The sequence below is a fragment of the Micromonospora sp. NBRC 110038 genome, from assembly GCF_020884815.1.
Classification (GTDB): Bacteria; Actinomycetota; Actinomycetes; order Mycobacteriales; family Micromonosporaceae; genus Micromonospora; species Micromonospora haikouensis.
In genome coordinates this window covers 404,104-453,377 of the sequence record NZ_BBOL01000002.1, presented here as the reverse complement: position 1 = coordinate 453,377, position 49,274 = coordinate 404,104, and the positions used below count along the sequence as shown (strand labels likewise).

Here is a 49,274-nt window from a genome sequence, read left to right as displayed (position 1 = left end):
TGCGTCGCGTGGCGGCGATCGAGGTGCGTCGCGTGGCGGCGATCGAGGTGCGTCGCGTGGCGGCGATCGAGGTGCGTCGCGTGGCGGCGATCGGGGGAGCCGGATGAGCCTCGGACAGGTCCTGCTCGTCGCGGCGCTGGCCGTCCCGGCCGTCGGCGCGGCCGTGGTCGCGCTGCTGCCCGGTGACCGGGCGGCCCGCGTCGTCGGCACGGTGGCGGCCGGGCTGACCCTGCTGGCCACCCTTCCCCTGGCCATCGGCGACCGCAGCTGGACGGCCTACGGGATAAACCCGGCGGTGCGCCCCTGGCACCGGCTCGACCTGCCCTGGGTGCCCGCCCTCGACCTGCGCTTCCACCTGGGCGTGGACGGCATCTCCTACCCGCTGGTCGTGCTGACCGCGCTGCTCACGTTGCTCTGCTGCGCGTACACCCTGTGGAAGGTGCCCGACGGCGGCGGCAGCGGCCGGGCCCTCGTCGCGTTGCTGCTGGTCGTCGAGGTCGGCATCCTCGGCACCTTCCTCGCCCTCGACCTGGTCCTGTTCTTCGTGTTCTTCGAGGTCGTCCTCCTGCCGATGTACGCGATCATCGCCGGCTGGGGCGGGGCCGACCGGCGGCGGGCGGCGGCCAAGTTCGCCCTCTACACGCTGCTCGGCTCGGTGCTGCTGCTCGTCGGCGTCTACGTGGTAGTGGCCGCCGCCGGCACCGCCGACCTCCTCGCGCTCACCGGCGGCACGGGGCTGTCGCGGGGCACCCAGCTCGCCGCGTTCACCCTGCTGGGGCTCGCGTTCGCGGTGAAGAGCCCGCTGTGGCCGCTGCACTCCTGGCTGCCCGACGCGCACACCCAGGCACCCACCGTCGGCAGCGTGATCCTCGCCGGGGTGCTGCTCAAGATGGGCACGTACGGGCTGATCCGCGTCGCCGTCGGGGTGGCCCCGGAGGGGGCCCGCTGGGCGGCCCCGGTGCTCGGGGTGCTCGCCGTCGCCGCCATCATCGTCGGCTCGCTGGTCTGCCTCGCCCAGGGCGAGCTGAAGCGGCTCATCGCCTACTCCAGCGTCGGGCACATGGGGTTCGTGCTGCTCGGGGTGGCCACGCTCACCGCCACCGGCCTCCAGGCCGCCCTGATCGGCAACGTCGCGCACGGGGTGATCACCGGCCTGCTGTTCTTCCTCGCCGGGGCGATCAAGGACCGCGCGCACACCGGGGCGCTGGCCGAGCTGTCCGGGCTGCGGGAGACCGCGCCCCGCCTCGCCGGCCTGCTCGGCTTCGCCGCCGTCGCCTCGCTGGGCCTGCCCGGCCTCGCCGGGTTCTGGGGCGAGGCGTTCGCCGTGGTCGCCGCCATCGGGCGGGGCGGCCCGCTGTGGACCACCCTCGGCGTGCTCGCCGCCGTCGGCGGGGCGCTGACCACCGCGTACCTGCTGCGGCTGCTGCGCCGCGTCACCCACGGCCCGGCCAGCCCGGCGGTCGGCCGGATCGGCCCCGGCCTCGCCGCCGCCGAGTGGACGGCCTGGGCCCCGCTGGTGCTGCTCGCCCTCGCCGTCGGCCTCGCCCCCACCCTGGTCCTCGGCGTCGCCGCCGACCCGGTGGCGGCCCTCGTGGGGGTGCTCAAATGAGCCTCGTGCAGAGCGTCGACAACGTGGCGCTGCTCCCGGCGTACCTGGCCGCCGGCACCGCCGTCCTGGTGCTGCTGGCCGACCTGCTGGTGGCCCGCGCCGCCGCGACGGTCGCCGTGGCCGCCGCCGGTGCGGTCGCCACCGCGCTGGGCAGCGCGGTCGTCGGGGCGGGCGGGCCGCGCGCCACCTTCTGCGTTTCTGCCGACTGCTCGTACGTCTACGGCGGCCGGGCCGCCCTCGTCGGGGCCCTGTTCGCGCTGCTCACCCTCGGGGTGCTGGCCCTGTCCGGGCCGGCGCTGCGCGCCGGGCAGTCGCCCGTCGGCGAATACTGCTTCCTGCTCGCCTGCTCGATGACCGGCGGCGTGGTGCTCGGCGCGGCCGGCGACCTGATCACCCTGATCGTGGCGCTGGAGACGCTGACCCTCCCGCTGTACGTGCTCGTCGGCCTGCGCCGGGGCAGCCTCGCCTCCGCCGAGGCGGCGGTCACGTTCTTCGTGGTGAGCGTGGTCGCCACCACCGTCACCCTGCTCGGCGCGGCCCTGCTCTACGCGGTCACCGGCGGCCTGCACCTCGACCGGGTCGGCGCGCTGCTCGCGGAGCGCCCCGACCTGCTGGACGTGCCGCTGACCACGGCGGCGGTGGCGCTGGTGCTGCTCGGGCTGGCGTTCAAGGTGGCCGCCGTGCCGTTCCACGCCTGGGCCCCGGCCACCTACGACGGCGCGCCGCTGCCCGTGGCCGCGTACCTGTCGACCGCGTCGAAGCTGGGCGGCGTGGTGGCCCTGCTCGCGGTCGTCCAGCGGGCGCTGCCGGCCGAGGTGACCGGCCCGGTGCTGGCCGGGCTCGCCGTGCTCACCATGACCGTGGGCAACCTCGTGGCGCTGCGCCAGCGCCGCACCGTGCGGCTGCTCGCCTGGTCGTCGGTGGCCCAGGCCGGCTACATCCTCGCCCCGCTGGGCGCGCTCGCGCTGGCCGCCGGGCGCACCGCCGACGCCCGCGCCGCCGCGTACGCCGCCGCCGTGGCGTACGCCGTGTTCTTCGTGGTCCTGGAGCTGGCCGCCTTCGCGGCGCTGGTGGCCCTGCGCCCGGCCGGCGCCGACGGCGGCAGCCTCGCCGACCTGCGCGGCGCGGCCCGGCGGCGGCCCTGGGTGGCGGCGGCGTTCGCGCTGGCCCTGGTCGGGCTGGCCGGGCTCCCGCCGGGGCTGGCCGGCCTGTTCGCCAAGGTGACCGTGGTGCGGGCGCTGCTGGACGGCGGCGCGGGCTGGCTGGCGCTGGTGGTGGCGGTCAACGCGGTGATCGGCCTGGCCTACTACCTCCGCCTCGCCGCCACCCTCTACGCTCCGCCCGCCGACTCTGCCCATTCCGCCGAGGCTGGGGGCACCGCCGGCACCCGGCCCGCCTGGGCGGTGCTCGGCACCCTCGCCGTGGCCACCCTGGTCGCCGTGGCCGTCGGCTTCGCCCCGCAGCTCGTGCTGGACCTCGCCGCCCGCTGAGCGGCCCCTGAGCGGTCGCCGAGCCGCCCCCGACCTCAGTGTTTCCGCAGGTCGATCCCAGGCAACTCACAGTCATGAGACGGATGGTTGGCGGGTACCGAGGTGTTGTACCGGTCAGCGGATCCCGCGCGGTCCGCGCACCGAAGGAGCGATCGTGCATCACAACCGTCTGAAGACCGCAGCGCTGCTCGGCCTGCTGACCTCGCTGATCCTCGCGGTCGGCTACTGGTTCGGTGGCAGCGGCGGGCTCGTCGTCGCCGTCGTCGTCTCGTTGGTGATGAACGGCGTGACCTACTTCTACTCCGACAAGCTCGCCCTGCGCTCGATGCGGGCGCAACCGGTCAGCGAGGCACAGTTCCCCGAGCTGTACCGGATGGTCCGCGAGCTGGCCACCGAGGCACGGCAGCCGATGCCCAGGCTCTACGTCAGCCCCACCTCCCAGCCCAACGCGTTCGCCACGGGCCGCAACCCGGCCAACGCGGCGGTCTGCGTCACGCAGGGGATCACCGAGATCCTCGACTACCGGGAGCTGCGGGGCGTGATCGGGCACGAGCTGTCGCACGTCTACAACCGGGACATCCTCATCTCCAGCGTCGCCGCCGGCCTCGCCGGCATCATCACCATGCTGGCCAACATCGCCTGGTTCATCCCGCTCGGCGGCGGCGACGACGAGGACGCCCCCAACCCGGTCGTGCTGCTGCTCACCCTGATCCTCGGCCCGCTCGCGGCCACCGTGATCCAGCTCGCGATCAGCCGCAGCCGCGAGTTCCAGGCCGACGAGTCGGGGGCCCGGCTCACCCGGGACCCGCTGGCCCTGGCCAGCGCCCTGCGGAAGATCCACCTGGGCACCCAGGCCCGGCCGCTGCCGGCCCAGGGGCAGCTCACCAGCACCGCCCACCTGATGATCGACAACCCGTTCAAGCGGGGCGGCGGCATCGCCGCGCTCTTCTCCACCCACCCCCGGATGGAGGAGCGGGTCGCCCGGCTGGAGCGGATGGCCGCCAGCGCCGGCCCCGTGCAGTTCCAGCGCTGACCCGTCCCGACCCGATCCCGCCCGCGCCCGGTCCGACCGGGCGCGGGCGTTTCGTCTGGTACGCGGCGAGACGCGCACCATAACGAGTTCACTCCCACCAGCTGCGGCGTTAGGGTCGGAACGTTTCCGGCTCGTTACATCTGTCGTTACATCCTTTCGTTGCACCCTGGAGGTTCCAGTGGCCGCACTGCGCCAGTACCTGGGCGTATGGCGGATCCCCGGCGCGCCGATGCTGCTCGTCCTCGGCGTCATCGGCCGGCTCGGGATCGGCATGACGCCGCTGGCGCTGCTGCTCGTCGTGCAACAGGTCACCGGGCGCTACTCCCTCGCCGCCGTCGCCGGTGGCATCTACGCCCTCGCCGGGGCCGCGCTCAGCCCCGTCGCCGGCCGCGTCGCCGACCGGGTCGGCCCCACCCCCGTGCTGCTGGCCACCGCCGTCGCCCACCCACTCGCGCTCGGCGGGCTGCTCTGGGCCAGCCGCGCCGACGGCGCCAGCATCGCCCTGATCTACCTCGCCGCCGGGGTGGCCGGAGCCACGTATCCGCCGCTGACCGCCGCGCTGCGCGGCGCGTGGAACGACCTCACCAGCCCCGCCACCGGCCGGTACCACCTGCGCAACACCGCCCTCGGCGCGGAGACCGCGCTCCTCGAAGTCGTCTTCGTGCTCGGCCCGCTGCTGGTGGCCGCGTTCGTCCTGATCGCCGACGCGGCAGCCGCCCTGGTCGGCGCGGCCGTGGTCACCCTCGTCGGCACCGTCGCCGTGGCGCTCGGCCGGGTCATGCGCGGCTGGCGTCCCCACCCGAAGGAGCACCACGCGCGGGGGCTCGGCCCGCTGCGCGTCGGCGGCTTCCCCGCCCTGCTGCTCTGCATCGCCGGCCTCGGCATCGCGTTCGGGGCCGCCGGGGTCATCGTCCCGGCGTTCGCCGGAAACCAGCCCACCGACGACCCGGAGAGCCTGGCCGGCGTCCTGCTCGCGGTCTGGGGCCTCGGCAGCGCCGCCGCCGGCTTCTGGTTCGGCGTCCGCAAGCCCGCGGCCAACATGACCCGCCAGTTCGCCTGGCTGCTCGCCGCCGTCGCCGCCACCTTCGCCGTGTACGCGGTGATGCCCGGCCCGCTCGCCCTCGGCGTCGCGCTGGTCGTCGGCGGGGCCGCCATCGCCCCCGCGCTCACCCTGGAGAACACCCTCGTCGGGCGGATCGCCCCGGCCGGCATGCTGAACGAGGCGTACACCTGGGCGGTGACCATCATGGTCGCGTCCAGCGCCGCCGGAGGCGCGGTGGCCGGGCTGATCATCGACCACGCGGGCGGCGTGCCGTGGGCGTTCGTCTTCGCCGGGTCGGCCGTCGCCGTCGGGGCCGCCGTCGCCGCGCTGCCCGCCGGCCCCATCGCCCGCGCCGAGGCCACGGCGGTACGCGTCGAGCAGACCCTCGCCGCCTGAGCGGGCTGCCGCTCGGGGCTCCTCGTCGGCGGCCTGCTGCTCGGGCCCCTCGGCGCGGCGTGGGGCTGCTCAGCCGCTGCGCGGCGCGTACATGATGACGGCGACCCCGACCAGGCAGATGGCCGCGCCGACGACGTCGTAGCGGTCGGGCCGGAACTTGTCGACGACCATGCCCCACGCGAGCGACCCGGCGACGAACACGCCGCCGTAGGCGGCGAGGATGCGGCCGAAGTTCGCGTCGGGCTGGAACGTGGCGACGAAGCCGTAGAGCCCGAGCGCGACCACGCCGCCCGCGATCCAGAGCAGCCCCCGGTGCTCCCGCCAGCCCTGCCATACCAGCCAGGTCCCGCCGATCTCGGCGAGGGCGGCGAGCAGGAACAGCAGGATCGAGCGGGCGACCGTCATGCGTCAGACCGTAGCCGTAGGGCCCCTCGTCAGCGGTGGACGGGATGGCAGGAGCGGAGGCGCGGTGCGCGCCAAGCGCGGCGAGTCAGCGGTACCTTGTCACCAGCAACCGGGCGGCACGGGCGGAGGGATCTTGGTCGGGCAAGTGAATGAAATCGGCGCTGTTGATCTTTAGCGGTCCAGGTCAAGAAGTCTGTTCCCCGCGCACGCGGGGGTGATCCCAAGGGCACCATCGCCGACGCCACCCCGTTCGTCTGTTCCCCGCGCACGCGGGGGTGATCCCGGGCAGCGCGGCACCGAACAAACCGTCATCGCCTGTTCCCCGCGCACGCGGGGGTGATCCCTGGTCGGCCGGTGCCTGCCACGGGCCGATGATCTGTTCCCCGCGCACGCGGGGGTGATCCCTGGCCACCCGGCGCGCGGCACGCGGACGGCCCCTGTTCCCCGCGCACGCGGGGGTGATCCCACGGCGACGACCTCGACGACGACGCGGACCTCCTGTTCCCCGCGCACGCGGGGGTGATCCCATCGCCGAGCGGTTCGAGGCGTGGTCGACGGCCTGTTCCCCGCGCACGCGGGGGTGATCCCGTCAAATACGTGATCTGGTACCGGGAAATCTGCTGTTCCCCGCGCACGCGGGGGTGATCCCTTCGGGACGTAGACCGCGCCGACGTAGCCGGCCTGTTCCCCGCGCACGCGGGGGTGATCCCACCGACTACGAGGCACCCCGCAATCTGACCGACTGTTCCCCGCGCACGCGGGGGTGATCCCGGTGGTCCTGCGCCATGACGCCTCGACCGTCACTGTTCCCCGCGCACGCGGGGGTGATCCCCGAGAGGACGGGCCGACATGGCCAAGGAGAAGCTGTTCCCCGCGCACGCGGGGTGATCCCTTAGTTGTCACGGGCGGCTGTGTCCAGTCCTACTGTTCCCCGCGCACGCGGGGGTGATCCGCGGTCTAGCCACTCGGCCGGGATCTGGTCCGGCTGTTCCCCGCGCACGCGGGGGTGATCCCGGCTCCCGGCTCAGCAACCACCCAGTGTTCGACTGTTCCCCGCGCACGCGGGGGTGATCCCGACGAGGACGGGTCGGGCGACCGCAAGTGCGACTGTTCCCCGCGCACGCGGGGGTGATCCCGACACGGGTCGAGCCGGGCCACACGTCGTGAGCTGTTCCCCGCGCATGCGGGGGTGATCCCCGGCTCTCCGCCTGGTTGGCCGTTGAGCTGCATCTGTTCCCCGCGCACGCGGGGTGATCCGGGCTGCCCGTCCGAGATGCAGATGCGCCGCCACTGTTCCCTGCGCACGTGGGGTGATCCCAGCCGGTAGCGGGAGCCAGGCCGTCCACAGGCCGTCAAAGGCCGGACGAGGGCGACCAACGACGACCAAAGTCGCCCAGGTTCGCCCAGCTCACACAGCGTGCCTCGCTGCCCACCCAGGGGCCCGACTGAGCCCTTAGCGGTAGTTGGTGAACTGAAGGGCGATGCCGAAGTCCTCGCCCTTGAGCAGGGCGATGACGGCCTGGAGTTCGTCCTTCTTCTTGCCGGTGACCCGGAGCTGGTCGCCCTGGATCTGCGCCTGGACGCCCTTCGGGCCCTCGTCGCGGATCTTCTTGCTGATCGCCTTGGCCTTGTCCGAGTCGATGCCCTGGACCACCTTGGCGTCGATCTTGAAGATCTTGCCCGAGGGCCGCGGCTCGCCCGCGTCCAGGGACTTCAGCGAGATGTTCCGCTTGACCAGCTTCTCCTTCAGGACGTCCAGGGCGGCCCGGACCCGCTCCTCGGTCTCCGCCTGGAGGCTGATCGCCTCCTCGCCCGACCAGGAGACCTCCGCGCCGGTGCCCCGGAAGTCGAACCGCGTCGAGAGCTCCTTCTCCGCCTGGCGGAGGGCGTTGTCGACCTCCTGCCGGTCGACCTTGCTCACGATGTCGAACGACGGGTTCGCTGCCATGCTGATGCTCCTGCTGTCCGGCGGTCAGTGCACGTACGCGCCGCCAACCAGCGGCACGACCCCCTGACGGTACCCGGTTGCGCTCGCCCCGGGAGCAACCGCTATCCTTGGCTCCGCTGCCGCGCTCCGGTGCGGCGGTGACGCCCTGGCGGGTTGCCCGAGCGGCCAATGGGAGCGGACTGTAAATCCGTCGCGAAAGCTACAGAGGTTCGAATCCTCTACCCGCCACCAGGTGCACAGAAGGGCCCCTGACCAGCACGAACCCTGGTCAGGGGCCCTTCTCGTGAGTCCCGCTCAGTCTCGCTGGCGACCACTTAATCTCGTTCGTCGCGTCGCATGCGTATCGGCGCGTGGCGCGGCTAGAGGAACAGTCGCAGGAGCCCTGTGACGGCCCCGATGACCATGGCGATGCCGGTGAACACACCTGGCAGTGACTTCATCCAGTCATGCGGGTGGGTGCGCCGTCTCTCGTTCCTGCGACCGTGCGTATTGCCGGCGGTAGCCGGTCTTGCTAACTTCGGCACGTGGCCTCCTTGCTCTGAGTCCTCTGAAGGGCATGCTGAAGCAAAGAGCCGCGGCGGCATCCGGGTGCATCCGGGTGCCGCTTTTTCGTATCGTGCGAGCTGCCTCTCCGCTTCGCTGCCCTGATTTCAGCGGTTTCGCACGGCAGGCGCAAGTGCGGGCTTGCATAGATTGGTCTATGCAAGAGATGGTCGGCCATAGGCCAATCTATGGCCGCAATGGCTGTAACGGAAAGTGTTTTGTGTTAATTGAGAATCAGCGTCGAATCATCCGTTTTTCCTGCTCAGAGGCTTGATCGCTGCCGTAGCGCAGTGGGGTGCATGGCTGGACCGACGGAACTCTGAGTGACTTGTGCGCAGTTGTGATTTGGGACACCTGTCATAGGTTTTCTTGCAACGCTGCTTCGATGCGGCGGCGCGCCGCCTCTTCCTGGCCGTAGACGCACTTTGCGTAGACCCGCATAAGGACGTGCACGCTGTGTCCGGCCCACTCGGCGACCTGGGTAGCTGGTACTCCGGCGTTGAGCCAGAGCGACACGGCGGCGTGCCGTAGGTCGTAGGGACGCCGGGCCAACGGTGAGCGCTGCTGCGCAGGCGCGAGCACCTTTGCCCGTGCGTCTCGCCACGCCTTCCCGTAGGTGTTGTTCGGGATCGGTTGGCCGGCGGTGGGCACGTACCGTCCGCCGGGGCCGCGTCGGGTGACGAATAGCTTGCCGTTCACTCCGGGCGGGTACTCCTTGATGTGGTGATCGAGCAGCCGCACGAGCGGCGGCGGTACCGGCATGTTCCGCGTGGCGCTCTTCGCCCGGTGCTTCAACCCGCGATCCTCGGTGGTGTCGTTCCCGTCGCCCCAGTCCCGGCCGACGGCCACCGTCGAGCCGGTCAGGCGCAGCACGCCCCACCCCCCTTGCTGCGCGGGCCGCTCGTACTCGTCCTCCCGTAGGTGAAGCACTTCCTCGGGCCGCAGCGCGGCGTAGTACATGCATCCGAAGAACGCTTCCAACTCGGGAACGGCGCCCCACTCCCTCGACCCGGCCGCGAAAGGCCTATGGGGCTCTAGTTCGACGTGTCCAGCACTCGATGTCAGACGCTCGTAGCCAATAAGCTGACTGCCCTTTAAGCACCGTTCTCTAGGCGCTACTTTTCTGTCGTTGCCAAACATCTGTTGCCTAGGCGAGGTGTGCGCTGAGGTAGTCGGGGTTGGGGCGGGTGTGGGTGGCGATGGCGAGGAGGGTTCCTTCGAGCCTTGCGAGGTCGGGGAAGGCTGCCAGTGAGGGCGCGACGCGGACTATCCAGGCCGTGGGGTCGATGGCCAAGAGGAATCGGTCGAACAGGGAGTGCCGGTCTCGGCGGAGGAGGAGGCCGCCGTTCGGGTCGTGGTGGCCCGTGTCGCAATAGCGGTAGAGGTGCGCCGCGTCGATCGCCGCAGAAAAGTAACCGGTGGTAAAGGGGACCGTGGCGCAACTGCCATGGGCTGCGCCACCGCCCGCACGTCATTTGTGCATCGCAATCGACTGGCACGCCTTCCCGCCTAGCCTCCCGTCCGACCGAGCTTCACGGCGACAGTTCAGCTGCCCACTGCACTAGAAGGCTTAGTAGGTGTTCAAGCCAAGTAGTTACACCATCCCCAGTGCGCGCAGTCAAAAACTGGCCTACCGTTTGGTATGGGGTCAGTGGGTCGTAGATGAGCAGTGCTGCTTGGCATTGACTTCCTGCGTGTGACGTACCGTGAGCTATGCCATGTCGAACATGCAGAATCCGCTCGATGTCCTGGCGGTATCCTGAGAAGACCGTTTCTATGGAGCTGTTTTGTAGCCAGTAGGATGCGACGGCCGACACCATGGCCGGATTATGTAGCAGAATGTAGTTGCCTGGATTGGGTTTCAGGCTCACCGCGCCGGTATACGGATTGAAGCGGACGCGGAGAAGTTGCTGCTCTGCTACTGAGCGGCTTTGATGTACGTGGTTCCTGACGCAGGATCCATTGCGGTGTGTTGTTTGCCTGCCGCTCATGAGGTCGACCATAAGCTCATAGACAAACCATTCCCACCGGCGCATCGTCGAGGCGAAGGCACCTTCCGCCGCCACTTGGCATCCGATGCATTGGCTGTCGATCCGCCCGCCATGGTGAGACGCAGCCTGTTCAAAAGCGTCGATAGCGTGCGGCGTGAACTCTTTCTCGGCTGAGACGGCCCTCACCGATCAGATAGCCCTGCGTGCTCCCAGAGGCTGTGGAAGCGCGTCAATCGGGGTCGAATGTTGTCGGTTTGCTGACTCGAAGCGACGATGAAATTCTCGATGACAGCATCCCCACCTTGAGTATCTTCTCGATGGTCCGCTGGGGCATCAGAAGCCGCATCGGAGCTCGATTCGTCATCGTCGTTCTTACCGAGAACATCTGACAGGACTTCAATACTGTTTCTCAAGGCGTTAGACCGCTCGTCGCTAAGCGGTTCACGGGGAGTGGGGGGCAATGCGGCCATGTTCTCGGGGATCCGCTGGTTCTCAAGCCCATAAAGGCGGTGATAGACCACCGCGTAGAGCGTGTAGAAGAGGGGAACACGCCGAAATTTAGACTGCTTAATCGTTTCCCCTGCCACGGACCTGATCGTCTCCATGGTGCGCCTAAATCTTCTCTCGTGTTCAAGGCGCTCGTCCCAGTTGCTGTCGTACCGCGCGTAGAACGAGTTGATGCTGGACTTCTTGTCCTGCATGCCCGCCAGCTGCATGATCAGAACCTCTGATACGAACTGGTCGGCAAGCATTCGCGCCAAGGCTTGAGTGGAGAACAGGCTCGCGGCCTTCCAGAACTCGTTATACTCCTTCGCCAAGGAGTAGGCGGCTTGCTTAAACTCGCCGAAATACTTACCGTTTCTCAACTCTTGGTCGCTTAGCGGGACACTATGAATATTGATGCGGGAGAATATTTCCTGTACTAAGTTATCTGAAATGCTTCCCCTGTAAACCTCGCATCTGAACGTGTACGTCAAGAAACGTTCTTGAAGCTCGTTGGGGAGTTGTGAATACTTTAAGCCAGCCCATGGGGCGGTGGCAGATCCTGAAGCCGCTGCACCCTTCGGTAAAGCGAACGTGCCGTTGTAGAACTGGATTACGGCAGTCAACCGCTGTTGGCCGTCGATGACTTCGCGCATGACCTTGCCGCGATCGAGTTTGAAGCGCATGTGGATCGGCGGAATGGGATAGCCACGAAGGATCGTATCGATAAGAAAAGACTTCGCCGGACTCCTCCAGACTTCCCCTCGCTGGAAGTCAGGGCTAAGGACGATCCGTTGCTGCTCGAACCACTCGATGAATTCGGCAACCGAGTAGCTAGCACGCTCGATGTCGATAACTTCAGGGGCCCAATCCACATCCGACACAACAGCACCTTTTCGCGTATGAATCCAATTACCGAGGACCGCTATGGACTCCGGCGTTCATGCCGGAAGTCGGCTACGAGTTGCTCATTCCTCTTCAGTGGACACAGTCTCTGCCCATGTCGGCGCGAGTCTGTTGCGTCGTCGGACCTCTTGGTCTACCTCAGAGACGAACTCTTCCATTGATAGTGTATCCCTTTCCAGCGGTCGCCCGTTACGTGGAGGGGGCCTCTCTGCATCGAAGAATCTAACCGCTCCTCGATTCTCTCCGTCTGTCTCGTAAAGGCCGATAAAGACCCTCTCGAACAGCTCGTAGCGGGGATCCTCTGCACCAAAGTCAACCCAGGCTCGCTCTGCCGTCCCGTATACCGGGCGCTTGCCGCGCCCGCTTCGTTTAGACAGCGTAGCGACGTGATGCGCGAAGGATGACTTGTTGACATCGCTCTTACTGCTGGCGTTGCCGTCATCGCAGGTGGCGAATGGCTCGAACAAGACTGCAACGAGGACAGAGTAGGGCTGTCGTTGATGTAAGACCATAGCCTCGCTGCGAAGCTCATGGTCGTTGCGAACTATGTTTTTTGTCCAGCGGCCCAGCTTCTTCGAGCGGCCATAATCCTGAAAACTGTAGGTCTTGACCGACACGTTAAGGAGCAGACCAAGCGTCGGATCTGTCACCTTAACATCCAAGCGCTTCATGCCGTTGTCGACACCAACGCGTGACTCCTGTTGTCGGCCGTCCGCTGTCGGCGTGATCGCCGGGTACTTCATGCGTAGGGCATTCGCCAGGACAATCGCCAGCTGATTAGACAACCGCTGGGCGTAATTCTTCTTGTCCTCACGTTCGCCGGTCGAAGGAGGTTTCGGTTCTGCCGCGTCCAGAGCCGCGCGGAGGGGCGTGGCGTTCACATCGACCTGCCTTGCTCAACATCGTCCATAGTGCCGATGACCCTATCGGCTCGCTGCCGAGCTTGGGGTCACACGGCTATGGACAGCGCTGAGCCGCCGGACACCCTGACGTGCTCGGCGACATCCTCTCGGAAGCCCGAGTGTCGACCGAGGTTTGTCGCCTGCAAGCGACTCCAAAAGCCGCTGGCCGCGCGGTGGGACAGAGGCTGCGCCTTGTCCATGCTGAGCAGGTCCCTGAGGTGGATGTAAGAGGCGAGGTGGGGAAACTCCGTGACGTCCACGGTCCAGACCTTGTCTCCGTCGCCCCATGCTGCCGTTGGCCAGGCACCCCTACGAGTCCAAGGGGTGGATGGGCTGACGAACGTTCCGGGTGAAAGGAGCCTTCCGCCGACCCACTCGGCGACCCCAACTGATACGGCGTTGCCAACGAGCTTCCATCGAGGGCCGTTGCGCCTGCCGAGGTCGGCTGGCTGTGTCCAACCACGGTCGAAGCCTTGGAGGGCTTCGCCATCGTCGATGCAGGGAACCACGATCTTGCGACCTTCCGCCCCGCCTGGCAGCCATACAGCGGGTGGCGAGGGGATCCCTAGTGCAGAGCCTCCCTTGAACGTGGGGGTCGCGTCCTTGGCCCAGCCGAGGCCAGTTCGGCCTTCGGTCCAGTAGAAGCCAAACGCGTCCTCCCGCAGACCGCCCTCATCGAGGCCGTCGGTGTCGTCGGCAAACAACACTGCCCGTGGGTCCTCAGTCCGGGACGCCAGCAGTAGCACCCGCCGCCTGCGCTGCGGCACGCCTGTGAAGCGAGAGTCAACGACGCGATAGGCCCACCGGTACCCCAGAGATGAGAGTTGTCTCACCAAGTAGGCCATCGCCTCGCCGCGATCGAGGGCAAGCATGTTCGGGACGTTCTCGATCAAGAGCCACGGAAGTCGGTCACCTCGTGACTCGATCAACCTCAGCATCTCGAACAGGTGGGCAACGAGACCTGACTGTTCGCCCCGAATGCCGGCTGTCCTACCGGCCTGGGACAGGTCGGTGCAGGGGAAGCCAGCCGCCACGAGATCGAGGTTTTCAGGAAGGTCTCGAAGCGTTGTGACGTCAGGATGTAACTCAACGTCCGGAAAGCGCGCTCGAAGCACTTGCTGCGCCGGAAGCCAAGACTCGCATAGCAGCACCGTCTCAAGCTGGTCACCCGCAGCGTGCTGCAAGCCCAGTTCGATCCCGCCGATGCCCGCGAACAGACCGGCTACCCGAAACGTGCCTGGCACAGCGCCCCCCATGTCCACCGACTCGCCGACGATACAAGGAACTGGCAGGAAACTCGAGCTGGCGCACGGTGTTCGCGCGGCTACTCATGGGGTTCGGCCTGGTGGGGCTGCTGGGGTGACGAGAGCCGCCAGGCCGGTCCGCCAGTCAATCCATCGCCGCCCGCCGCCGATGGATTTGTCGGAGGCCGAAGGCATGCTTCTAGCGGCATCGCGCGGCTCCGCCTAGCCGTCGAGACGCACGGTTGCCTAATGGTTCGGCGTAACGTGAGGATGCTGTGGTGTTGGCCGATCGCGGTTCACTACTATCCCTGAGGAGGGCGTCGATGGGACTTGCGGACAGCATCCGCATCATGCGTGGGCACCTGACAGAGGAGGAGCGCAGGGAGCGAGACGAGGCTGCGCGTACGCGTCGTGCAGCTAGGGCGTCCGCCGACCCCAGGTGTTGCGTCCACGGGAGTGGTGTACGACTTGCCCGTGATGGGCGTGTTGCGTAGATGAGAGACGGCCATCGCGTCGATCCTTCAAGACGACCAAGTCAGAGAAGGAAGAGAGAGCGCGATGGCCGCTTCAGAGAGTGTGAACCCTGTTGACCTGCTGCGCGAGCAGATTGAGGGCGCGTCGCCGGATGTGTTGCAGGCGATGATCCGCACGTTCGCGCAGGCGGTGATGTCCGCCGAGGCGGATGCCATCTGCGGCGCCGGCTACGGGCAACGCAGCGACGAGCGGGTCAACTCGCGCAACGGCTACCGGCCTCGGGAGTGGGACACCCGCGCCGGAACGATCGACCTGGCGATCCCCAAGCTCCGTCAGGGCAGCTACTTCCCCGACTGGCTGCTGACGCATCGGCGACGGGCCGAGCAGGCCCTGGTCTCGGTGGTGGCCACGAGTTATCTGCTCGGGTCTCGACGCGGCGGGTGGAGAAGCTGGTCGAGCAGCTCGGGATCCGGCAGCTGTCGAAGTCGCAGGTCTCGGAGATGGCCGCCCACCTCGACGCCCAGGTCGAGGCGTTCCGCAACCGGCCCCTGGACGCCGCCCACTACACGTTCGTGTGGATGGACGCGCTGACCATGAAGGTCCGCGAACACGGCCGGACCGTCAACGTCCACGCCCTGGTCGCGGTCGGGGTCAACGCCGACGGCCAGCGTGAAGTCCTCGGCGTCGACGTCGCCTCGGACGAGGACGGCGCCGGCTGGCTGGCGTTCCTGCGATCCCTGACCGCCCGCGGACTCTCCGGCGTCCAACTGGTCATCTCCGACGCCCACCGCGGCCTCGTCGCCGCGATCGGCGCAGCCCTGCCCGGCACCACCTGGCAACGATGCCGCACCCACTACCTGCGCAACCTGCTCACGAAGGTGCCGAAGTCAGCGCAGCCGTGGATCGCGACCCTCGTGCGCACCATCTTCGACCAGCCTGATGCCGACGCCGTCCGAGCCCAGTTCCAGCGGGTCGTGGCGACGATCGAAGCGAAGTTCCCCACCGCGGCCGAGCACCTCGACGCCGCCCGCGACGACCTCCTGGCGTTCACCAGTTTCCCGCGCGAGATCTGGCGTCAGATCTGGTCGAACAACCCCCAAGAACGCCTGAACAAAGAGATCCGCCGGCGCACCGACGTCGTCGGGATCTTCCCGAACCGGGCGGCGATCATCCGCCTCGTCGGTGCTGTCCTGGCCGAGCAGACCGATGAATGGACCGAAGGACGCCGCTACATGGGCCTGGAACTACTGGCCAAAGCCCGCCTGATCACCGTCGACACCAGCCAACACGACACCGACCAACCCGACCCCACCCCGATCGCCGCATAGCATCAGACCGGATCACGCGATGGCCGTCTCTTACACCACCAGCGCGGACGTGACCCTTGAGGTTGCTCCCGTGGGCGGCGAGACGATGAGATCGGCGACGTCTTTGGATGATGATTGTCTCGCTTCCGTCCGCCATCCGGTCGGTGCATCCTGGCTTCCATGAACGTCTTCACTGCCCTGGTTGCCGTGATCATTCACCTGTGGGTTCCGTTGTTGATCATCGTCTCTGTCGTCGCGATGGCTGGATGGCTGGCATGGGCTGCGGTCCGTCGACCGAAGGGCGCGCTTCCTGAGCGGCCCAGCCCAGGAAAGGGGCTCATCCGAGCGCGAGCAGGGGATCCTGCGACGGATGACTGAGCTGCCCGCAGCGGGGCGCGTGGTGAAGCTTGAGGGGGCGGGCCGACACGAGAGGCGGCAGCTCAACCAAGCTGACCGGAACAAGATCGTGGACGCCGCCCGCCCTGCAAATCCGGTCGGTCATGCCGTCTCGGTCTTCAGTCGGCCGTTGAGGTAGGGCTGGGATGGTCGTTGGAAGCATGCGCCGGAGACGCGGGACTCGATGGTGCGGACATGCCGGAAACCCTGCCGGCGGTAGTAGTCGTGCAGTCCGTGGTTGGTGGTCCAGGCGTCCAGCCGTAGCCAGGTCAGTCCCGCGTCATAGGCCCGTCCGCCGGCCCAGTCCAGCAGTTCGCCGCCGAGGCCCACGCCGGAGTGGGCCAGCGGGATCATCATCTTCGCCGCGTACAACGCGTCGGCCGGGTCGTCTTCCGGGTACCACAGCGCTTCGGGGTCCCGGTCCGGCTTCCACAGGCCGTCCACGTCGACATATGCGGTCAGGGTGATGGTGGCAATCGGGTCGTCGCCGCCCCAGGCTAGCCACGTCTGTCCGGCGGATACCGTCGCCGCCACGGCGGAGCGGGGCAGCGGGATGGACCACTGTTCCTCGCCCCGGGCGGCGAGCCACGCCACCCGCTCGCGCCGCCACTGCATGATGACGTCGACGTCCTGGAGCCGGGCCGGAGTGATGATCACTCGGGGGATTCCTCGGGGCGGAACCTGGCGATGACGTTGACGTCTCCGTGGGTGGTGACGATCTGGTTGCGGTCGCCGGCGAAGACGTTGAACGACACCCGTACGGGGCGCTGCTCGGTGTAGCCGGTACGGATGTGCAGCAGGATCGTTGTGCCGGGCTGCAAGCCGAGCAGGTTCGCCTCCTCGGGCGTCGGCATCCGGGAGACGTACTCGTCGTAGTAGGCCGTCTGCTGGTGGCCCCGTTCGGCCAGAAGCCTGGTGGTTCCCTGCGGGATGTCCTTCGGCGACAGCAGCTCGCGGATCTGCTCGGCGAGGTCCATGGGGTAGTAGGTGTCCTGTAACGAGGACGGCTGGTCGTTGACATACCGGACGCATCGGCGCAGCACCGCGACCGAGTCGGGCTCGACGTGGAGACGTTCGGCGAGGTCGGGCGACAGCGACCGGATCGTCAGGCTGAACTCCTGCGACGCCTCGTAGCCCTGGGCCACGACCTCCGAGCGCCACGCGTCCGTCTCGGCCATCGGCTGGGCGGGCATCTCGGCGCGATGGGCGTGGAACGTCAGAGTGACCTTCCTTCGGACGATCATGCCGCCGCCGCGTCCGGGCACCCTCTGCACCAGGCCCTCGTTCACCAGCAGCGCGGTGGCGTCGCGGACGGTGTTGCGCGAGACGCCGTACTGGTCCTGGAGCTGCGGCTCGGTCGGGAGCCGGTCGCCCTCGCGCAGTGTTCCGGACACGATCTGGCCCCGAAGCTCGCTGGCGATCTGGCGGTACTTCGGCTGGCCCACCTCGTAGTCCCTCCTGATGTCGTACCAACCAATCTATCCGCATGCCTTGACTGCCTCCTGCCCGCCTGTAATGGTTGGTATGAATCCAACGTTACTGACGGCTACGGCTCGATCGCAGAGGAGTGGCATGGATGACCAGGCCGGCGAGCTGGCACGGGACATCGAAGTGGTGAACCGGGCCCTCGCATCGACCCGCGCCCACCTGACCGCACTCGCTCGGGCGGAGGACGCCCTTGAGTTGCGCCGACCGACCCACTCGCCCCTGCTCACGCTCGTGGAGCAGGCCGAGAAGGCGGCGTCCCGGGTGACGCGGTACCTGCGGGCGCTCTCGCCTGCGAACACCTCTGACGTGACCGGGAATCGGGAGTGCTCGTGATCTCCGGAGTCGTGTCGGTTGTGTTCGGTGGGCTGGTGCCGGGCTTCCTGCTCGGGTTGCTCGCCTTCCGGGTCAAGTCGCGCTGGTGCCCGCGCTGCGGCGAGTCCACCCTGGCCATGCCGCCGGGGGAGCAGGACAGATGAGTGGCCGCGACGAGGTGCCGATCGGGCGGCGGATGGCGGAGCTGCGGGCCCGGCGGGGGATGAGCCAGCAGGTCTTCGCCGACCGGATCGGCAAGTCGAAGAGCTGGGTCGACAAGGTCGAACGAGGCGTACGCACCCTCGACCGGCTCTCCGTCATCGAAACCGTCGCCGCCGCCCTCGGCGTCACCCCGACCATCCTGCTCACCGGCAAGCCCCGCCGGGAAAGCGTCACCGACACCGACGCCGCCGTGGAACGCATCCGCGCGGCGCTGGCCCGCCACGACCCACCCGGGGCCGACGCCGACAGCCCCACCGCGCGGCAGCTCGACGACCGGGCCGGGCACGCCTGGGCCGCGTACCGCAACGGTCACCACGCCCAGGTCCTGCGCGCCCTGCCCGACCTGCTCGCCGCCACCCGGCACACCACCCGCGCCGAGCCGGCGGCCGACCCGCCCGTCCGCGTCTACCGGCTGACCGCCCAGACGCTGGTCAAGCTCGGCCAGCCCCACCTCGCCTGGCTGGCCGCCGACCGCGCCATGACCGCCGCCACCGGCGACCCCCACCGCACCGCGCTCGCCGCTGTCTCCCTCGCCCAGGCGCTCCGCGCCCTGCACCGGGGGCGCCTCGCGCAGACCGCCGCACTCACCGCCGTACACCAGCTTGCCCCGGCGGCGCACGACCGCCCGCCGGACCCCGGCCTCGCCGGGACGCTGCTGCTCGAAGCCGCCCTCGCCGCCGCAAGCTACCGCGACGCCGCCACCGCCCACGACCTCACCGAGCGCGCCGCGCACCTCGCCGCCGCGCACGACGGCCACCATCAGGGTGACGGCGACGGCATCGCCTTCGGCTCCGCCGCCGTCACCCTCGCCCGCGCCCTGGTCGCCACCCATCTCGGCGACCACCACCAGGCCGTCACCATCCATGGGTACGCCACCAGCGGCGACAGCTGGCACCAGCTTCCCGCCGAGCACCGCGCCGCCCACCTCATCGACATCGCCCGCGCCCACCTCGATCTGGGCGACCCGCGGGCCGCCGGCCGCGCCCTGATCGCCGCCGACCAGATCGCCCCCGCCGAGGCCCGCACCCGCCCCGTCGCACGCGCCGCCCTCACCGCGATTGTCCGCACCGGACTCACCGCCGCCGATGTCGCCCGCCTCGCCGCCACCGTCGGCCTCACCCGGCAGTAGGCACCTGCCCGATCTCGCCGCACTACTGCCGTCGCGCCGCCGACCCTGCGGCCCCGCCCGACGGTGCTGCCGACCCCGGCAGCGCCCGACGGTCGGCCACGAAGATCGTCTGTCGGGTACCGGCATCCGGTTCGGCGTGTCGCGCCGGTGACGAGCAGACGATCAAGGTGTTGCCATCCGGGAACGAGTGGGGTCGGGATGGCGCTTCGGGAGTGCGGCCGGGCGTCGTGAGTGATGTCGTATCTGACTCAGCTCCCTATGCGCGACAGAAGCCGCCCGCCGGGGCAATGGCAATGGGCGGCGACTCCGCCCTTTCCGGGGAAATCGAATGGGCGCGCGGCATCGCGCCACCTAGCCTCGCGAAGATGGACGATGCTGACGGGCGCGCCTTGGTCGAGCACGGATACGACGCGTTGTCATACCACTACCGAGCGGACGATGCCGGGGACGGCCAATACGCTCCGTGGCTCGCCGCTTTGCACCGACGCCTGCCGGGTTCGGCAACGGTTCTCGATCTCGGCTGCGGCTGTGGCGTGCCGGCCGCCCGCTTCCTCGCCGCCGCCGGGCACCACGTCGCGGGCGTCGACATCAGCGCCGTGCAGGTCGAGCGGGCCCGCCGCCTGGTGCCCACCGGGACCTTCCTCCGCGCCGACGCCACCCGCGTCGACCTGCCGCCGGGCTCGCCCTCATCCACCTGCCCCTGCCCGAGCAGCCCCGCCTCATCGGGCGCATCTTCACCTGGCTGCGCCCGGGCGGCTGGCTGCTGGCCACCGTCGGCGACAGCGCGTGGACGGGCACCGAGGAGAACTGGCTCGGCGGTCCCGCCGCCATGTGGTGGAGCCAGGCCGACGCGTCGACCTACCGCTCCTGGCTGCGGGAGGCCGGGCTGCTGGTCACCGCCGAGGAGTTCGTGCCCGAGGGGACGAGCGGGCACGCCCTCTTCTGGGCCCGCCGGCCCCCAGCCTGACCAGGTCGCGGGGCGGGGTGCCGGGCGGGGCGCCGCCATGTCGGGCAGGTGGCGGTATCCCGGCCGCCGGATACCCCCATGCCGCCGACATGGCGGGCCCAGCCCGGCCCAGCGCGGGCCCAGCCCCGGGCCCAGGCCGCGTCGGGGACGGGGTCGAAGCGGGTTCGGGACGAAGGTCCCTTTCGATATCTCGTCGTCTGTGGTGTGCTGTTTCCCGATGCGTGGCGCCAGGGGGCTGGAGCATGCATTCAATGAATTTCCATGATTGGCGCGCTAGGTCCGAGTGTTCGCCAAATGAAGGACGGCGTGGAACGCGGGAACGCAGGGGTATCACCCCGCCAGGCAGGGCGTCCTGCCGATCGGTCGGACTTGTTGCCGTCCAGGCGGAGCCAGGCCACCGAGGGCTTTGTTGCCCTCAGTGCGTGTGGCACCATCATGGAATCTTCACGCCCCCCGTGCTGCCCGTTTCGTGACAGGAGCCCCACAGATGCCTACTCAAAAGCTGGGTCGGCTGCTCGGCTTGACCCTGATGCTGTTCGCGCTCGCCTCGGGTGCTGCTTCGGTCGCCTCCGTCGCCGGTGCCCCGGCCAAAGGCTCGGGCGGCTTGGTGAACCTCGAGTTCGAGTGGAACTAGGTTCTTCGCAGTTCGTGTGACACCGCCGTCGCCCGGCCACCCACCGGGCGGCGGCGGTAGCGGCCAGACACGGGCCAGGCATCGGCGCGGAGTTCACTCTCGGTGACAACAAGGGAGCAGGATGACGAGCCGAGCGGCAGCCGTGCGACGACGCGGGACTGACCTGGCCTGGCTGATCACCGGGCCGCTGGCGTTCCTGGCGGTCATCTGCTGCCTGCTGATCGCGCTGGTCACCGACGACAAGAAGGACGCCTACGGCGAGTGGGGCCTGGGCCTGCTGCTGCTCACCGCCCTGGTCGCCGCCCACCTGCCGGTGCTGAGCTTCATCGTCCGGCGGCAGACGCTCTCCGCCACGATCACCGAGATCCCGCTGGTCCTGGCGCTCTATTACCTTCCGCCGCTGACCCTGGTGCTGGTGGCCACCCTGGCCGCCCTGATCGCCCAGCTCCGGCGGCGGCTCGGCCCGGCCAAGTTCGCGTTCAACGTCGCCCGGTCCGCCGCGGCGACCTCCCTCGCCGGCCTGGTGCTGCTGGCGTTGCCCCCGATCCGGGGGGTGGGCCCCGGCACGTGGGGCATCCTCTTCGCGGCGGTCAGCACCGTCACCCTGGTCACTCTCGCCGCGGTCGTCGGCGTGATCACCCTGCTCCAGGGCTGGCAGGCCGGCCTGGAGGTGGTCCGGACGTCCACCGTGCCGCTGCTCGCAGCGGCGGTGAACGCGACCGTCGGCCTGATCATCCTGCTCGCGCTGAAGGCCACCTACTGGTCGCTGCTGCTGCTCGCCGCGCTCGCCCTCACGGTGGCGCTGGTCTACCGGGCGTACGCCCAGTTCCTCCGCCAGCACCGCACGCTGGCCGACATCTACGACCTGACCCGGGCGATGACCCGCAGCGGCCAGGACGGCACGCTGCCGGACGCGCTGCTCGGCCGGGTCCGCGCCCTCATGCAGGCCGAGTACGCGACGCTGTGGCTGCCCGCGCAGGGCCGGCACCCGGAGGTGCTGCTGACCGCGCGGATCGACGGGCGGGGCCTGCTCGACTTCTCGAAGATCCCGGCGTCGGTGCGGGAACAGGTCGTTCAGCAGCGGCAGACCGTCGCGCTCGGCGCCCGGCTCGGCGGGGACCGCGTGCAGTTGGCCATGCTCCGGGCGGCGTCGACGAAGGACGCGATCGTCGTTCCGCTGCGCTCCGGCGAGGCGGTCATCGGCACGCTGGAGGTGGTCAACCGGCTCAGCGACGTCGGCCACTTCACCCCGTCGGACGTGCCGGTGATCGAGACGGTCGCCGCGCACGCGGCCGTGGCCCTGGAGAACTCCCGGCTGGTCGACCGGCTGCGCCACGACGCCTACCACGACACGCTGACCAAGCTGCCCAACCGGCGGCGGATCAGCGCGGCGCTCGACGAGGCCGTGAGCATCCGGGCCCCGGGCGAGGTGGTGGCCGTCCTGCTGTTCGACGTGGACGGGCTGCGTCAGGTCAACGAGTCGCTCGGCCACGCGGCCGGCGACCAGGTGCTCGCCGAGGTCGCCGTCCGGCTGCGCGACTCCGCGCCCTCCTCCGCGCTGGTCGGCCGGGCCGGCGGCGACGAGTTCCTGGTGACGCTGCGGCTGGAGAACGCCGAGGCGGCGCTGGAGCTGGCCGCCCGGCTGCGCGAGGAGATCCGCGCCGAGATGGTCTTCGACGCGTTCACGCTGGACGTCGACACGGCCGTCGGCGTGGCCGTGCACCCCGACCATGGCAGCGACGCGGCGACCCTGCTGCAACGGGTCGACCTGGCCGCGACGGCGGCGAAGTCCATGCCGGGCAGCATCCAGTTGTTCAACCCGGCGCTGGAGTCGCGCTCGCTACGCCGCCTCGGCCTCGCGGGCGACCTGCGCAAGGCCCTCGACGACGGCGCGCTGGAGGTCTACTTCCAGCCGAAGGTGACACTGCGGGACCGCCGCCTGGTCGGGGTGGAGTGCCTGGCCCGCTGGGAGCACCCGGCGCACGGCGAGGTCGCCCCGGAGGACTTCGTGGCCGTGGCGGAGCACACCGGCCAGCTCGGCCGGCTCACCGAGGTGGTGCTGCGGGAGGGGCTGCGGCGCAGCCGGGACTGGGCGCACGCCGAGCAGCCGCTCGCCGTCGCGGTCAACCTCTCCGCGCGTACGCTCACCGACCGGCACTTCCCCGACCGCGTGCGCGAGCTGCTCGCCGAGTACGACGTGCCCCCGCAGCGGCTCACCTTCGAGATCCGTGAAGCCGGGGTGCTCGACGGCACCGACCGGCCGATCCCGACCCTGCGCCGACTGCGCGACCTCGGGGTGCGGCTGTCGGTGGACGACTTCGGCACCGGCTCGTCCTCGCTGGCCTACCTGCGCCGGCTGCCCGTGCACGAGGTGAAGGTCGACCGCTCCTTCGTGCAGGGCATGGCGACCGACCCGGGGGACCTGGCCATCGTCAACGCCGTGGTGACCCTCTCCCAGCAGTTCGGCCTCGCGGTGGTGGCCGAGGGCGTGGAGAGCGAGCTGACCCTGGAGCTGCTCCAGGACATCGGCTGCGAGATCGGCCAGGGCTTCCTGTTCAGCCGGCCGCTGCCGTACGAGCGGCTGGAGGCGTGGTTCGGGGCCCAGTTGGAGTCCGAGGCGCTCGTCACCCCGGACGTCCGGCGGCTGCGCATCGTCCCCTGATTCCGCCCCGAAGACGGCGCTGAGCTGGGGGAACGTTGCGACGCGCGAGGGTGGGGGGATCCGATTTCACCTCCGGCGCGGGGCCGTGTACTCTTACCTCTGCGCGGCCACCGAGTGATCGCGCAGGCCCCCTTAGCTCAGTCGGCAGAGCGTCTCCATGGTAAGGAGAAGGTCTACGGTTCGATTCCGTAAGGGGGCTCAAAGGGTCCGGCTGGACCCGCCACGGCGGTGTAGCTCAGATGGCAGAGCAAGCGGCTCATAATCGCTGTGTCGCCGGTTCAAGTCCGGCCACCGCTACTCTCGTCCTCCGGGCCAGCTTCCGGTGGTCGGTGGGATGGGCGCCATAGGCGCCCACTTTGCATGTCCGCGTCGCCAGCGCGTAGGCTGAGGCGCTGTAGTTGTTGTCCGTTAGCGAGGAAGGCACTCCGCCGTGGCGAAGGCTACCGATGTCCGGCCGAAGATCACTTTGGCGTGTGTGGAGTGCAAGGAGCGCAACTACATCACGCGCAAGAACCGCCGCAACGACCCGGACCGCATCGAGCTGAAGAAGTTCTGCCCCCGGGACGGCAAGCACACGGTCCACCGCGAGACCCGCTGACCCGTCGCCGGCACACGCCGGCCAGCACGACACCCGATCGCCGATCCGGAGCGAGCGCGCGGCCAACCGGCCGACCGTCCGCCCCCGGGTCGGCTTTCGTGCTTCCCGTGTAGGTTCTCGGGCATGTCCCTGGACCCGTCCTACGTCGGCCGGACCTATCCGCCGACCGCCCCCTACCAGGTGGGCCGTGAAAAGATCCGCGAGTTCGCCACGGCGATCGGCGCCGCCGACCCGGCGCACCACGACCCGGAGGCCGCCCGCGCGCTCGGGCACCCGGACGTGGTGGCCCCGCCGACCTTCCCCGTGGTGATCACGATGGCCGCCACCCGGCAGATCGTCGACGACCCGGCCCTCGGGGTCGACTACAGCCGGGTGGTCCACGGCGACCAGCGGTTCGCCTACACCCGGCCGGTGGTGGCCGGCGACGAGCTGGTCTGCGTGAACACCATCGAGGACATCACCAGCCGCGGCGGGCACGACTTCCTGACCACCCGCACCGACGTGAGCACGGCCGCCGGCGAGCCGGTGGTCGCCGTCTGGTCCAAGCTCGTCGTACGCGGGGAGGCCTGACATGGAGCTGTCCACCCAGACCTTCCGGGTCACCCGGGCCGACCTGGTCCGCTACGCGGGCGCCTCGGGCGACTTCAACCCGATCCACTGGAGCGACCGCGTCGCCACCGGGGTCGGCCTGCCCGGGGTGATCGCGCACGGCATGTTCACCATGGCCCTGGTGGGCCGGGCGGTGGCCGAGTGGGCCGGCGCGCCCGACGCGGTGGTCGACTACGGGGTCCGGTTCGCCCGCCCGGTGGTCGTCCCCGACGACGACGCCGGCACCGAGATCGAGGTGACCGCGAAGGTCCGCGAGGGCGCGGGGGAGGGCCTGACCAGGCTCGACATCACCGCGACGTGCCGGGGCGAGAAGGTGCTCTCGCAGGCCCGGGCGGTGATCCGGACGCCCCGCTGAGGGGGCCGCGCCACGCGCGGGGGCAGACCGGTTGGGAAAGTCGGGTCCGTACCCGTACACTGGTCCGCCGTGGGGCAAGTGACCCCGCCCGGTGCGTCATGGCCGGGTCGGGCGAGCGTTGCCGCACAGGGGTGTAGCTCAATTGGCAGAGCAGCGGTCTCCAAAACCGCAGGCTGCAGGTTCAAGTCCTGTCACCCCTGCGCCTCAGGCCTGACCGTTCCCGTGGGTCGCGCCGCCAACCGGCGGCGTCCGGCCCGTGGTGGTGGCATCGGCGGGGTGGGTTCCGAGGCATCGGGGCCCGTCCGTCGATCCGCCGGCCGCGGCCCGTCGCGGGACGGTTGGTCCGGCCGGCGTGACCAGCGCCGCGCACGCCGCACCGGTGTGCGACCCGATTCCCGCGACGGAGGGCGAAGTGGCCGAGAACAAGCGGCGCAGCGAGGACGCCGGCGACGACGACCGTCTGAACGACGAGGTCGCCGACGACGTGGCCGCCGACGACGCCTCCGACGCGGACGAGCCGGTATCCCGCGGTGGCACGGCCACCCGGGCGCGGGCCAAGGCCGAGTCGGCCGACGAGAGGAAGACCCGCAAGGACACCGAGCGGATCGGGCTGTTCGCCCGCATCGCGCGGTTCTTCCGCGAGGTCGTGGCCGAGCTGCGTAAGGTCATCTGGCCGACCCGCAAGGAGCTGCTGACCTACACCGCGGTGGTGGTCACCTTCGTCGCCGTGATGCTGACGATCGTGGCCGGCCTGGACTACGCCTTCGCGAAGGGCGTGCTGTGGGTCTTCGGAAACCCCAGCTGACCGGCTGATCAAGCCGATAGTTACGGAAGTGAGCGAGCGTGCCTGAGTACGACGAGACCGCCGAGACCACGGACGAGCAGTCCGCGGTGGCGACGGCGGCCAACGATGAGTCGGTCGAGGCCGCCAGCGAGCCGGACTTTCCGACCACCGAGCCCGCCCCGGACGAGGACTACGACCCGGTCGCGGAGCTGCGCCAGAAGCTGCGCTACGCGCCGGGCGACTGGTACGTGGTGCACTCGTACGCCGGCTACGAGAACAAGGTCAAGACCAACCTCGAGACCCGGATCACGTCCCTCGACATGGAGGACTACATCTACCAGGTCGAGGTGCCGACCCGGGAAGAGGTCGAGGTCAAGAACGGCAAGCGGTCCCAGATCCAGGCCAAGGTCTTCCCGGGCTACATCCTGGTCCGGATGGAGCTGACCGCCGAGTCCTACTCCTGCGTGCGGAACACCCCGGGGGTCACCGGCTTCGTGGGGGCGACCGACCGGGCCGACCGGCCCGCGCCGCTGAGCCTCGACGAGGTCCTCAAGTGGCTGGCCCCGGCGGTCGAGACCGAGCAGAAGAAGGCCAAGCCCGAGATCAAGGTCCTCGACTTCGAGGTGGGCGACTCGGTCACCGTCACCGACGGCGCGTTCGCCTCGCTGCCGGCGACGATCAGCGAGATCAACGCCGACCAGCAGAAGCTCAAGGTGCTGGTGTCGATCTTCGGCCGGGAGACGCCGGTCGAGCTGAACTTCAACCAGGTCACCAAGATCTGACGTTCCGTCTCGCCGGCGGTGGGCAGCGGCCCGCCGCCGGCGAGGCCGTTTCCGCCCCCGTGCCGGCCTCGGCGGACCTCGCCGCATCCGGGGGCGGAGCCTTGCGCTAACCTAGAACGTCGGCCGTCGCATCGCGCTGACCGTGCGCGCCCCCGGCCGGCACCTTTCCCAGTTCCAAGCCCCAGGAAGAGACATGCCTCCGAAGAAGAAGCTCGTCAAGACGTTCACGCTTCAGCTGAAGGCGGGCCAGGCCACGCCGGCCCCGCCGGTCGGCCCCGCGCTCGGCCAGCACGGCGTCAACATCATGGAGTTCTGCAAGACCTACAACGCGCAGACCGAGGCCCAGCGGGGCGACATCGTCCCCGCCGAGATCAGCGTCTACGAGGACCGCAGCTTCACCTTCGTCCTGAAGACCCCGCCCGCCGCCCAGCTGCTGATCAAGGCCGCCGGCGTGCAGAAGGGCTCGGGCAACCCGCACAAGGAGAAGGTCGGCTCCGTCACCCGCGCCCAGCTGCGGGAGATCGCCGAGAAGAAGATGGTCGACCTCAACGCCAACGACCTCGACCAGGCTGAGAAGATCATCGCCGGCACCGCCCGGTCGATGGGCCTGACCGTCGGCGACTGACCTCACCCCACCGCCTCACCCGATCAGTTCGTGGGAGGGCACGCGGAGCGCCGCGGCCCGCCATAGACCACAGGAGTAAGCAGAGATGCAGCGCAGCAAGACCTACCGCAAGGCCGCCGAGGTCATCGACCGGTCGAAGCTCTACACGCCGGCCGAGGCGGTCAAGATCGCCAAGGACACCACCAGCACCAAGTTCGACGCCACGGTCGAGGTCGCCATGCGCCTCGGCGTCGACCCCCGCAAGGCGGACCAGATGGTCCGCGGCGTGGTCAACCTGCCGCACGGCACCGGCAAGACCGCCCGCGTGATCGTCTTCGCCGCCGGCGCGAAGGCCGAGGAGGCCGTCGCCGCGGGTGCGGACGAGGTGGGCACCGACGAGCTCGTCGCCCGGATCCAGGGCGGCTGGCTCGACTTCGACGCGGCGATCGCCACGCCGGACCAGATGGCCAAGATCGGCCGGATCGCGCGGATCCTGGGCCCGCGCGGCCTGATGCCGAACCCGAAGACCGGCACCGTGACCATGGACGTCACCAAGGCCGTCTCGGACATCAAGGGCGGCAAGATCACCTTCCGGGTGGACAAGCACTCCAACCTCCACCTGATCATCGGCAAGGCCTCGTTCTCCGAGACCCAGCTGATCGACAACTACGCGGCGGTCCTCGACGAGGTGCTGCGGGCCAAGCCCTCGGCGGCCAAGGGCAAGTACCTCAAGAAGGTCACCCTCACCACCACGATGGGCCCGGGCGTGCCGGTCGACCCCAACCTGATCAAGAACCTCCAGGAGGGCGTCGAGGCCTGAGCACCACCGCCTCGCCGGGGCCCCGCCACGACTCGTGGCGGGGCCCCGTCCGTCTGTCCGGTGTGGCAGGCTCACGCCATGCGCTGGGAGGATGTCTGGCTCCGTTACCACCGGCGCGGTCCGTGGGTGCTGCGGCAGGTCGACCTGCGGCTGGGCGCCGGCGAGGCCGCCGTGGTGCTCGGCCGCAACGGCGTCGGCAAGTCCACGCTGCTCCAGCTCGCGGCCGGGGTGCTCCGGCCGTCCCGGGGCCGCGTCGTCGACCGGCCCCGGCACGTCGGCTGGGTCCCGGAGCGGTTTCCCGCCGACCAGCCGTTCACCGTGGGCCGCTACCTCGCCGGCATGGCCCGCGTCGCCGGCCTGGGCGGTGCCGAGGCCAGCGACGCCGTGCGGCGGTGGACCGAGCGGCTGGGCCTGGGCCCGTTCCACGGGGTGCGGCTGCCCGAGCTGTCCAAGGGCACCGCCCAGAAGGTCGGCCTGGCCCAGGCGATGCTCCGCCGGCCCGGCCTGCTCATCCTCGACGAGCCCTGGGAGGGCCTCGACGCCGCCGCCCGCGACCTGGTCCCCGCCCTGATCGACGAGGTGCTGGCGGCCGGCGGGTCGGTGCTGGTCAGCGACCACCGGGGCGAGACGGCCCGGCTGCCGGGCGCGGCCCGCTGGACGGTCGCCGACGGCACCGTCACCGCGCAGGCTCCGACCGACGCGTCGCCCGGGGCGCTCGTCGTGGTCGAGGTGGCGGTCCCGGCCGCGCGCGCCGCGGGTGCCGTGGCCCGGCTCCGCGCCGACGGTCACCACGTTCTTCGCGTACGCGCCGACCCCGCCCCGCCCGACGCCCCCGCCCCCGCCTCCGGGGCGGGCGGGCAGGCGCCCCGGTGACCGCGCTCGTGCGGCTGCGGCTGGCCGGCTTCCTGCGTACCGGACGGGCGGTCGCCCCGCTGCTGGCCGGCCTGCTCGCCCTCGGCGTCCTCTACGGCGGCGGCCGGGCCCAGCCGGCGGAGGCGTACGGCGTGTCGGCGGTGGTGCTCTTCCCGGTGCTGGCCTGGCAGACCAAGCTTTTGCTCGACGTCGAGCCGGACGTCCAGCGCCGGCTGGCCCTGGTGCTCGCCGGTGCCGCCCGGGAGTGGGCCGCCGGGCTGCTCGCGGCGCTGGTGGCCGGGCTCGGCACCGTCGCCGTCGCGCTGGCCTTCCCCTGGCTGGTGGGCGGGGTGACCGGCCAGGCGGAGCCGGGCGGCCCGTCGGTGGCCGCCGGGGTGGCCCTCGGCGTCTGGGCGCACCTGCTCGCCCTGCCCGCCGCGGTGGCGTTGGGGGCGCTGGCCAGCCGGGCGGTGACGGGCAGCGCCGGGTACGGCGTCGCGGTGCTGGCGCTCGGCGCGGTCGGCTCGTTGGTCCTCGGCCTGTCGGCCTCGGTGGCGCCCTGGCTCGCGCCTCCGGTGCTGCCGGTCGCCCGGGCCACGGCGGCCGGCCCGTCCCCCGCCTCGGTGGCCCTGCTCACCGCGTGGGCCGTCGCCTGGAGCGCGACGGCGCTCGCCGGGTACGCCTGGCGGCGGCGCGCCCGCGCCTGAGGGGTGCGGGCGGCGGGGGAGTGACGGGGCGCACCCGGGGGCGATTTGGTGCTCACGGGGCGTGTCGCGTAACCTTGCGGCGAAGTACCACCCAGAGACCGCTGGTCACCGTGCTCCGGCACGGTCGAAGGTCCCGATCCGACGGGCGACCCGCGCAGGGCGGCAAGCGAAACTCGGCTGTGTTCCCGTGGTCCGCCGACTGCGGCGCGACCGGCCGGCCCTCGCCCCGTGCGCCCTGCGCCGGGGCTTTTCTCGTTGTCGTGGCCCTCCGGTACCGGGAGGCCCGCCGGCCTGCTGGTGGATCAGCCTGGAGCAACGAGAGAGGAGGGACATGGCGGACAAGCCGATCCGGGCCGACAAGGCCACGGCAGTCGCTGAGATGACCGACAACTTCCGCAACGCGGGAGCTACGGTGCTGACCGAGTACCGTGGTCTGACGGTTTCCCAGCTCACGCAGCTGCGGCGCTCGCTCGGCAAGGAGACCACCTACACGGTCGCGAAGAACACGCTGGCGAAGCGTGCCGCGGCCGACGCGGGCATCTCCGGCCTCGACGAGCTGTTCACCGGTCCTACCGCGCTGACTTTCGTTTCGGGCGACGTCGTCGAGGCGGCGAAGGGGCTTCGCGACTTCGCGAAGGCCAACCCGAAGCTCGTCATCAAGGGCGGCGTCTTCGAGGGCAAGGCCATTTCCGCGGCCGAGGTCACGAAGCTCGCCGACCTGGAGTCCCGCGAGGTGCTGCTGGCCAAGCTGGCCGGCGCGATGAAGGGCAACCTGAGCAAGGCCGCGGCCCTGTTCCAGGCTCCGCTCTCCAAGGCCGCCCGCGCGGCGGCCGCCCTGGCGGACAAGAAGCGCGAGCAGGAGGGCGCCGAGGCGGCCTGAGGCCGCGTCCGGCGCACCCACGTTCTTAGACAACCGTTAGAAAGGACGCCAGCCATGGCGAAGCTCAGCACCGACGAGCTGCTCGACGCGTTCAAGGAGATGACGCTGATCGAGCTCTCCGAGTTCGTGAAGCAGTTCGAGGAGACCTTCGAGGTCACCGCGGCCGCCCCGGTCGCGGTCGCCGCCGCCGGTGGTGCCGGTGGCGCCGCCGCCGCGCCGGCCGAGGAGGAGAAGGACGAGTTCGACGTCATCCTCGAGGCCGACGGTGGCAAGAAGATCCAGGTCATCAAGGTCGTGCGCGAGCTGACCGGCCTGGGCCTCAAGGAGGCCAAGGACGCGGTCGAGGCCGCGCCGAAGGCCATCCTGGAGAAGGTCAACAAGGAGACCGCCGAGAAGGCCAAGGCCAAGCTCGAGGGCGAGGGCGCCAAGGTCACCCTCAAGTAATTGAGGTTGGACTCAGGCGTGCGCCCGGCTCGCCTCACGTGAGCCAGGGCACATCGCGTCGCGGCGGGCGGTGATCCGGACTCGGATCACCGCCCGCCGTGTTCGTGTCGTGACTCCCTGACAGCGTCGTGAGCAGGGCGGCGACGCTCCACGCCGGCCGGCGGGGCGGTTCGGGGCCGTCGCCCACGCGTGGGAAACACCTGTCGCGCACGAGACGGGCCCTTGACGCGGCCCCCGGCTGCCAGGCACGCTGACACCAGCAAGACCTTCCGCGCTTGCGACGGCCACCATCCGGGTAATGGCAGCGGCGGCACCATCGTCCGCTGCACCTGGGCGGTCCGTGGGTATGCCGCGTTCCGAGCGGCCCGGTCAGGCCCCGTTCCGGGGGCCCCGAGGCACGTTCCGCGGCGACCTGCGGGTTGGGCTGGACAGCGGTTAGCCTCTCGGCTACACTGCTAGTTTGCGCTGCCTTCCGACTTGACCCCTGCGCAGAAATGTCCGATTACGGATATTTCTGGTGGGGTCATTGGAGTGCACGCGTACCAGCCGTTCTGCAGCACCGGTCCTCGGAAGGACGCATCTTGGCAGCTTCCCGCCCTGCGAAGACCAGTCGTACGTCGAGCGCTTTCGCACCCCGCCGAGTTTCATTCGGCAGGATCACCGAACACCTCGAGGTCCCCAACCTCCTCGCCATCCAGAACGAGTCCTTCGACTGGCTCGTCGGCAACGAGGCTTGGCAGGGCCGGTCGGCGGACGACCCGCACGCACGCTCGGGTCTCGCGGAAATCCTCGACGAGATCAGTCCCATTGAGGACTTTTCCGGCACCATGTCGCTCTCCTTCTCGGCGCCGCGCTTCGACGAGGTCAAGGCCTCGATCGAGGAGTGCAAGGAGAAGGACCTGACCTACTGCGCCCCGCTGTTCGTGACGGCGGAGTTCACCAACAACACCACCGGCGAGATCAAGAGCCAGACGGTGTTCATGGGTGACTTCCCGATGATGACGCCCAAGGGCACCTTCATCATCAACGGCACCGAGCGCGTCGTGGTCAGCCAGCTCGTCCGGTCCCCGGGCGTCTACTTCGACAAGCAGCCGGACAAGACCTCCGACCGCGACCTCTCCAGCGTCAAGGTCATCCCGAGCCGGGGTGCCTGGCTCGAGTTCGACATCGACAAGCGCGACACCGTCGGCGTCCGCATCGACCGCAAGCGCCGGCAGGCCGTCACCGTCCTGCTCAAGGCCATCGGTTGGTCGGCCGAGCGGATCCGCGAGAAGTTCGGCTGGTCCGAGCTGCTGATGACGACGCTCGAGAAGGACCACATCGCCGGCCAGGACGAGGCGCTGCTAGACATCTACCGCAAGCTCCGCCCCGGCGAGCCGCCGACCCGCGAGAACGCCCAGACCCTGCTCGACAACCTCTTCTTCAACCCGAAGCGGTACGACGTCGCCAAGGTCGGTCGGTACAAGTTCAACAAGAAGCTCGAGCTGGACGTGCCGATCACCACCGGCACGCTCACCGAGGACGACATCGTCGCCACCGTGGAATACCTCTGCCGGCTGCACGCCGGTGAGGACGGCTACGAGGCCGACGACATCGACCACTTCGGCAACCGGCGCCTGCGCACCGTGGGCGAGCTCATCCAGAACCAGGTCCGCGTCGGCCTGTCCCGGATGGAGCGGGTCGTCCGCGAGCGGATGACCACCCAGGACGTCGAGGCGATCACGCCGCAGACCCTGATCAACATCCGCCCCGTCGTGGCGGCGATCAAGGAGTTCTTCGGCACCTCGCAGCTGTCCCAGTTCATGGACCAGACCAACCCGCTGGCGGGCCTGACCCACCGGCGTCGGCTGAGCGCGCTCGGCCCGGGTGGTCTGTCCCGAGAGCGGGCCGGCTTCGAGGTCCGCGACGTGCACCCGTCCCACTACGGCCGGATGTGCCCGATCGAGACGCCCGAAGGCCCGAACATCGGCCTGATCGGCGCGCTCTCCACCTTCGCCCGGGTCAACCCGTTCGGCTTCATCGAGACGCCGTACCGGAAGGTCGTCGACGGTCGGGTCACCGACCAGATCGACTACCTGACCGCGGACGAGGAGGACCGGTTCGTCAAGGCGCAGGCCAACGCGCCGCTGAAGGCCGACGGCACGTTCGCCGAGGACCGGGTCCTCTGCCGCCGTAAGGGCGGCGAGACCGAGGACGTGGTCCCGGGCGCCGTCGACTACATGGACGTCTCGCCGCGGCAGATGACCTCGGTCGCGACCGCGATGATCCCGTTCCTCGAGCACGACGACGCCAACCGGGCCCTGATGGGCGCGAACATGCAGCGTCAGGCGGTGCCGCTGGTCAAGGCGGAGTCGCCGCTGGTCGGCACCGGCATGGAATACCGTGCCGCCGTCGACGCCGGTGACGTGGTCGTGGCCGAGGTCGGCGGTGTCATCGAGGACCTCTGCGCCGACTACATCACCATCCACCAGGACGACGGCCACCGCCGGACGTACCTGCTGCACAAGTTCCGTCGCTCCAACGCCGGCTCCTGCGTCAACCAGAAGCCGGTCGTCTTCGAGGGCGACCGCGTCGAGGCCGGCCAGGTCATCGCCGACGGTCCCTGCACCGACGAGGGCGAGATGGCGCTCGGGCGCAACCTGCTGGTCGCGTTCATGTGCTGGGAGGGCCACAACTACGAGGACGCGATCATCCTGTCGCAGCGCCTCGTGCAGCAGGACGTGCTCACCTCGATCCACATCGAGGAGCACGAGGTCGACGCGCGGGACACCAAGCTCGGCCCGGAGGAGATCACCCGGGACATCCCGAACGTCAGCGAGGAGATGCTCGCCGACCTCGACGAGCGCGGCATCATCCGGATCGGCGCCGAGGTCGTCCCCGGCGACATCCTGGTCGGCAAGGTCACGCCCAAGGGCGAGACCGAGCTGACCCCGGAGGAGCGGCTGCTCCGCGCGATCTTCGGCGAGAAGGCGCGCGAGGTCCGGGACACCTCGCTGAAGGTGCCGCACGGCGAGACCGGCACGGTCATCGGCGTACGCACGTTCTCCCGCGAGGACGGCGACGAGCTGCCCCCGGGCGTCAACGAGCTGGTCCGGGTCTACGTCGCCCAGAAGCGGAAGATCCAGGACGGCGACAAGCTCGCCGGCCGGCACGGCAACAAGGGTGTCATCTCGAAGATCCTGCCGATCGAGGACATGCCGTTCCTGGAGGACGGCACCCCGGTCGACATCGTGCTCAACCCGCTGGGTGTGCCGTCCCGGATGAACATCGGCCAGGTGCTGGAGACGCACCTCGGCTGGGTGGCCAAGACGGGGTGGAGCGTCGACGGCGACGACGCCGAGTGGAAGCGCCAGCTGCGCTCCATCGAGGCGCACGAGTCCGAGCCGGACACCAACGTGGCCACGCCGGTCTTCGACGGTGCCCGCGAGGAGGAGATCTCCGGTCTGCTCGCGTCGACCCTGCCCAACCGGGACGGCAAGCAGCTGATCGGTTCCTCCGGCAAGGCGCAGCTGTTCGACGGTCGCTCCGGCGAGCCGCTGCCGGACCCGATCGCGGTCGGCTACATCTACATCCTGAAGCTCAACCACCTGGTCGACGACAAGATCCACGCCCGGTCGACCGGTCCGTACTCGATGATCACGCAGCAGCCGCTGGGTGGTAAGGCGCAGTTCGGTGGCCAGCGTTTCGGTGAGATGGAGTGCTGGGCGATGCAGGCGTACGGCGCCGCGTACGCCCTGCAGGAGCTGCTGACCATCAAGTCCGACGACGTCCTGGGCCGGGTCAAGGTCTACGAGGCGATCGTCAAGGGCGAGAACATCCCGGAGCCGGGCATTCCGGAGTCGTTCAAGGTGTTGCTCAAGGAACTGCAGTCGCTGTGCCTGAACGTCGAGGTGCTCTCCAGCGACGGCGTGGCCCTGGAGATGCGCGAGACCGACGACGAGGTGTTCCGGGCCGCGGAGGAGCTGGGCATCGACCTGTCCCGGCGCGAGCCGAGCTCGGTCGAAGAGGTGTAAGTGGTGTGGGTTGGGGGCCGGCCACCCCGCTCCGGGCGGTCAGGCTTGATCCCTCCGCGGGGCGGCCGGCCCCCAACCCCGCCCGTGATCTAGCTGTAAAGACGACGACATAGGGGACATAGTGCTCGACGTCAACTTCTTCGACGAGCTGCGCATCGGTCTCGCCACCGCCGACGACATCCGTCAGTGGTCGCACGGCGAGGTCAAGAAGCCCGAGACGATCAACTACCGCACCCTCAAGCCGGAAAAGGACGGGCTCTTCTGCGAGAAGATCTTCGGTCCGCAGCGGGACTGGGAGTGCTACTGCGGTAAGTACAAGCGGGTCCGGTTCAAGGGCATCATCTGCGAGCGCTGCGGCGTCGAGGTGACCCGCTCCAAGGTCCGCCGGGAGCGCATGGGGCACATCGAGCTGGCCGCTCCGGTGACCCACATCTGGTACTTCAAGGGCGTGCCGAGCCGGCTGGGCTACCTGCTGGACCTCGCCCCGAAGGACCTCGAAAAGATCATCTACTTCGCCTCGTACGTCGTGACGAGCGTGGACGCCGAGTCGCGTCACCGTGACCTCTCGACCATCGAGAACGAGATCCTCGCCGAGAAGCGGCAGTCGGAGAACAGCCGCGACTCGGAGATCGAGAAGCGGGCCGCCAAGCTGGAGGCCGACCTGGCCGAGCTGGAGGCCGAGGGCGCGAAGGCGGACGTCCGGCGCAAGGTCAAGGAGGGCGGAGAGCGCGAGATGCGCCAGATCCGCGACCGGGCCCAGCGCGAGATCGACCGCCTCGACGAGGTGCTCGACACCTTCCGCAAGCTGGAGCCGAAGCAGCTCGTCACCGACGAGCTGCTCTACCGGGAGCTGCGCGACCGGTTCGGCGAGTACTTCACCGGCGGCATGGGTGCCGAGGCGATCAAGGCGCTGGTGCAGAACATGGACCTCGACGCCGAGGCCGAGAGCCTGCGCGAGACCATTCGCTCCGGCAAGGGCCAGCGGAAGATCCGGGCGCTCAAGCGGCTCAAGGTCGTCGCGGCGTTCCTGAACACCCGCAACTCGCCGCTCGGCATGGTGCTGGACTGCGTCCCGGTCATCCCGCCGGACCTGCGCCCGATGGTGCAGCTCGACGGTGGCCGCTTCGCGACGTCCGACCTGAACGACCTGTACCGCCGCGTGATCAACCGGAACAACCGCCTCAAGCGGCTGATCGACCTCGGCGCGCCCGAGATCATCGTCAACAACGAGAAGCGGATGCTCCAGGAGGCCGTCGACGCGCTGTTCGACAACGGCCGTCGCGGCCGGCCGGTCACCGGCCCGGGTAACCGTCCGCTCAAGTCGCTGTCCGACATGCTCAAGGGCAAGCAGGGCCGGTTCCGGCAGAACCTGCTCGGCAAGCGCGTCGACTACTCCGGCCGTTCGGTCATCGTGGTCGGCCCGAAGCTGAAGCTGCACCAGTGCGGCCTGCCCAAGCAGATGGCGCTGGAGCTGTTCAAGCCCTTCGTGATGAAGCGGCTGGTCGACCTCAACCACGCGCAGAACATCAAGTCCGCCAAGCGGATGGTCGAGCGGCAGCGCCCGGTCGTGTGGGACGTGCTGGAAGAGGTCATCGGCGAGCACCCGGTGCTGCTCAACCGCGCGCCGACCCTGCACCGCCTCGGCATCCAGGCCTTCGAGCCGCAGCTGGTCGAGGGCAAGGCCATCCAGATCCACCCGCTGGTCTGCACCGCGTTCAACGCCGACTTCGACGGCGACCAGATGGCGGTGCACGTGCCGCTGTCCGCCGAGGCGCAGGCCGAGGCGCGGATCCTGATGCTGTCCTCGAACAACATCCTCAAGCCGGCCGACGGCAAGCCGGTCACCATGCCCACGCAGGACATGGTCATCGGCCTCTACCACCTCACCCACCTCACCACCGGTGAGCGGGGCGAGGGCCGGGCGTTCAGCTCGGACGCCGAGGCTCGGATGGCGTTCGACGCCGGCGAGCTGCACCTGCAGGCCCCGGTGCGGATCCGGCTGCGCGGTCTGGTCGGGGTCGACAACGGCGCCGGCGCGCAGCCGTGGGTCGCGCCGGAGGGCTGGGTCGAGGGTGAGCCGCTCACCGTCGAGACCACCCTGGGCCGGGTGCTGTTCAACGAGACGCTGCCGCAGGGCTACCGCTTCGTGAACTACGAGATCCGCAAGGGTCAGCTCTCCGCGATCGTCAACGACCTCGCCGAGCGCTTCCCGAAGGTCGCCCTCGCCGCGACCCTCGACGGGCTCAAGGAGGCCGGTTTCCACTGGGCCACCTGGTCCGGCGTGACGATCGGCATGGAGGACGTCATCGCTCCGCCGCGCAAGCGGGAGATCCTGGAGCGGTACGAGAAGGAAGCCGACCGGATCGACAAGCAGTACCAGCGTGGTCTGATGACCGCCGAGGAGCGTCGCGGCGAGCTCATCGAGATCTGGACCAAGGCGACCAACGAGGTCGCCAAGGAGATGGACACCGCGCTGCCGCAGGAGAACCCGCTGTGGAAGATGATCAACTCGGGTGCCCGCGGTAACCTGCTCCAGCTCCGCCAGATCGCCGCGATCCGTGGTCTGGTGGCCAACCCCAAGGGCGAGATCATCCCGCGACCCATCAAGGCGTCGTACCGGGAGGGTCTCTCCGTGCTGGAATACTTCATCTCCACGCACGGTGCCCGTAAGGGTCTCGCCGACACCGCGCTGCGGACCGCCGACTCGGGTTACCTGACCCGTCGTCTGGTGGACGTCTCGCAGGACGTCATCATCCGCGAGGAGGACTGCGGCACCGACCGGGCCATCCCGATGCAGATCGGCGAGCGGCGCGACGGCAAGCTGTACGTCCACGAGCACGCCGAGACCAGCGTCCACGCCCGGACCCTGGCCGACGACATCAAGGGCCCGGACGGCACGGTCGTCGCCCACCGGGGCCAGGACATCAACTCCATCCTGGTCGACGCGATCGTCGCCGCCGGGACGGAGACGGTGCGGGTGCGCAGCGTGCTCACCTGCGAGTCGAAGCTGGGCGTCTGCGGTGCGTGCTACGGCCGTTCGCTGCCGACCGGCAAGACCGTGGACGTCGGCGAGGCGGTCGGCATCATCGCCGCCCAATCGATCGGTGAGCCCGGTACGCAGCTGACGATGCGTACGTTCCACACCGGTGGTGTCGCGGGTGAGGACATCACCCAGGGTCTGCCCCGGGTTCAGGAGATCTTCGAGGCCCGCGTCCCGAAGGGCAAGGCGCCCATCGCCGACACCCCGGGCCGGATCCGGATCGAGGACGGCGAGCGGTCGCGGAAGATCATCGTGGTGCCGGACGACGGCTCCGACGAGATCGTCTACGACAAGATCTCCAAGCGGGTCCGGCTGCGGGCCCACGACGGCGACCACGTCGAGGTCGGCGAGAAGCTCACCGAGGGCACCATCGACCCGCACGAGCTGCTGCGCATCCTCGGCCCGCGCGCGGTCCAGGTCCACCTGACCCAGGAGGTCCAGGAGGTCTACCGCTCGCAGGGTGTGCTCATCCACGACAAGCACATCGAGATCATCATCCGCCAGATGCTCAAGCGGGTGACGGTCATCGACTCCGGCTCGACCGAGTTCCTGCCGGGCGTGCTGGTCGACCGGGCGCTGTTCGAGTCGGAGAACCGCCGGCTCGTCGGCGAGGGCGGCGAGCCCGCCGCCGGTCGCCCCGTGCTGATGGGTATCACCAAGGCCTCGCTGGCCACGGACTCCTGGCTGTCGGCGGCCTCCTTCCAGGAGACCACCCGGGTGCTGACGGACGCGGCGATCCACGCCCGCAGCGACTCGCTGATCGGCCTCAAGGAGAACGTGATCATCGGTAAGCTCATCCCGGCCGGTACGGGCATCAGCAAGTACCGCAACGTCCGGGTCGAGCCGACCGAGGAGGCCAAGGCCAAGGTCTACTCGATGACCGGATACCCGGAGACCGACTACGGCTTCGGGCCGGCCAGCGGGCAGGCCGTGCCGCTGGACGACTTCGACTTCGGGTCGTACCGCTAAAGATCACGCACTGACGACGAGGCCCCCGGCGCACCGCCGGGGGCCTCGTCGCGTCGGGCCGTGCGCCCCGCCATGTCGGCGACCTGGTGGGGTCGCCGGCCCGGGATACCGCTATCTCTCCGTGGTCGGCTGGGATCGTCGCGGGGGACGGGCATGATGGAGGGCATGACGATCGCACCCGGGCAGGTGCCCGTCGCCCCGCACGGGGCACGCCATCCGCTCGACCCCGACCCGGTGCGCTCCAGCAAGGCCCGGGCGGTCTTCGCGCTCGGCCTGATGGGCGCGCTGACCGGGCTGTTCGTCGGCGGGGTGGTGCCGGCCACGCTCGCTCTCGTGCTGGCCCGGCAGGCCCGCCGTGAGGCGTACGCCTCGGGGGGTTTCCTCACCGGCGCGGCCTGGCTGCGGCGCGGGGAGCGCCTGGCCTGGGCCGGGCTGGTCCTGGTCGCGGCGGCCGTGGTGGCGGCCCTGGTGATCGGCCTGGTGCGGCTGGCCGGAGCGCCGTTCGGGCACGACTACGCCCCGAACGTGGACTGACCGTCCCGCGCGGGGGAGACGTCGACGCGCGCCCACGGGGTTGGCCGGGCGACGGTAGCCTGGCCGGTGTCCGTCGCGCGGCGGTGGACGACGACCGGCGACAGGAGGCCCTCGTGACGGAACCGGCGCGGCCCTCGGGCGAGTCGGCGGAGGGATCCGCCGCGCTCCCGGATCCGGCGGGGTCACCGGCAGCGCCGGAGGAGAGCCCGTGGGCCCGGCCCGCCGCCGGCACCGATCCGCAAGCACCGGGCACCCCCGCCGCCGACGCCCCGTCGTCGGTCTCCCCGCCGATCGGGAGCAGCGGCCCCTCTGCCGGCGCATTCCCGCAGCCCGACCCGTTTCCTGGGCCGGGTCCCGGGCCGGCGGCCGGCTCCCCGCCGCAGTTCGGCCCGGGCCCGGGGGCCGGCGACGTCGCGCAGCCGAGTTCCGGGCCACAGCCGGCCCCCGCCGTGCCGCCGGCTTCGCCCGTGCCGTCGGGCCCCGCCGCCCAGTCGTCTTCCTCGGCGCAGCCGGCTCCGCCCGCGCATCCGGGTCTCTCGGCACCACCGGCTTCTCCTGCCCAGCCGGGCCCCCCGGCACCGCCAGCTTCCTTCGTGCAGCCGTCTTCCCCCGTGCAGCCGGCTACCTTCGTGCAGCCGGGCCCCCCGGCATCGCCGGCTTCCCCCGTGCAGTCTGCTCCCTTCGTGCAGCCTGGCCACGCACCACAGTCGGCGGCCGGGCCGCATCCGGCTCCCGCTTCCTGGCCGGGGCACCCCGGCACGACCACCCATCCGGGGGGCGCGCCGGGTGGCTACCCGGGTCAGGCGCCGGGCGGTGCCTGGGGCGGACCGGGCGGCGGCTGGGGTGGGCCGGGCGCTGGCTGGGGGGCGGTGCCCCCGCCGCCGAAGGACGCGGCCCGACCGCCCAAGCGGGTCGACCCGGTGCCGGGCACCCCGTTCGGCGTGGTGCATCTCGACGTGCCCCCGGTGACGTCCGGGCTCGCGATCGGATCCCTGGTGGCGGGCATCGCCTCCGCCCTGGTGTCCCTCCTGGTGATCTGCCTCGGGGCGACCGCCGGCAGCCAGGGTGCCTGGGCCGCCGGTGTGTTCGCGGTCCTCGGGCTGCTGGCCGGCACGGCGGCGGTGGTGGCCGGTGCGCTCGGCCGGCGGCAGATCCGGCGTCCGGCGCCCCCGCCGGCGGTGCGCTTCACGGGCCGGGGGCTGGCGGTGGCCGGGATCAGCTGCGGCGTGGTGGGCGTGGTGCTCAGCCTGCTGGGTCTCGGCCTGGGGCTGCTGCTCGCCCTGAGCTGAGTCTCCGCCCGTGCTGGGCCCGCCCCGTGCTGGGCCCGCCCCGTGCTGGGGCCGCCCCGTGCTGGGGCCGCCCCGTGCTGGGGCCGCCCCGTCCTCCGGCTGGTCCGGCTTGATCGACACCATGTCGGCGACATGGCGGGGTCGCGGGTGCCTGGATGACGCCATGTCGCCGACATTGCGGCTCAGGGGCAGGGCGGGGCGGCGGCGTTACCCAGGGCCGACGGGCCGGGTGCCGCGGTAGCCGTTACACTTGTTTCTGTAGGTGCCCATCGCAAGTGGGCAGGCGCGACGGTTCGGCCGGCAGGGCGGTGACGCTGATCTCCGGGACCTCTCCGTTTTGACCTGTGCGGCTGTGATAGGTACTCTTTCCCCTTGTGCCCGGGCTCGCCCGGGCAACTCGTGCGTGCGTCGGAACCGGGTTCCCGGTGATCGCGCGGCGGCACGACAGAGAGCCAAAAGACCCGGCGCGCGGTGACCGTGTGCCGGTGACAGAAATCCGGTGCGCGCGCGAGCGACTGCACCGGGGACCGTGAGCCGGGCGACACGCCCGACCGCGGGTGCCGGGACCTCCGCAAGGCGGGCCTGGCCGGAATGTAGGAGAGCCTTTCCACGAGGGATGGCTACGAGCAGACGGCGCGGTCGCCGGAAGGCGGCCGAAGGGAGCGGAGAAACCCGGTGCCCACGATCCAGCAGCTGGTCCGAAAGGGCCGCCAGGCGAAGACGAGTAAGACCAAGACCCCGGCGCTGAAGGGTTCCCCTCAGCGGCGCGGCGTGTGCACCCGCGTGTACACCACCACCCCGAAGAAGCCGAACTCGGCGCTGCGCAAGGTCGCTCGTGTCAAGCTCAGCAGCCAGATCGAGGTGACCGCCTACATCCCGGGCGTGGGTCACAACCTGCAGGAGCACTCCATCGTGCTCGTCCGCGGCGGCCGGGTGAAGGACCTCCCCGGCGTGCGTTACAAGATCGTCCGCGGGTCGCTGGACACCCAGGGTGTCCGTAACCGCAAGCAGGCGCGCAGCCGTTACGGCGCGAAGAAGGAGAAGAGCTGAGATGCCGCGTAAGGGACCCGCTCCGCGGAAGCCGCTGGTCGCTGACCCGGTGTACAACTCGCCGTTGGTCACCCAGCTGGTGAACAAGATCCTGCTGCGCGGCAAGCGCCAGCTCGCCGAGCGCATCGTGTACGCGGCCCTGGAGGGCTGCCGCGAGAAGTCCGGCACCGACCCGGTCGTCACCCTGAAGCGGGCGATGGACAACGTCAAGCCGACCCTCGAGGTGCGCAGCCGCCGTGTCGGTGGCGCCACCTACCAGGTCCCGGTCGAGGTCCGGCCGGCCCGGGCGACCACCCTGGGCCTGCGCTGGCTGGTCACCTACTCCCGCGCCCGGCGCGAGAAGACCATGGTCGAGCGGCTGATGAACGAGCTGCTGGACGCGAGCAACGGCCTCGGTGCCGCCGTCAAGCGGCGCGAGGACACGCACAAGATGGCCGAGTCGAACAAGGCCTTCGCGCACTACCGCTGGTAACACATCTGGTTCCGGCGCCCGCGTGGCGCCGGAACCACCACCAGTTGTGTCGAGACGACGATAAGTAGGGATTGAAGTGGCCGCCGCAGACGCGCTCGCCAACGTACGCAACATCGGCATCATGGCGCACATCGATGCCGGTAAGACCACTACCACCGAGCGGATCCTCTTCTACACCGGTATCACGTACAAGATCGGTGAGGTCCACGAGGGCGCTGCCGTCATGGACTGGATGGAGCAGGAGCAGGAGCGTGGTATCACCATCACCTCCGCTGCCACCAAGTGTGAGTGGAAGGGCCACACGATCCAGATCATCGACACGCCCGGTCACGTCGACTTCACGGTCGAGGTCGAGCGGTCGCTGCGGGTGCTGGACGGTGCGGTCGCGGTCTACGACGGCGTGGCCGGCGTGGAGCCGCAGACGGAGAACGTCTGGCGTCAGGCCGACAAGTACAACGTCCCGCGGATGTGCTTCGTCAACAAGCTCGACCGGACCGGCGCGGACTTCTTCCGCTGCGTCCAGATGATGATCGACCGGCTGAACGCGACCCCGCTGGTGCTCCAGATCCCGATCGGGCTCGAGGGCGACCACATCGGTGTCGTCGACCTGATCGGCATGCGCGCCCTCACCTGGCGCGGGGAGACCCAGAAGGGTGAGGACTACGCGATCGAGGAGATCCCGGCCGACCTCGCCGACGACGCTGCCCAGTGGCGCGAGAAGCTGATGGAGACCCTGGCCGACGTCGACGACGCGGTGATGGAGAAGTACCTGGAGGGCGAGGAGATCTCCGTCGAGGAGATCAAGGCCGCCATCCGGCGGGCCACGATCGCCAGCAAGGCCAACCCGGTGCTGTGCGGCTCGGCGTTCAAGAACAAGGGCGTGCAGCCCATGCTCGACGCCGTGGTCGACTTCCTGCCGTCGCCGCTGGACATCCCGGCCATCGAGGGCACCGCGACCGACGGCGAGACGCCGCTGCAGCGGAAGCCGTCGAAGAAGGAGCCGTTCTCCGGTCTCGCCTTCAAGATCCAGACCGACAAGCACCTCGGCAAGCTCACCTACGTCCGGGTCTACTCCGGCGTGGTCGAGTCCGGGTCCCAGGTGGTCAACTCCACCAAGGACCGCAAGGAGCGGATCGGCAAGATCTACCAGATGCACGCCAACAAGCGGGAAGAGCGCGGCTCGGCCCAGGCTGGCGACATCATCGCGGTGCAGGGTCTCAAGCAGACCACCACCGGTGACACGCTGTGCGACCCGGCGAACCCGGTCATCCTGGAGTCGATGACCTTCCCGGAGCCGGTCATCGAGGTCGCCATCGAGCCGAAGACCAAGGCCGACCAGGAGAAGCTCAGCACCGCCATCCAGCGGCTGGCCGAGGAGGACCCGACCTTCCGCGTCAAGCTGGACGACGAGACCGGCCAGACGGTCATCTCCGGCATGGGCGAGCTGCACCTGGACATCCTGGTCGACCGGATGCGCCGCGAGTTCAACGTCGAGGCGAACATCGGCAAGCCGCAGGTGGCGTACCGCGAGACCATCCGCCGCAAGGTGGAGAAGGTCGAGTTCACCCACAAGAAGCAGACCGGTGGTTCCGGCCAGTACGCCCGGGTCATCATCAGCCTGGAGCCGCTGCCGCTGGACAACGACTCGCCGACCTACGAGTTCGCGAACGCCGTCACCGGTGGCCGCATCCCCCGGGAGTTCATCCCGTCGGTGGACGCGGGCGCCCAGGACGCCATGCAGTACGGCATTCTCGCCGGCTTCCCGCTGGTGGGTGTCAAGCTGACGCTGGTGGACGGCCAGTACCACGAGGTCGACTCGTCCGAGATGGCGTTCAAGATCGCTGGCTCGATGGCGCTGAAGGAGGCGGCCCGCAAGGCCGACCCGGCGCTGCTGGAGCCGGTGATGTCCGTCGAGGTCACCACTCCTGAGGAGAACATGGGTGACGTCATCGGCGACCTCAACTCCCGCCGTGGCATCATCCAGGCGATGGAGGAGCGCAGCGGCACCCGCATCGTGAGGGCGCTGGTGCCGCTGTCGGAGATGTTCGGCTACGTCGGCGACCTGCGGTCGAAGACCCAGGGCCGGGCTAGCTACAGCATGCAGTTCGACTCCTACGCCGAGATTCCGGCCTCGGTGGCCAAGGAGATCATCGCCAAGGCGACTGGTGAGTGACGCTCGCCTGAGCTGATCCGATGAATCGGGGCTGGTCGCGGGAGGGATCCCCGCCCGCGGCCACCTCGGTCGGGTTGTGTGAGACCGGGCCTGTAGGCTTCATCGCCGCAGAACCCACAAAAGCTCTCCGGCCGTCAGGCCGGAAAGGCTGTCGACAGAGTCCTAAGCGCCTACCTGGCGTGCCGGGGCGAGAAGAACCAAGAAGTCCACAGGAGGACACCAGTGGCGAAGGCGAAGTTCGAGCGGACTAAGCCGCACGTCAACATCGGCACCATTGGTCACATCGACCACGGTAAGACGACGCTGACGGCGGCCATCACCAAGGTCCTGCACGACCAGTTCCCGGACCTGAACCCGTACACCCCGTTCGACGAGATCGACAAGGCGCCGGAGGAGAAGGCCCGCGGCATCACGATCTCCATCGCGCACGTCGAGTACCAGACCGAGGCGCGGCACTACGCGCACGTCGACTGCCCCGGGCACGCCGACTACATCAAGAACATGATCACCGGTGCCGCGCAGATGGACGGCGCGATCCTGGTGGTGGCGGCGACCGACGGCCCGATGCCGCAGACCCGCGAGCACGTGCTGCTGGCCCGTCAGGTCGGTGTGCCGTACATCGTCGTGGCGCTCAACAAGAGCGACATGGTCGACGACGCCGAGCTCCTGGAGCTCGTCGAGCTTGAGGTCCGCGAGCTGCTCTCCTCGCAGGAGTACCCGGGCGACGACCTGCCGGTCGTGCAGGTCTCCGCGCTGAAGGCGCTCGAGGGCGACCCGGTGTGGACCGAGAAGCTGCTCGAGCTGATGAACGCGGTCGACACCGCGATCCCGCAGCCGGAGCGCGAGACCGAGAAGCCGTTCCTCATGCCCGTCGAGGACGTCTTCACGATCACCGGTCGTGGCACCGTCGTCACCGGTCGTGTCGAGCGTGGCGTGCTGCTCCCGAACGAGGACGTCGAGGTCGTCGGCATCCGCGAGAAGGGCTTCAAGACCAAGGTCACCGCGATCGAGATGTTCCGGAAGACCCTGGACGACGCGCGCGCGGGTGAGAACGTCGGTCTCCTGCTGCGTGGCACCAAGCGCGAGGACGTCGAGCGCGGCATGGTCGTCATCAAGCCGGGCACCACGACCCCGCACACGGAGTTCGAGGCGACGGTCTACATCCTCTCCAAGGAGGAGGGCGGCCGGCACACCCCGTTCTTCCAGAACTACCGCCCGCAGTTCTACTTCCGCACCACGGACGTCACCGGCGTCGTCACGCTGCCCGAGGGCACCGAGATGGTCATGCCGGGCGACAACACCACGATGAGCGTCAAGCTCATCCAGCCCATCGCGATGGAGGAAAACCTCAAGTTCGCGATCCGGGAGGGTGGCCGTACGGTCGGCGCGGGTCGGGTCACCAAGATCGTCAAGTGAACTGGGTAACCCCGATTAGCGTCGCCGCCGGTCGTGCGGCATACTAGTCAGGTTGCGTAACGGCAGTTCCTCGCCCGTGTCCGGCATCCGCTGGACCTCCGGGTCGTTGAACAGTCGCGCGTAGGGTGGTTGGCCTGCCACTGTGCGGCCAACCACCCTCGCACGGCGTCCGGGTCGCGGTGAACGCGATCGGCGCCATTGACCCACCGCATGGCCAGCAGAGCTCCGGGGTCCCGGGGCGGAGCCTGGTCCTAGGGCGCGACACGCCCGACCGCGGGGGTCGGCGGAAGTGGGCCTGCACCAGCCGGTGCAGGCGCCCGCAACACAGCGGCATCGAGAGAAGGAACAGAAGCCACCATGGCGGGACAGAAGATCCGCATCCGGCTCAAGGCCTATGACCACGAGGTCGTCGACTCCTCGGCTCGGAAGATCGTCGAGACGGTGACGCGTACCGGGGCGCAGGTCGCTGGCCCGGTGCCGCTGCCCACGGAGATCAACCGTTTCTGCGTTATCCGCTCGCCGCACAAGTACAAGGACTCGCGCGAGCACTTCGAGATGCGTACGCACAAGCGGCTGATCGACATCATCGACCCGACCCCGAAGACGGTCGACTCGCTCATGCGCCTCGACCTGCCGGCTGGCGTCGACATCGAGATCAAGCTGTAGGGACCGGACAAATGGACAGGCAAGTCAAGGGGATCCTGGGCGCCAAGCTCGGCATGACCCAGGTCTGGGACAACAACAAGGTTGTGCCCGTGACCGTGGTGCAGGCCGGCCCGTGCGTCGTCAGCCAGGTTCGTAGCGCCGAGAAGGACGGTTACTCCGCGGTCCAGCTCGCGTACGGCACCATCGACCCGCGCAAGGTCAAGAAGCCGGTCAGCGGGCACTACGCGAAGGCGGACGTGGCGCCGCGCCGGCACATCGTCGAGCTGCGCACCAAGGACGCCGCGGACTACTCGCTGGGCCAGGAGGTCACGGTCGAGCAGTTCCCGGTGGGCGTCACCATCGACGTCACCGGCAAGACCAAGGGCAAGGGCTACGCCGGCCCGATGAAGCGGCACGGCTTCCACGGTCTGCGCGCCAGCCACGGTGTCGAGCGCAAGCACCGCTCGCCGGGCTCGATCGGCGCCTGCGCCACCCCGGGTCGCGTCTTCAAGGGCACCCGGATGGCGGGTCGGATGGGTGGCGTGCGCTACACCGTCCAGAACCTGACCGTCCAGGCGGTCGACACCGAGAACAACCTCCTGCTCGTCCGCGGCGCCATCCCCGGCCCGAAGGGCGCGCTGGTCCTGGTCCGCACCGCGGCCAAGGTCAAGGCGAAGAAGGGCGGTGCGGCCAAGTGACCACCGTTGACGTGCTCAACGTCGAAGGCACGAAGAGCGGCACCGTCGAGCTGCCGTCCGACGTCTTCGACGTCCAGGCCAACATCGCGCTGATGCACCAGGTCGTGGTGGCCCAGCTCGCGGCCGCCCGGCAGGGCACGCACAAGACCAAGACCCGCGGCGAGGTCGCCGGTGGCGGCAAGAAGCCGTACAAGCAGAAGGGCACCGGTCGGGCCCGCCAGGGTTCGATCCGCGCGCCGCAGTTCGCCGGCGGTGGCGTGGTCCACGGCCCGGTGCCGCGCGACTACAGCCAGCGGACCCCGAAGAAGATGAAGGCCGCCGCCCTGCGTGGCGCCCTCTCCGACCGGGCCCGCGCCGGCCAGGTGCACGTCGTCGAGGCGTTCGTCTCGGGCGAGAAGCCGTCGACCAAGGCCGCCCTGGCCACGCTGGCCAAGCTGACCGAGGCGCGCCGCGTCCTGGTCGTGCTGAGCAGCACCGACGAGCTGAACTGGGTGTCGCTGCGCAACGAGCCGCGGGTGCACCTGATCGAGGCCGGCCAGCTCAACACGTACGACGTGCTGGTGGCCGACGACGTGGTCTTCACCAAGGACGCCCTGGACGAGTTCCTGGGTGTCCCGGCCGAGACCACCGAGGAGGGTGACAAGTGAGCACGATCGCCGATCCGCGTGACGTCATCATCGCGCCGGTCGTCTCGGAGAAGAGCTACAGCGAGCTGAACCGGAACTGGTACACCTTCCTGGTGCACCCGGACGCCAACAAGACCGAGATCAAGATCGCTATCCAGCAGATCTTCAACGTCCGCGTCCTGACGGTCAACACGCTCAACCGCGAGGGCAAGCGCAAGCGCACCAAGACCGGCTTCGGTCAGCGCAAGGCCACCAAGCGGGCGATCGTGAAGCTGGCTGACGGTGACCGTATCGAGGCCTTCGGCGGCCCGGTCAGCTGAGGGGTGTAGACAATGGCTATCCGTAAGTACAAGCCGACGACGCCGGGCCGGCGTGGCTCGAGCGTCGCCGACTTCGCCGAGATCACCCGGTCGACGCCCGAGAAGTCGCTGCTGGTTCCGCTGCCGAAGAAGGGCGGGCGTAACGCCCACGGCCGGATCACCGCGCGGCACCACGGTGGCGGCCACAAGCGCCAGTACCGTCTGATCGACTTCAAGCGGGTCGACAAGGACGGCGTCCCGGCGAAGGTCGCGCACATCGAGTACGACCCGAACCGCACCGCGCGCATCGCGCTGCTGCACTACGCCGACGGCGAGAAGCGGTACATCATCGCGCCGAAGGACCTGAAGCAGGGCGACGCGGTCGAGTCCGGTCCGGGCGCCGACATCAAGCCCGGCAACAACCTGCCGCTGCGCAACATCCCGGTCGGTACGACGATCCACAACGTGGAGCTTCGTCCGGGTGGCGGTGCCAAGCTGGCCCGCTCGGCCGGCGTCGGCATCCAGCTGCTCGGCCGGGAGGGCGCGTACGCGACCCTGCGTATGCCGTCCGGCGAGATCCGGCGGGTCGACGTGCGCTGCCGCGCCAGCGTCGGCGAGATCGGCAACGCCGACCAGTCGAACATCAACTGGGGCAAGGCCGGCCGGATGCGGTGGAAGGGCAAGCGCCCGACCGTCCGTGGTGTCGCCATGAACCCGGTCGACCACCCGCACGGTGGTGGTGAGGGCAAGACCTCCGGTGGTCGCCACCCGGTCAACCCGCAGGGTAAGCCCGAGGGCCGCACCCGTCGTAAGGGCCAGCCGAGCGACCGGCTGATCGTCCGCCGCCGCTACGCCACGCGTAAGCGCGGCTGAGGGAGATAAGACATGCCTCGCAGCCTGAAGAAGGGCCCGTTCGTCGACGACCACCTGCTCAAGAAGGTGGAGACGCAGAACGACAAGGGCTCGAAGAACGTCATCAAGACCTGGTCGCGGCGCTCGACGATCATCCCCGAGATGCTCGGCCACACGATC

Annotated in this window: 43 protein-coding genes, 4 tRNA genes, 2 pseudogenes and 1 CRISPR repeat array (1 of these 50 running past the window's edge); of the genes and pseudogenes, 39 read left to right on the top strand and 10 right to left on the bottom strand. The window is 69.6% G+C overall.

The genetic code is table 11. From position 1 onward, the window contains the following. Positions 1-103: 103 nt before the first annotated feature. The 4 genes from LPU61_RS09720 (at position 104) to LPU61_RS09705 (ending at position 5,570) form a co-directional block, all read left to right on the top strand. A complete protein-coding gene (locus tag LPU61_RS09720; RefSeq protein ID WP_229404730.1) occupies positions 104-1,609 on the top strand; it encodes a NuoM family protein in 1,506 nt (501 codons plus the stop codon). After that, the gene (locus LPU61_RS09715) at positions 1,606-3,099 is read left to right on the top strand and encodes an NADH-quinone oxidoreductase subunit N (protein WP_229404729.1); all 1,494 of its coding nucleotides are present in this window, start codon (positions 1,606-1,608) and stop codon (positions 3,097-3,099) included. Before LPU61_RS09720 ends, LPU61_RS09715 begins: the two co-directional genes overlap by 4 nt. A gap of 154 nt (positions 3,100-3,253) precedes the next feature. Further along, positions 3,254-4,132 (top strand): zinc metalloprotease HtpX, encoded by an 879-nt coding sequence (htpX, locus tag LPU61_RS09710; RefSeq protein ID WP_043965448.1) that lies wholly within the window; start codon positions 3,254-3,256, stop codon positions 4,130-4,132. Between the two features lie 178 nt (positions 4,133-4,310). Further along, the gene (locus LPU61_RS09705; protein ID WP_229404728.1) at positions 4,311-5,570 is read left to right on the top strand and encodes an MFS transporter; all 1,260 of its coding nucleotides are present in this window, start codon (positions 4,311-4,313) and stop codon (positions 5,568-5,570) included. A gap of 69 nt (positions 5,571-5,639) precedes the next feature. On the opposite strand, the gene LPU61_RS09700 is transcribed toward LPU61_RS09705, so the two are convergent. Both LPU61_RS09700 and LPU61_RS09695 read right to left on the bottom strand, forming a co-directional pair. Beyond that, positions 5,640-5,975 (bottom strand): YnfA family protein, encoded by a 336-nt coding sequence (locus LPU61_RS09700; protein ID WP_229404727.1) that lies wholly within the window; start codon positions 5,973-5,975, stop codon positions 5,640-5,642. A 193-nt stretch (positions 5,976-6,168) separates the two neighbouring features. Continuing rightward, a CRISPR array of direct repeats spans positions 6,169-7,293; the repeat unit is 29 nt; unit sequence CTGTTCCCCGCGCACGCGGGGGTGATCCC. Positions 7,294-7,428: 135 nt separating this feature from the next. Next, the gene (locus LPU61_RS09695) at positions 7,429-7,923 is read right to left on the bottom strand and encodes a YajQ family cyclic di-GMP-binding protein (RefSeq protein ID WP_229404726.1); all 495 of its coding nucleotides are present in this window, start codon (positions 7,921-7,923) and stop codon (positions 7,429-7,431) included. 147 nt (positions 7,924-8,070) lie between these two features. On the opposite strand from LPU61_RS09695, the gene LPU61_RS09690 reads away from it, so the two are divergent. Then, positions 8,071-8,154 (top strand) — tRNA-Tyr (locus LPU61_RS09690). Between the two features lie 669 nt (positions 8,155-8,823). Here LPU61_RS09690 and LPU61_RS09685 read toward each other — a convergent pair. From LPU61_RS09685 to LPU61_RS09665, 6 genes and pseudogenes are all read right to left on the bottom strand, one after another. Beyond that, positions 8,824-9,459 (bottom strand): annotated as a pseudogene (locus tag LPU61_RS09685) (integrase); the annotation flags it as partial. A gap of 154 nt (positions 9,460-9,613) precedes the next feature. Beyond that, complete coding sequence (locus LPU61_RS31845) at positions 9,614-9,865, bottom strand: HNH endonuclease (protein ID WP_374199647.1); 252 nt, start codon at positions 9,863-9,865, stop codon at positions 9,614-9,616. 133 nt (positions 9,866-9,998) lie between these two features. Next, positions 9,999-10,643: a hypothetical protein gene (locus LPU61_RS09680; protein ID WP_229404724.1), complete on the bottom strand. Its 645-nt coding sequence runs from the start codon at positions 10,641-10,643 to the stop codon at positions 9,999-10,001. After that, positions 10,640-11,824 carry a DUF262 domain-containing protein gene (locus LPU61_RS09675; RefSeq protein WP_229404723.1) on the bottom strand — a complete coding sequence of 395 codons (1,185 nt, stop codon included), beginning with the start codon at positions 11,822-11,824 and terminating at the stop codon, positions 10,640-10,642. Before LPU61_RS09675 ends, LPU61_RS09680 begins: the two co-directional genes overlap by 4 nt. 84 nt (positions 11,825-11,908) lie before the next feature. Further along, positions 11,909-12,727, bottom strand: a complete 819-nt coding sequence (locus LPU61_RS09670) for a hypothetical protein (protein WP_229404722.1) — start codon at positions 12,725-12,727, stop codon at positions 11,909-11,911. 68 nt (positions 12,728-12,795) lie between these two features. Continuing rightward, entirely contained in the window at positions 12,796-13,992 is a 1,197-nt protein-coding gene (locus LPU61_RS09665; RefSeq protein ID WP_229404721.1) for a DNA cytosine methyltransferase, read from the bottom strand. A gap of 558 nt (positions 13,993-14,550) precedes the next feature. On the opposite strand from LPU61_RS09665, the pseudogene LPU61_RS09660 reads away from it, so the two are divergent. Further along, positions 14,551-15,794 (top strand): annotated as a pseudogene (locus LPU61_RS09660) (IS256 family transposase). Positions 15,795-16,271: 477 nt separating this feature from the next. Here LPU61_RS09660 and LPU61_RS09655 read toward each other — a convergent pair. Both LPU61_RS09655 and LPU61_RS09650 read right to left on the bottom strand, forming a co-directional pair. Continuing rightward, positions 16,272-16,826, bottom strand: a complete 555-nt coding sequence (locus LPU61_RS09655; protein WP_229404720.1) for a GCN5 family acetyltransferase — start codon at positions 16,824-16,826, stop codon at positions 16,272-16,274. Continuing rightward, a complete protein-coding gene (locus LPU61_RS09650; RefSeq protein WP_229404719.1) occupies positions 16,823-17,614 on the bottom strand; it encodes a GntR family transcriptional regulator in 792 nt (263 codons plus the stop codon). The genes LPU61_RS09655 and LPU61_RS09650 overlap by 4 nt, the downstream gene beginning before the upstream one ends. 127 nt (positions 17,615-17,741) lie before the next feature. Between LPU61_RS09650 and LPU61_RS09645 the strand changes: the two genes are divergently transcribed. The 33 genes from LPU61_RS09645 to rpsS all read left to right on the top strand — a co-directional run. Next, a complete protein-coding gene (locus tag LPU61_RS09645; protein WP_229404718.1) occupies positions 17,742-17,990 on the top strand; it encodes a hypothetical protein in 249 nt (82 codons plus the stop codon). After that, positions 17,987-18,133, top strand: a complete 147-nt coding sequence (locus LPU61_RS09640) for a hypothetical protein (protein ID WP_229404717.1) — start codon at positions 17,987-17,989, stop codon at positions 18,131-18,133. The genes LPU61_RS09645 and LPU61_RS09640 overlap by 4 nt, the downstream gene beginning before the upstream one ends. Further along, positions 18,130-19,320, top strand: a complete 1,191-nt coding sequence (locus LPU61_RS31495) for a helix-turn-helix domain-containing protein (RefSeq protein WP_255700003.1) — start codon at positions 18,130-18,132, stop codon at positions 19,318-19,320. The genes LPU61_RS09640 and LPU61_RS31495 overlap by 4 nt, the downstream gene beginning before the upstream one ends. A 287-nt stretch (positions 19,321-19,607) precedes the next feature. Further along, complete coding sequence (locus LPU61_RS31840) at positions 19,608-20,552, top strand: methyltransferase domain-containing protein (RefSeq protein ID WP_374199646.1); 945 nt, start codon at positions 19,608-19,610, stop codon at positions 20,550-20,552. Positions 20,553-21,042: 490 nt separating this feature from the next. Then, positions 21,043-23,583, top strand: coding sequence for a bifunctional diguanylate cyclase/phosphodiesterase (locus LPU61_RS09625; protein WP_229404715.1), 2,541 nt, complete (start codon positions 21,043-21,045; stop codon positions 23,581-23,583). Between the two features lie 126 nt (positions 23,584-23,709). Then, a tRNA-Thr gene (locus LPU61_RS09620) sits at positions 23,710-23,782 on the top strand. 25 nt (positions 23,783-23,807) lie between these two features. Continuing rightward, positions 23,808-23,880: transfer RNA gene (locus tag LPU61_RS09615), tRNA-Met, on the top strand. A 133-nt stretch (positions 23,881-24,013) separates the two neighbouring features. Next, on the top strand, positions 24,014-24,181 hold the full coding sequence (rpmG, locus tag LPU61_RS09610) for a 50S ribosomal protein L33 (RefSeq protein ID WP_013288652.1): 168 nt from the start codon (positions 24,014-24,016) through the stop codon (positions 24,179-24,181). Positions 24,182-24,304: 123 nt separating this feature from the next. Continuing rightward, a complete protein-coding gene (locus LPU61_RS09605; protein WP_043965472.1) occupies positions 24,305-24,751 on the top strand; it encodes a MaoC family dehydratase N-terminal domain-containing protein in 447 nt (148 codons plus the stop codon). Between the two features lies 1 nt (position 24,752). Then, positions 24,753-25,145, top strand: a complete 393-nt coding sequence (locus LPU61_RS09600; RefSeq protein WP_043965474.1) for a MaoC/PaaZ C-terminal domain-containing protein — start codon at positions 24,753-24,755, stop codon at positions 25,143-25,145. A 127-nt stretch (positions 25,146-25,272) separates the two neighbouring features. After that, a tRNA-Trp gene (locus LPU61_RS09595) sits at positions 25,273-25,345 on the top strand. A gap of 212 nt (positions 25,346-25,557) precedes the next feature. Further along, a complete protein-coding gene (gene secE, locus LPU61_RS09590; protein WP_043966506.1) occupies positions 25,558-25,950 on the top strand; it encodes a preprotein translocase subunit SecE in 393 nt (130 codons plus the stop codon). Between the two features lie 38 nt (positions 25,951-25,988). Next, a complete protein-coding gene (gene nusG / locus LPU61_RS09585) occupies positions 25,989-26,711 on the top strand; it encodes a transcription termination/antitermination protein NusG (RefSeq protein WP_043965476.1) in 723 nt (240 codons plus the stop codon). 193 nt (positions 26,712-26,904) lie between these two features. Then, on the top strand, positions 26,905-27,336 hold the full coding sequence (gene rplK / locus LPU61_RS09580) for a 50S ribosomal protein L11 (protein ID WP_043965477.1): 432 nt from the start codon (positions 26,905-26,907) through the stop codon (positions 27,334-27,336). Between the two features lie 85 nt (positions 27,337-27,421). Further along, complete coding sequence (gene rplA / locus LPU61_RS09575) at positions 27,422-28,135, top strand: 50S ribosomal protein L1 (RefSeq protein WP_043965479.1); 714 nt, start codon at positions 27,422-27,424, stop codon at positions 28,133-28,135. 78 nt (positions 28,136-28,213) lie between these two features. Beyond that, entirely contained in the window at positions 28,214-29,008 is a 795-nt protein-coding gene (locus LPU61_RS09570) for an ABC transporter ATP-binding protein (RefSeq protein ID WP_043966508.1), read from the top strand. After that, positions 29,005-29,694 carry a hypothetical protein gene (locus LPU61_RS09565; protein ID WP_229404714.1) on the top strand — a complete coding sequence of 230 codons (690 nt, stop codon included), beginning with the start codon at positions 29,005-29,007 and terminating at the stop codon, positions 29,692-29,694. Before LPU61_RS09570 ends, LPU61_RS09565 begins: the two co-directional genes overlap by 4 nt. Before the next feature lie 331 nt (positions 29,695-30,025). Then, a complete protein-coding gene (gene rplJ / locus LPU61_RS09560) occupies positions 30,026-30,574 on the top strand; it encodes a 50S ribosomal protein L10 (protein ID WP_043965482.1) in 549 nt (182 codons plus the stop codon). Between the two features lie 54 nt (positions 30,575-30,628). Further along, positions 30,629-31,018 carry a 50S ribosomal protein L7/L12 gene (gene rplL / locus LPU61_RS09555; RefSeq protein WP_043965485.1) on the top strand — a complete coding sequence of 130 codons (390 nt, stop codon included), beginning with the start codon at positions 30,629-30,631 and terminating at the stop codon, positions 31,016-31,018. A gap of 581 nt (positions 31,019-31,599) precedes the next feature. After that, on the top strand, positions 31,600-35,031 hold the full coding sequence (locus LPU61_RS09550; protein ID WP_043965487.1) for a DNA-directed RNA polymerase subunit beta: 3,432 nt from the start codon (positions 31,600-31,602) through the stop codon (positions 35,029-35,031). A gap of 121 nt (positions 35,032-35,152) precedes the next feature. Beyond that, a complete protein-coding gene (locus LPU61_RS09545; RefSeq protein ID WP_043965489.1) occupies positions 35,153-39,040 on the top strand; it encodes a DNA-directed RNA polymerase subunit beta' in 3,888 nt (1,295 codons plus the stop codon). 165 nt (positions 39,041-39,205) lie between these two features. Beyond that, positions 39,206-39,574 (top strand): hypothetical protein, encoded by a 369-nt coding sequence (locus LPU61_RS09540; RefSeq protein WP_043965490.1) that lies wholly within the window; start codon positions 39,206-39,208, stop codon positions 39,572-39,574. Between the two features lie 920 nt (positions 39,575-40,494). Beyond that, positions 40,495-40,863 carry a DUF4190 domain-containing protein gene (locus LPU61_RS09535; RefSeq protein ID WP_043966510.1) on the top strand — a complete coding sequence of 123 codons (369 nt, stop codon included), beginning with the start codon at positions 40,495-40,497 and terminating at the stop codon, positions 40,861-40,863. A gap of 675 nt (positions 40,864-41,538) precedes the next feature. Beyond that, on the top strand, positions 41,539-41,913 hold the full coding sequence (gene rpsL / locus LPU61_RS09530) for a 30S ribosomal protein S12 (protein WP_014440718.1): 375 nt from the start codon (positions 41,539-41,541) through the stop codon (positions 41,911-41,913). 1 nt (position 41,914) lies between these two features. After that, a complete protein-coding gene (gene rpsG, locus LPU61_RS09525; RefSeq protein WP_013735957.1) occupies positions 41,915-42,385 on the top strand; it encodes a 30S ribosomal protein S7 in 471 nt (156 codons plus the stop codon). Between the two features lie 76 nt (positions 42,386-42,461). After that, positions 42,462-44,558: an elongation factor G gene (gene fusA / locus LPU61_RS09520; RefSeq protein WP_043965497.1), complete on the top strand. Its 2,097-nt coding sequence runs from the start codon at positions 42,462-42,464 to the stop codon at positions 44,556-44,558. Positions 44,559-44,780: 222 nt separating this feature from the next. Beyond that, positions 44,781-45,974 carry an elongation factor Tu gene (gene tuf, locus LPU61_RS09515; protein WP_043965499.1) on the top strand — a complete coding sequence of 398 codons (1,194 nt, stop codon included), beginning with the start codon at positions 44,781-44,783 and terminating at the stop codon, positions 45,972-45,974. 357 nt (positions 45,975-46,331) lie between these two features. Continuing rightward, entirely contained in the window at positions 46,332-46,640 is a 309-nt protein-coding gene (gene rpsJ, locus LPU61_RS09510; protein ID WP_007073037.1) for a 30S ribosomal protein S10, read from the top strand. 11 nt (positions 46,641-46,651) lie between these two features. Continuing rightward, the gene (rplC, locus tag LPU61_RS09505; RefSeq protein WP_043965509.1) at positions 46,652-47,317 is read left to right on the top strand and encodes a 50S ribosomal protein L3; all 666 of its coding nucleotides are present in this window, start codon (positions 46,652-46,654) and stop codon (positions 47,315-47,317) included. Continuing rightward, entirely contained in the window at positions 47,314-47,964 is a 651-nt protein-coding gene (rplD, locus tag LPU61_RS09500; protein ID WP_043965511.1) for a 50S ribosomal protein L4, read from the top strand. Before rplC ends, rplD begins: the two co-directional genes overlap by 4 nt. Next, positions 47,961-48,263 (top strand): 50S ribosomal protein L23, encoded by a 303-nt coding sequence (gene rplW, locus LPU61_RS09495; RefSeq protein WP_007073034.1) that lies wholly within the window; start codon positions 47,961-47,963, stop codon positions 48,261-48,263. The genes rplD and rplW overlap by 4 nt, the downstream gene beginning before the upstream one ends. 12 nt (positions 48,264-48,275) lie before the next feature. Then, the gene (gene rplB, locus LPU61_RS09490; protein ID WP_043965513.1) at positions 48,276-49,115 is read left to right on the top strand and encodes a 50S ribosomal protein L2; all 840 of its coding nucleotides are present in this window, start codon (positions 48,276-48,278) and stop codon (positions 49,113-49,115) included. A 12-nt stretch (positions 49,116-49,127) separates the two neighbouring features. Beyond that, positions 49,128-49,274: the 5' portion of a 30S ribosomal protein S19 gene (rpsS, locus tag LPU61_RS09485; RefSeq protein ID WP_007073032.1), read on the top strand. It continues 135 nt past the right edge of the window; the window shows 147 of its 282 coding nt (coding positions 1-147); it begins with the start codon at positions 49,128-49,130; its stop codon lies beyond the right edge, outside the window.

Excerpts from the sequence above, each read along its gene's own strand:
- rplL (WP_043965485.1), top strand. The coding sequence starts at position 30,629 with ATGGCGAAGCTCAGCACCGACGAGCTGCTCGACGCGTTCAAGGAGATG.
- LPU61_RS31840 (WP_374199646.1), top strand. The coding sequence starts at position 19,608 with ATGGCAATGGGCGGCGACTCCGCCCTTTCCGGGGAAATCGAATGGGCG.
- rpsJ (WP_007073037.1), top strand. The coding sequence starts at position 46,332 with ATGGCGGGACAGAAGATCCGCATCCGGCTCAAGGCCTATGACCACGAG.
- LPU61_RS09715 (WP_229404729.1), top strand. The coding sequence starts at position 1,606 with ATGAGCCTCGTGCAGAGCGTCGACAACGTGGCGCTGCTCCCGGCGTAC.
- LPU61_RS09605 (WP_043965472.1), top strand. The coding sequence starts at position 24,305 with ATGTCCCTGGACCCGTCCTACGTCGGCCGGACCTATCCGCCGACCGCC.
- LPU61_RS09625 (WP_229404715.1), top strand. The coding sequence starts at position 21,043 with ATGACGAGCCGAGCGGCAGCCGTGCGACGACGCGGGACTGACCTGGCC.
- LPU61_RS09695 (WP_229404726.1), bottom strand. The coding sequence starts at position 7,923 with ATGGCAGCGAACCCGTCGTTCGACATCGTGAGCAAGGTCGACCGGCAG.
- LPU61_RS09700 (WP_229404727.1), bottom strand. The coding sequence starts at position 5,975 with ATGACGGTCGCCCGCTCGATCCTGCTGTTCCTGCTCGCCGCCCTCGCC.
- LPU61_RS09600 (WP_043965474.1), top strand. The coding sequence starts at position 24,753 with ATGGAGCTGTCCACCCAGACCTTCCGGGTCACCCGGGCCGACCTGGTC.
- LPU61_RS09720 (WP_229404730.1), top strand. The coding sequence starts at position 104 with ATGAGCCTCGGACAGGTCCTGCTCGTCGCGGCGCTGGCCGTCCCGGCC.
- rplA (WP_043965479.1), top strand. The coding sequence starts at position 27,422 with ATGCAGCGCAGCAAGACCTACCGCAAGGCCGCCGAGGTCATCGACCGG.
- rplK (WP_043965477.1), top strand. The coding sequence starts at position 26,905 with ATGCCTCCGAAGAAGAAGCTCGTCAAGACGTTCACGCTTCAGCTGAAG.
- rpsG (WP_013735957.1), top strand. The coding sequence starts at position 41,915 with ATGCCGCGTAAGGGACCCGCTCCGCGGAAGCCGCTGGTCGCTGACCCG.
- LPU61_RS09645 (WP_229404718.1), top strand. The coding sequence starts at position 17,742 with ATGGATGACCAGGCCGGCGAGCTGGCACGGGACATCGAAGTGGTGAAC.
- rplB (WP_043965513.1), top strand. The coding sequence starts at position 48,276 with ATGGCTATCCGTAAGTACAAGCCGACGACGCCGGGCCGGCGTGGCTCG.
- rplJ (WP_043965482.1), top strand. The coding sequence starts at position 30,026 with ATGGCGGACAAGCCGATCCGGGCCGACAAGGCCACGGCAGTCGCTGAG.
- rplC (WP_043965509.1), top strand. The coding sequence starts at position 46,652 with ATGGACAGGCAAGTCAAGGGGATCCTGGGCGCCAAGCTCGGCATGACC.
- LPU61_RS09570 (WP_043966508.1), top strand. The coding sequence starts at position 28,214 with ATGCGCTGGGAGGATGTCTGGCTCCGTTACCACCGGCGCGGTCCGTGG.
- LPU61_RS09540 (WP_043965490.1), top strand. The coding sequence starts at position 39,206 with ATGACGATCGCACCCGGGCAGGTGCCCGTCGCCCCGCACGGGGCACGC.
- LPU61_RS31495 (WP_255700003.1), top strand. The coding sequence starts at position 18,130 with ATGAGTGGCCGCGACGAGGTGCCGATCGGGCGGCGGATGGCGGAGCTG.